Raw genomic sequence first — 57,512 nt, 5'->3', positions numbered from 1 at the left:
ACTCCCGAAGCCGATCCGACCCTGGATCGCGCAGTCGAATGCTCGTCGCGAACCCGACCGCTGACTCGCCCGTTTGGTAGGTCTTGTCCAGCCGGCCGAGTAACCCGCTCGGCTCCTCACATTCCAATTCGGGAAACGCCTTCCGAACCGGAAGCCCCAGAAGCTCGCGCTGCCCGAAAAAACGCTTCAAGGCCGCATTGGCATAAGTGATCACATGGTCCGGCCCGTAGAGAAGCGCCACCATTCCGGGTGCATCCTCGAACAGCGAGCGGAACTGCTGTGTCGGCCCAACGCCGTCACGAATGACTTTCTCCGCCTCTCTCGCGCGCTGGACGAGAGCGACGCCGCCGGAAAACAGCGAGCTGGGCGCTGACGCCGCCTCGCGCAACTGCACGAGTTCGGTAATGTCCACCGTATTTTGAAGGATGTAGGCGACCTGACCGCTGTCGTCGGTCAGCGGAGCATGGATGGCCGTCCAATATCGCTTCGTCATCCCGCCGCCTTTCGAAGCGGGCACCGGAATGTCGTACTCGATATAGGCCAGTGTGTCGGGCTCCCCCGATGCCAGAACGCGATCGAGCGATTCCCGGAGGCGCCGGCCAGCGTCCCCATCGTTGGGAAAGGCTTCAAACAGGTAGCGGCCGACCAGACTTGAGCTGGTCTGCTCGGTCGCCAGTTCGTAGGCGCGATTGACCGCGACGAAGTTCAAGTCACGGTCGAGCAGCATATGTGGGCTGGGAAGCGCTTGGAAGAATTGTTGAAAGCCGATGCGATCCAATTCCTCTCTCCTTTCCCCCTACGCCTGCTCCCTGGCAAGGCCAATTTGTCAGACGTAAGGGGGAAGTTCGATTTGGAAAGTGGCTTTCCCCCCATTCAGCTGCTCAACGCGTCAGACGCTTGTAGGTCGGGCGCTTGGGATTGACCGATTCCGGTCCGAGACGACGGATCTTGTCCTGCTCGTAATCGGCATAGTTCCCTTCGAACCATTCCCAATGGCTGTCGCCTTCATAGGCGAGGATATGCGTGGCCAGACGATCGAGGAACATGCGATCGTGGCTGATCACCACGGCGCAGCCTGCATATTCCTCCAGCGCGTCCTCAAGGGCGGCCAGCGTTTCGGTATCGAGGTCGTTGGTCGGCTCGTCCAGCAGGATGACGTTGCCGCCGGACTTCAGCATTTTGGCGAGGTGCACGCGGTTGCGCTGACCGCCCGAGAGCGTGCCGACCTTCTGCTGCTGGTCTTGGCCCTTGAAGTTGAAGTTGCCGACATAGGCGCGGCTGTTCATGTCGTATTTGCCGAGCTTCATGATGTCGACGCCGCCCGAGATTTCCTCCCAGACGGTCTTCGACCCGTCGAGATGGTCGCGGCTCTGGTCGACATAGCCGAGATCCACGGTCTCGCCGATATGGACGGCACCAGAGTCCGGCGTTTCCTTGCCCGTGATCATCTTGAAGAGCGTCGTCTTGCCGGCGCCGTTCGGGCCGATGATGCCGACGATGCCGCCGGCGGGCAGACGGAACGAGAGATTTTCGATCAGAAGCCGGTCGCCGTAGCTCTTCGACAGGTTCTCCACCTCGATGACGCGGTTGCCTAGGCGCTCCGAGGTCGGGATGACGATCTTGCCATCGGCCGGCCTGCGGTTTTCGGCCGCCTCGACCAGTTCGTGATAGGCCTTGATACGAGCCTTCGACTTGGTCTGGCGGGCCTTGGCGCCCTGCTGAATCCACTCGCGCTCGCGGGCGATGGCGCGTCCGCGCGCGTCGTCCTCGCGGCCTTCCTGCACCATGCGCTTGGACTTCTTCTCGAGATAGGCCGAGTAGTTGCCCTCGTAGGGGATGCCCCGACCGCGATCGAGTTCGAGAATCCAGCCCGTCACATTGTCGAGGAAGTAGCGATCGTGCGTGATCATCAGCACCGCGCCTTCATATTCGCGCAGGTGCTTTTCGAGCCAGGAGATCGTCTCGGCGTCGAGATGGTTGGTGGGCTCGTCGAGCAGCAGAATATCGGGCTTCGACAGGAGCAGCTTGCACAGCGCCACGCGGCGCTTTTCACCGCCCGACAGGGGCGCGACGGATGCATCGCCCGGCGGGCAGCGCAGCGCGTCCATCGCCATCTCGACCTGACTTTCCAGATCCCATAGGTTCTGCGCGTCGATCACGTCCTGAAGCTTGGCACCCTCCTCCGCGGTCTCGTCGGAGTAGTTCATCATCAGTTCGTTGTATCGGTCGAGGATCGCCTTCTTGTCGGCGACGCCTTCCATGACGTTCTCGAAGACGGTCTTCGACTCGTCGAGCTTGGGCTCCTGCGAGAGATAGCCCACCGTCGCGCCGTCGGCGGCCCACGCCTCGCCCGTATAGTCCTTGTCGACGCCGGCCATGATCTTCAGCAGGGTCGATTTACCGGCGCCGTTCGGGCCCAGGATACCGATCTTGGCGTTCGGGTAGAAGGAGAGATGGATGTTCTCCAGAACCTTCTTGGTGCCGTAGGCCTTCGTGAGATCGGCCATATGGTAGATGAATTGGCGTGCCATCGAGCGCGCGTCCCCGTAGAAATGACTTGGGCAAGAGTTGGCGCACAGGTAAGCCATGGCGTCCCGATGAGCAACAAAGGCGGCAAGGAAAATGCGTCCGGCCGGATTGCGCCCCACTCCCCGCTTGACGCACCGCATCGAAGAGCGGATGCAGCGCGGGACCGATTTCTCGAAAGCGGAGCCGACATGATCCGGCACATCGTCTTCTTCAGTGCGAAGGACAAGACCGACCTGCCTCGCATCAAAGCCGGGCTCGAAACCCTCGGTGCCATCCGGCACCACGAGCATTTCGAGGTCATCGAGAACGCCCGCGTCGACCCGATGGGCAATGATGTCGATCTGGTCGTCTATGCCGAGTTCAAGGATCGAGAAGCGCTCGCGGCCTACAAGGCCGACCCGATCTACGAAGCCTCCACGCGGAGCGTCCGTCCCTTGCGCGAAATCCGTTATTCGGCCGATTACGAAGTGCCCGACCGGGCCTGACGCTCAGCCGAAACCGGGCGCGTCCACGCGTCCCGCGCGGCAACCGGGCGCGGTGGCGTCGCCGGCCCGGATGAGTTCGCCCAGACTCGCGCCCTGCCCCGGTGCGCCGCGCAGCGAAATCCGCAACTCCCCGACCAGCCGGCGTCCCGCCGCGTCGCTTTCGCAGTCCAAGAGGACGCGAGCCCCCGCCCCCGCACCGAAGGCCTTGTCGAAGGCCGCCCGAATCTCGGCCGCGCTCAATTCGCGTCCGATCGCGTTGGCGAAGAGATCGCGAACGGGCGAGGCATTGAGTTCATCGATCAGTCGAATGGACTGCACGAAATACGCCTCCGCACCGCCATCGTAACAAGTGCCGTGGGTCCAATACTCGTGCCGGTCGAGCTGAGAAACCGTGCCGGGCATGACACGCGCCAGCGCCTCCCGGGTCGCCGCGCTGATTTCGACCGGTGGCAGGTCGCGCCAGCGCCCGGATTCGTCGGCGGCCCGAACGGCAGCGGACACGCCGCAATATTCGCGTCCGCGCGGCTGCGGCCATAGCCCATGAAGCGATAAACCATGACCGGCTACCCCGCCCGAGCGACAGTCGGTGCGCTTCGGCCGCGTTTCACAGAAGGCGGGATGCCAACTTGCGGCCAGAACGAAGGAATCCGTGTGGCCTCCAGCCGGTGGCGGCGAAGCGCCGCGATCAGCCGACGAGTTCCCATCCGTCACGCGCCCGCATCCGTAAGGCACCCAGCGCCGCTCAGGGTCCGCCCCCGGTACGCGGATCAGGTAATGACTGCCCGGCATCGCGTTTCGCCCGATGAGGTCATAGTGCCGTCCGGGCTCGGTCACGATGCGACCGGGATTGTTGTCCGAGCGGATGGAGGGTGTCGCGAAGCAGCTTGCCTCCGCCACGAATTCCCCACTCATGGGGACCTGCGCCTTGGCGGACGAGACCGAGAACAGGAGGCCGGCTCCCATCAGCAGGAAGCCCAAGCGTCGAACCATGATCCATCCCCGAATTTGAGACCAGCGGATTGCGTTTTTCCGCGCTTACGCCAAGTCTGCGTCAGTTTTCCGTCTGCATATCGGCTTTTGTCCCGTGCTCGCCAGTTCCAACCTTCTCGACAGTCCGACCGGCGCGGCCCTGCGTCTTCATCGTTTCCTTCCCGAGGGCGAGGCGCGAGCCGTGCTTCTCATCCTGCATGGACTCGCCGAGCACTCGGGACGCTACGCCAGGCTCGGGCGCGAACTGGCGGATCTCGGTATCGCCGTCTATGCCCATGACCATCGCGGACACGGATCGACCACCGCTCTCGACGCGCCGCTCCGCCGCTTCGGAGGGCGCAACGGCGCGGCGAAGGTTCTGCGTGACGTGCAGGCCGTGCGCCATCAGGCCGAAGCCGACAGTCCGGGAAAGCCGGTCGTGGTGCTCGGTCATTCGATGGGCGCCTATATCGCGCTCAACCATGCGCGCACCTTCGGCGAAGGTCTGGCGGGGCTGGCACTCTGGAACGCCAGCTTCGAGCGCGGCTGGTCTGAGCGGATCGGCACCGTGGCGTTCAAGGCGGAAAAGGCGCTGAAAGGTTCGGATGTGGCGAGCGCGCTCTTTGCGCGCGCCACGTTCGACGTTTGGAGCCGTTCGGTTCAGCCGAGACGCACGCCCTTCGACTGGCTGACCCATGACGAAAGCGAAGTGGACCGCTACATCGCGGACCCGCTTTGCGGATGGACGCCCACCATTTCCATGGTGGAAGACATTCTGAACTGGCAAAGCGCAGGGGCCAGTGTGACTCCGCTCGGCGATCTGCCCCATCGCCTGCCGATCCATTGTCTGGGGGGCAGCGAAGATCCGGCCACCGCGAAAGGCGCTGCGGTCCGATCGCTCGCCGCTCGCCTGGAGCAAGCCGGCAGTCTCGATGTGCATTGCCATGTCGTGCCGGGCGCACGGCACGAGGTGCTTCTGGAGATCGAGCCAATGCGCAGCGAAGCCGTCAAGCAGCTGCGCGCCTTTATCGATCGCTGCCTTTTGCCGAGCGGGCAGCGGCGTCAGAAAATCGCCTGACGGCCTGCCCTGCTTTTCGGCACGTCACGTCAGTCGGAGCAATAAAGAAGATCGCCGCCCAGATGGCAGCGGCCGATGCGCAGTTCCAGCGCCTTGTTCTGGTAGGAGTAGATCACGCGGTCCAGCGTCAGAATCGCTGCCTCACCGCTCAGACCGAACGCGGCTCGGTCCTCGTCCTCCGCCGTCGCGCTGGCAACTTTTTCCACCTTGTAGGTCGCGATGTCGTGCCCCATCCAGCGGCTTTTCGACAGCTGCACCATTTCGGCCGGGCTCATCGTTGCCGTGGCAGCGGCGACGCGGAGATAAACCGTTTCGATCAGAAACAAGCGCCCGGCATAGGTTCGACGACGTTCGAAGGTCAGGACCGGCACACGCTCCGATAGACCCAGGCGATCCGCGATCGGTGCCGGCGGAACAGCCAGGTCATGGCCCGACATGGTGACGTCGCCCGAGACGCGATTGCCCGAGCGATCGAGAATGTTGGAAAAGCGGCTGCGCGTCTTCTCCGCCTCGTAATCCACCACGACCGTGCCGCGCCCTTGATGGCGTTCCAGCAGTTTGTTTTCGGTCAGGATGTCGAAGGCTTTGCGCACCGTCCCCAAGCTGATGCCGAGCGATCGCGCGATCTCCGCTTCGTTCTCGATGAGTTGGCCGGGCGCCCAGGTGCGGGACACGATACGCGAGACGAACTCGTCCGCCACCTGCTGATAGAGCGGCCGGGTGTTGAACGATTTCGCGACCGACATCTACGTCCCCTGATAGATAACCTATGCAGGAAACATGCTTTAGGTTGCATGAAAGATCAACTAAAAAGTGCAAACCGCTGGCTAATTAGTTGCATTCAGGTTGCATCGACATGTCATCTGCGCGTGATGGCCAACCATTCCCGGACACGCGCCTCCGGTTCGGCGTGCAGGGTGATGTCTGTCACCACGGCCGCGCTATCCGCCCCATTCTGGAACACCGCATCGGCGCGCTCAGGCCGGAGCCCACCGATAGCCACCAAGGGAAGATCGCCGACGCGCTTGCGCCAGATCAGCAGACGTTCCGGCGTCTGCGGCGCCCAGGGCATCTGTTTGAGAATGGTCGGCCAGACCGGACCCAGCGCCACATAGTCCGGCCGGGCCGACAGGGCGGTTTCGAGTTCGGCCTCGTCATGCGTCGACAGACCGAGCTTGAGTCCTGCCGCACGGATCGCTGTCAGATCGGCCTCCGCCAAATCCTCTTGGCCCAAATGCACGAAATCCGCGCCCTCCTCGGCCGCCAGCCTCCAGTGATCGTTCACGACGAGCTGGCATCCATGGGCCTTGCAGACCGCCAGCGAGCCGCGAATCTCCCCGCGCAGGCGGGCATCCGGCATATCCTTGGCGCGAAGTTGCACGAGCTTGACCCCGAGCGGCACGATCCGCTCGATCCAGGCGGCATCCGGCATCACGGGATAGAAAGCATCGAGCACGAGGCGAGAGGCGCTCATAGAACCGCCTTTCCGAAAACGGGTGTCGAGGGCGCCGCCATGTCACGCGGCTCCATCGCGCCCGCTTCGAAGCTGAGCCGCCCGGCTTCCACCGCCAGACGAAAGGCGCGTGCCATCGCGACCGGATCGCCCGATGTGGCAACGGCGGTGTTGAGAAGAACCCCATCATAGCCGAGTTCCAGAGCCTCGGCCGCGTGGCTCGGCCGGCCGAGCCCTGCATCGACGATCAGCGTCACGTCGGGGAACTGCGCGCGCAGCGAGCGCAGCCCATAGCGATTGTTGAGCCCGAGACCCGAGCCGATCGGCGAGGCCCAAGGCATCAGCACCTCGCAGCCCGCCTCGACCAGCCGTTCGGCTACAACCAGATCTTCGGTCGTGTAGGGCAGGACGCGGAAGCCTTCGCCCGACAGGATGCGCGCGGCTTCCACCAGACCGAAGACATCGGGCTGCAGCGTGTCGGCATGGCCGATCACCTCCAGCTTGACGAGGTCGGTGCCCAGAAGCTCGCGGCCCATCCGCGCCGTTGTCACCGCTTCCTTGACCGTGTGGCAGCCGGCCGTGTTCGGCAGAAAGGCGACGCCGAGCGCGCGCAGCTCGTCCCAGAAGCCGGGCCCGCGCGGCGCGCTGAGATTCTGCTCGCGGCGAAGCGACACGGTGACCAGCGCCGGCTCGGCCGCGCGGATGGCCGCCTGCATGATCGCCGGCGAGGGATAAAGCGCCGTGCCCAGCATCATGCGGGAGGAGAAGGTCCGATCGTAGATGCGCATCGCGTCACCCTCCCTGCATCGGGCTGAGAAGTTCGATCCTGTCGCCCGCCGTGAGCGGAGTGTCCGCCCGCTCGCCGCGCGGCACGAATTCGCCGTTGAGCGCGGTCGCCACCGCTTCGGGCTCTACACCGAGTTCCCGAAGCAGCGCATCGAGCGAGCCCGCCTCGACCTCGCACGGGTTACCGTTCAAATGCAGGATCATGCGGCCTCCATGAGGGATAGTGCGGCGCGGGCCGCCTGCCCGGAAAGCTCGGGCGCCAGGAGAAACCCATGGCGATAGAGCCCGGTGAAGCAGACATGGCGTCCGCTCTGCGTCACGCGCGGCAGATTGTCGGAAAAAGCCGGGCGGCAGGCAGCGCCCGTTTCCAGGATTTCGGCTTCGGCAAACCCCGGATGCAAGGAGAAGGCCGCTGTCAGAAGCTCCACCGCCGAGCGTAGGGTGATCGGCCCGCCGCGCTCGCTTTCGATCATGGTCGCGCCGATCATGAAAACACCGTCCTCGCGCGGCACGATATAGATCGGCCAGCGCGGATGCAGAAGGCGAACCGGCCGGGCCAGACTGACGTCGCGGCTGCGCACCAGCACCATCTCCCCGCGCACGCCGCGAAGACCCGGCGCATGGGCCTTGAGACCTCGGCAGTCGACGACGGTGTCGCTCGACAACGCGGCAGGTTCGGCCTGCGAGCCCCAGAGAAACGTACCGCCGAGATCCTGAATGCGCCGAACGAGGGAGGCCATGGCTTGGCGCGGATCGAGATGCGCTTCGTCTTCGAAGAACAAGCCCTGGCGAAACCGCCCGGCGAGATCGGGCTCGAACGCGGCAATGCCGTCCGCATCCAGGAGGCGATGAGCCTTGGTGCGGGCGGCGAACTGGCGGAGATCGGCCGCATCGCGCGGTGCGGCCAGAACAAGCGTTCCCCGCCGCTCGACCGGCACCCGGTCCGCCCAGAAGTCAATGCCGCGCAGACCCGGCTCGATGATGGCGGGGTCCGCCGTCGCCGCCTCGCAATAGGGCGCGAGCATTCCCCCCGCGAGCCACGAGGCCGCGCGCTGGCCGAGTTCCGTTGCGGCCTCGTGCACGACGACGGACCGCCCCTCCTCGGCCAGCCGAACGGCCGTCGTCAGCCCGGCGACACCGGCACCCAGGACATGGATCACCATGCGCGCGAACGAGCGTCCGAAACGAAAGAGCGTTGCGTCGAGGTCATCATCGTCTCCGCCAAAGCGCGAGCCGCTCGCAGGACGGGAGCGGAACGCTCGCTCCAACAGGTTCACGCGCGGCGTCGGCCTCTTGGCCGAGCGGTGCATCCCTGTCGGAGGCGCAAACGCTCCATCCCTACGCCAGTGCGAACTGGATCAGGTTCGTGGGGTCGCCGGATCGTGCTCCGGCCTCTCAGTTCCGCTGCTGGAACTCCCCCTGGATGCTTCTCAGGGTAAGCGTTCGGCTGGCTCTGTCAACTCATCGCCATCGGACGGTTCCGAAAGCTGCCCGTGGTCATCGGCAAAGATCGGCCCTTTTGCGCCCGGCGCATCCGGCCCGATGGAGAGGACATGATCGGCGATCGCCTGCGCCGTCACCTCGTCGCCATTGACCACCGTATCGGCGCCCGCATCGATCAGGCGTTCGCGCTGTTCGCCGGAATGAACGCGGGCGGTGATGCGAATATCGGGGTTGGCGGCGCGCGCCGCCGCGATCATCGCGACAGCCTCGAAACTGTTGGGAAAGGCGAGCACCAGGTCCCGCGCGCCGGCAATATGCGCGGCGTCCAGCACTTCGGGCTTCACGGCGTTGCCGACCACCGTTTCGAACCCGGCCGCGCGCACCCGCGCCACACGCTTGTCGGCGTCCTCAATTACAAGAAAGGCGCGGCCGGCATCGGCCAGCCGCCGTGCGATCTTGGAGCCGACGCGGCCATAGCCGACGAGCACAAGATGATCGCTCAGCTCCGTGCGGCGCAGCGCGCCGTCCTCGATGGCCACGCTGCCACTTGGGATATGCGTCTGCTTCTCGCTCGTCTCACCAAAGGTCGTATCCTTCCCTTCTTCACCGCCGCCTTCCTGAGCCGAGCGGCCCTCCGCCTCTCGCCAGCGATCGACCCAGGCGAAAAGAAAGGGATTGAGGACGATCGACAGGATCGCGCCGCCGAGAATCAGGTTCTTCGCCTCGGGCGGCAGAATTTTCAGGTTCAGGCCCAGCGTGGCGAGGATGAAGGAGAACTCGCCGATCTGCGCCAGCGAGACGGAAATGGTGAGCGCCGTCGAGGTCGGATGACCGAACAGGCGCACCAGCGCGAAGGCGACGAGCGACTTGCCGACGACGATGATTAGCAGCGTCGCCAGCACCGGCAGCGGATCGGAGATCAGCGAGGCCGGGTCGAACAACATGCCGACCGAGACGAAGAACAGAACCGCGAAAGCATCCCGAAGAGGGAGCGAATCTTCGGCCGCGCGATGGCTGAGCTCCGATTCGCTCATGATCATGCCGGCGAAGAAGGCGCCGAGCGCCAACGAAACGCCGAAGAGCGAGGCCGCGCCGAAGGCGACGCCGAGCGCGATGGCGAGCACAGCCAGGCGAAACAGCTCGCGCGAGCCGGAGGCAGCGGTGAGTTGCAGGAGCCAAGGGATGACCCGCCGGCCGACCACCAGCATCAAGACCACGAAGATGCAGAGCTTGAAGACCGTCACGAGAATGATGCCGGGAACGCCGAAGCCCAGATCGGAACTCGCGCCATGCACGGCGGACGGGTCACCCCCCAGCGGCCCCGCGAAGGCCGGCAGCAGCACCAGCGCCAGAACCATTGCGAGGTCTTCCACGATCAGCCAGCCGACCGCGATGCGCCCGCGCGCGGTCTCGATCAACCGTCGCTCCTGCATGGCCCGCAAGAGCACGACCGTGGAGGCGACCGAAAGGGCGAGGCCGAAGACGAGACCCGCCCCCGGCCCCCAGCCCAGAAGCCAGGACAGCGCCATGCCGAAGAGCGTTGCCGCCGCGATCTGCGCGATGGCGCCCGGCAGCGCGATGGCCCGCACGGACAGGAGATCGCCCAGCGAGAAATGCAGACCGACACCGAACATCAGAAGAATGACGCCCAGCTCAGACAACTCGCCCGCCAGGCCTTGATCCGCCACGAAGCCGGGCGTGAACGGCCCGGCCGCGACGCCGGCCAGGAGATAACCCACGATCGGGGACGCACCGAGCCGATGCGCCAGCGTGCCCAGGAGAAAGGCAAGGCCCAGACCCGCGACGATGGTTTCGATCAGCGGCATGTCGTGCAGCATGGTCGACGGCTCCCGGCGTTTGAAACGAGTCCAGTGTCGAGGCGACCCTCCGGTGTTAGGCGATGGGGCCGGCCGATGCAGCAGAAAAGACGCTTCGAATGCAGGGTTTTTCGGGTGCCACCGCTCACCCTGTCGACGCCTTGCCCGGCGCCCGATGTCGCAGACAAGACACATGTCGGATTCGTACAAAGCCGACGCCGCATCCGTCATCGCGGCGGCGGTTTCGCGGGTGCGAGTGTGATGTCCGACACCGCAGATCGGATCGATCCATGCAGAAGTTTTCCGGCTTTTCCATCATCGCCAAGGCGCTCGGCTCCAACAAGGGCTGGCAAGCGCAATGGCGCGACGCGTCGCCCAAGAGCCGCTACGACGTGGTGATCGTGGGCGGTGGCGGCCATGGCTTGGCGACGGCCTATTACCTCGCCAAGGAGCACGGCATCCGCAATGTGGCGATCTTGGAAAAGGGCTGGATCGGTGGCGGCAACACGGGCCGAAACACGACGATCATCCGCTCGAACTACCTGTTCGAAGAGTCGGCGGCGCTCTACGACCATGCCGTGAAGCTTTGGGAAGGCCTGTCGCAGGATCTGAACTACAACGTCATGTTCAGCCCGCGCGGCGTGCTCATGCTCGCCCATAACATTCACGACATTCAGGTCTTCAAACGCCACGTCCATGCCAACCGTCTGGCGGGTGTGGACAACGAATGGCTGAGCGCGCAGGAGTGCAAGGACTACTGCCCGCCGCTCAATATCGACGCCTCGACTATGCGCTATCCGGTGCTTGGCGGTGCGCTCCAGCGGCGCGGCGGCACGGCGCGGCACGATGCCGTCGCCTGGGGCTATGCCCGCGCGGCCTCGGCGCTGGGTGTCGACATCATCCAGAACTGCGAGGTGACGGCCATCCGGCGCGGAGCCAACGGCGCGGTGACGGGCGTCGAGACGACGCGCGGCGCGATCGAGGCCTGCAAGATCGGCGTCGTAGCCGCTGGCAATACCTCGGTCGTCATGGACATGGCCGGCCTGCGTATGCCGCTCGAAAGCTACCCGCTGCAGGCTCTCGTCTCGGAGCCGTTGAAGCCCGTCGTGCCCTGCGTCGTCATGTCCAACACGATCCACGCCTATATCTCGCAGTCCGACAAGGGCGAACTGGTGATCGGCGCGGGAACGGACGCCTACACGTCCTATACGCAGCGCGGCGGGCTCCATATCGCCAATCACACGCTGGATGCGATCTGCGATCTCTTTCCCGATTTTCGCCGGGTGCGGATGCTGCGCTCCTGGGGCGGCATCGTGGATGTCACGCCCGACCGCTCGCCTATCCTCGCCAAGACGACGGTCCCTGGCCTGTATGTCAATTGCGGCTGGGGCACGGGCGGGTTCAAGGCGACGCCGGGCTCCGGCAATCTCTTCGCCCACACGATCGCCCGCGACGAGCCGCACCCGATCAACGCGCCCTTCACGATCGAGCGCTTCCGCGATGGCGTCCTGATCGACGAGGCGGCGGCCGCCGCCGTCGCGCACTGACCCGCCCTTTCCTCCCCCGCGAGGCCGACCGATGCTTCTGATCACCTGCCCCTATTGCGGCCCCCGCCCCGAACTCGAATTCCGCTATGCCGGCGAAGCGCATGTGATGCGCGCGGAAACGCCGTCGGACGTGGGTGCGGACGATTGGGGCGCCTTCCTCTACACACGCTCCAACCCGCGCGGGCTTCATGCCGAGCGCTGGCGCCATATCCATGGCTGCGCGCGCTTCTTCAACGCCGTGCGCGATACGAGAACCGACTTCTTCGTGACGACCTACAAGATCGGCGAGCCCCGACCGGACGGCGTCGAAGAGCATCGCCCGGCACTCAGCGGAGACAATGTCGGCACATGGTCCGGGGAGGTTGCTCGATGAACCGTTTTCGCACCTCCTCCGGCGGCCGGATCGACCGCACGGCCTCACTCGGCTTCACCTTCGACGGGCAGAGCTATCGCGGCTATCAGGGCGACACGCTGGCCTCGGCGCTGCTCGCCAACGGCGTCCATCTCGTCGGCCGGTCGTTCAAGTATCATCGCCCGCGCGGCATCGTCACGGCGGGCTCGGAAGAGCCGAACGCGCTGGTCGATATCAGGCGCGACGCGGCACGCGTTGCGCCGAACCTGCGCGCGACGCAAGTGGAGCTCTATTCCGGCCTGAACGCGCTGAGCCAGAACCGCTGGCCCTCGCTGAATTTCGACGTCGGCGCGGCGAACGACATTCTCGGCAAGTTCTTCTCGGCCGGCTTCTACTACAAGACCTTCATGTGGCCACGCTCGGCCTGGGAGAAGCTCTACGAGCCGATCATCCGCCGCGCGGCCGGTCTCGGCCATTCCCCGACCCTGCCCGACCCCGATCGCTACGCGCAGATCTTCGCCCATTGCGAAGTGCTGGTGGTCGGCTCTGGCCCGGCGGGCCTTGCCGCCGCGCTGGCAGCATCCGAAGACCCGTCGCAGCGCGTGATCCTGTGTGACGAGCAGAGCGAAATGGGCGGCTCGCTTCTGCACGAGAGCGAGGCGGTGGTGGACGGGCACACCGCGCCGATCCAGGCCATGCACATGCTGCATGAGCTGCGCTCGCGCCCGAATGTGACGCTTCTGCCGCGCACCACGGCCTTCGGCTTCTACCCGCACAATCTGCTGGGCCTCGCCGAGCGGGTGACCGAACATCTGGCGAACCCGCCCGGCCATCTGCCGCGCGAGCGCATGTGGCAGGTGCGCGCCGGCCGCGTCGTCTTCGCCACGGGCTCCATCGAGCGCCCGCTCGTCTTCCCCGGCAACGACCGGCCGGGCGTCATGATGGCCGAGGCCGCGCGCCAATATGCGGTGCGCTACGGGGTCCTGCCCGGCCACCGCGCCGTCATCGTCACGGCCGGCGACAGCGCCTATCGCGCGGCGCTTGACCTCAAGGCACGCGGCGTCACCATCGCCGCCATCGCCGATCTGCGCGCCGCGCCCGATGGGCCTTATGTGCAGAAGGCGCGCGAAGCCGGCATCGCCATCCATCCCGGCACCGCCGTTTCGGCGACCTCGGGCCGTCTTCGCATCCGCTCCGCGACCCTGGTTCGCGAAGGTCAGCAGACGGGCGAAACGCTGGAATGCGATTGCCTTCTGATGTCGGGCGGCTTCACGCCGACCATTTCGCTCTTCTCGCAGTCGCGCGGCAAGATGCGTTGGGACGAGACGATCGAAGCCTATATCCCGGCAGACTCAGTCGAGCAGGAACGCTCGGCCGGTGCCTGCCGGGGCGTGTTCGATCTGGCCGGCGCGCTGGCGGACGGGCACGCGGCGGGCGGCGGTGGCGCCTCCCCCTATAGGGTCGAGGAGATGCCGGTCGGCCATGGCGCATTCCGGGGCGCGACCTTCCATGCGGGCGATCCGCGCAAGGTGAAGGCCTTCGTGGACTTCCAGAACGACGTGACGGCGAAGGACGTTCGCCTCGCGACGCAGGAAGGCTTCCGCTCCATCGAGCATGTGAAGCGCTACACGACGACGGGTATGGCGACCGACCAGGGACGCCTGTCCAACATCAACGCACTCGCCATCGTCTCGAAAGAGCTGAAGCGACCGGAAACCGCGATCGGTCTCACCACCTTCCGACCGCCCTATTCTCCCACGACCTTCGGCAACTTCGCCGGTATTGCGCGCGGGCCGCTTTTCGACCCCGTGCGCACCACGCCGATCCATGGTTGGGCGGTGGAGCATGGCGCGAAATTCGAGGATGTCGGCATCTGGAAGCGCGCGCATTTCTTCCCGCGCGGGGGTGAGGACATTCATGCGGCGGTGGCCCGCGAATGCCGCGCCGTGCGCACGTCGGTCGGTATGTTCGACGCCTCCACGCTCGGCAAGATCGAGGTCGTCGGGCCGGATGCCGCCGAATTCGTGGACCGGCTCTACACCAATCCATTCAAGAAGCTCGCCGTCGGCAGCCTGCGCTATGGCGTTATGCTGCGTGAGGACGGGTTCGTGATGGATGACGGCGTGATCGCCCGCATTGCGGAAGACCGCTTCCACATCACGACGACAACGGGCGGCGCGCCGCGCGTCCTCAACCATATGGAAGATTATCTCCAGACCGAATGGCCGCACCTCGATGTCTGGCTGACCTCGACCACCGAGGAATGGGCCGTCATCGCCGTACAGGGGCCGGATGCTCGGCGGGTGATCGAGCCGCTGGTGGACGGCGTGGATCTTTCCAAAGAGGCCATGCCGCATATGACCTGGCGCGAAGGGCGGATCGCCGGCGTGCCGATGCGGCTCTGGCGCGTGTCCTTCACCGGCGAACTCGGCTTCGAAATCAACGTGCCGGCCAGCGAAGGGCGCAAGGTCTGGGAAGCCGTTCATCAGGCCGGCCAGAGTTTCGCGATCACGCCCTACGGCACGGAAACGATGCACGTTCTGCGCGCCGAGAAGGGCTATATCATCGTCGGCCAGGAAACGGACGGCACGGCCGTCCCCGACGATGTCGGCCTCACCTGGGCCGTCGCCAAGAAGAAGCACGACTTCGTCGGCATGCGCTCGCTGGCGCGCCCCGCCCTCTCGGCCTCCGGTCGCAAGCAGATGGTGGGTCTCCTGACGCTGGAGCCGCAGACGGTTCTGGAAGAAGGCGCGCAGGTCGTGGATCACATGAATGATCCCGCCGCTCCCGCCTCCATCCCCGCGCTCGGCCATGTCACCTCGTCCTATCGCTCCGAAACGCTCGGCCGCTCCATCGCGCTGGCTCTCGTGCGCAACGGTCGCGCGCGGATCGGCGAGACGGTCGATATTCCGATGCCGGGCGGGCGTATCGCCGCAACCATTGTCGATCCCGTGTTCCACGACAAAGCGAATGAGCGCCTCAATGCTTGACGCCGCGATTTCCCCCGGCCCCGCGCCGATCGCCCTGCCTTTCGGCGACCCCGGTTCGCCCGTCCGAATCGAGAGCCTCGGCCCGCGCGCCCGCTTCGCGCTCCGCCTGCGCCAGGACAATGGCTTCGCCCGCGTAGAGGAGAGCTTCGGACTCGCCCTGCCGCAGGAGGCCTGCCGCTTCAACGAGACGTCGGATCGCCGCGCCCTGTGGCTCGGGCCGGACGAATGGCTGCTCGTCGCCCCCTATGATCAAGCCGGCGCCCTGTTCGCCGGGATCGAAGCCGCGCTGGAGGGCATCCCTCATTCGCTGGTCGAGGTCAGCCATCGCTCGCTCGGTTTCGCGCTGACGGGCCCGAAAGCCGCCAGCGTCCTCGCCGCCGGCTGCCCTCTCGATCTCGACCTGCGCGCTTTCCCGGTCGGGATGGCGACCCGGACGGTTCTGGCCAAGACGGAGATCATCCTGCAGCGAATCGGTGCGGAGGAGTTCCAGATCGATGTCTGGCGATCCTTCGCCAATTACACGCTCGGCTATATTATCGAAGCGGCTCGCTCCTACGACTGACAGGCGAAATACCATGCTTCTTTCAGCGGCGCTGGCCTTCGGGTTGGCGCCGCTTGCATTTCGGGTCTTTCGCAACTGCTAAGCCCTTCGCATTGCACAAAGAATTAGCGATGTGACTATGTTCGAGCATGTCGTGTTTTTGACAGTTTGTGTCGCAAACATGGAAGTTATGACCTCGGAATGGTTCCAGACTGAGTGACGTCGCCACCCTCTTACGGGGAACCGTCAATGCTCGACCGCACCACCACGCCGCTCCTGCCGCTGATCCGCCGACGCCGGCCGAACTATTCGCTGGAAGCGCCTTTCTATACCAGCCCCGAGATTTTCGCGGCCGATCTGGAAGCGATTTTCGAGCAGACCTGGATCTTCGTCGGGGTCGAGCCCGATGTGCCGGAGCCGGGCGATGCGATGACGGTCGATATCGGGGCGAACGCGATCCTGATCGTGCGCGACGACGACAATGAAATCCGAGCCTTCCACAATGTCTGCCGCCATCGCGGCGCGCGCCTCGTGCATGACGAGAAGACGACGGTCGGCAATCTCGTCTGCCGCTACCATTCCTGGACCTATGATCTGTCCGGCGCGCTAATCCACGCCGAGCATATGGGCGAGGGTTTCGACCGCAAATGCCACGGGCTGAAGCCGGTTCATGTCCGCTCGCTCGAAGGCCTGATCTTCATCTGCCTCGCGGAGGAGCCACCGGCCGATTTCGACGAGATGGCGGCGGCGATGGGCCCCTATATCGCGCCGCATAACATTCGCGAGGCCAAGATTGCCTATCAGCACGATCTGATCGAGCCGGGCAATTGGAAGCTGACGATGGAGAACAACCGCGAGTGCTACCATTGCGGGGCCAACCATCCCGAACTGACCGTCCCGCTGTTTGCCTATGGCTTCGGCTTCGCGCCGGAAGAGCTCGATGAAGCCGAACGCGAGCAGGCCGCGCGCTACGGCTGCCTCGTGACCGACAGCCATCGGGAATGGGAAAACGAAGGCATTCCCAGCCGGATGCTGGAGCATCTGGATGACATGGTGACGGGCTATCGCACAGAGCGCCTGCCGCTCGACGGCGACGGCGAGTCCCACACGATGGACACCAAGGCCGCTTGCCGCATTCCGATGGGACGCTTCCCCAGCGCGAAGATGGGTGGGCTGCATTTCTGGACGCAGCCCAATTCCTGGCATCACTTCATGGGCGATCATGCCGTCACCTTCTCGGTGATCCCACTGGATGCCGAGCGCTCGCTCCTGCGCACCAAATGGCTGGTCCATAAGGACGCGGTGGAAGGCGTCGATTACGACCTCGAGAATCTCATCAGCGTCTGGATGTCGACCAACGCGCAGGACTCCGAGTTGGTCGGCTTCTGCCAGTCCGGCGCGCGCACGGCGGCCTACGAGCCCGGCCCCTACTCGCCCCACACCGAGATGCTCGTCGAGAAATTCTGCAACTGGTATATCGGCCGGATGCGCGCGCATTTCGACACGACCTCTCTGTCCCTCTGAGAGGCCGCCATGGATCAGGCCACCGCTCCCGCGCCCACCGGCTTTCATCTCTGGGACCCCGAAGAGGACGACATCCTCGTTTGCCGCGCGGTGCGCGAGGAAACGCACGATGTGAAGACCTTCGTCTTCGCCCCGCGCACCCGCCGCCGCTTCGTCTTCGACCCCGGCCAGTTTCTCACCTTCGAGTTCGAGATCGACGGCGAGACCATCTACCGCTGCTACACGATCTCCGCCTCCCCGACCCGCCCTGACACCTGCTCCATCACGGTGAAGCGCGTGCCGAACGGTCCGGTCTCGAACTGGCTGCATGATCATTTCAAGCCCGGCATGACGCTGAAGGCGACCGGGCCGATGGGTGAGTTTTCCTGGGCTCGCCATGTGTCGGCCTCCGGCAAATATCTCCTGATCTCGGGCGGCAGCGGTGTCACGCCGATGATGTCCATGACCCGTGCGGCCTATGATCTGGCCGAAATCCGCGACACGGTTTTTCTCCACGCCGCCCGCACGCCGGCCGACATCGTGTTCGAGGACGAGCTGGCCATGATGAGCCGGCGCAATCGCTCGATCCGCGTCGCGCATGTCTGCGAGAGCGACGCGCCGGGACGAAGCTGGCCGGGCCTGCGCGGGCGTCTGTCCGCCGGAATGCTGGAAGCCGTCGCGCCGGATTTCCGCGAGCGGGAAGTCTTCGTCTGCGGCCCCTCGCCCTTCATGAAGGCCGTTCGCGCCATGCTGCAAGGCGCGAGCTTCGACATGGCGCGCTATCACGAGGAAAGCTTCAATTTCGAAGAGCTTTCGCCGGGCGAGAAAGCCGAGGTCGAAACGGCCGCCGAAGAGATGGCTCCGGCGACGCGCACCTTTCGGATCGAATTTGCCAAGACCAAGCGTGTGGTGGAATGCCCGGAGGACATGCCGATCCTCGAAGCCGCCAAGCGCGCGGGCCTGCGCCTTCCCTCCTCCTGCACCAAGGGGCTCTGCGGCACCTGCAAGTCCAAGAAAGTGTCGGGCGAGGTCGAGATGACCCATCAGGGCGGCATTCGCCAGCGCGAGATCGACGCAGGGCAGATTCTCATCTGTTGCGCCAAGCCGCGCTCCGACGTCGTCATCGAGCGGTAGGATCATGAGCGCCGGGGCTCTCCCGCTGGCCGATCTCACGCGGTTCGGCTTTCTGACGCTGCCCAATTATTCGCTGATCGCCGTCTCGGCGGCGATCGAAGCGTGCCGGATGGCCAATTACGTGGCCGGAACGGAAATCTATTCCTGGCAGGTTCTGACGCTCGACGGCGCGCCGGCCAGAGCCTCGGGTGGCCTGACGCTCGCCCCGACCGTGGCGCTCGATAAGGCAGCCGCTCTCGACATTCTGTTCGTGTGCGGGGGCATCGACATCCGGCGCGCGATCGACCGGACGACGCGGGAAGCGCTACGTCGCCTCGCGCGCCGCAAGGTCAGCCTCGGATCGCTCTGCACCGGCAGCTTTGCCTTGGCCGAAGCCGGACTTCTCGATGGCTATCGCTGCGCCATTCACTGGGAAAATCTCGGCGCCATCCGAGAGGAATTTCAGGGCGTGGACTTCGTGGACGATCTCTTCGTCATCGACCGGGACCGTTTCACCTGCACGGGCGGGTCGGCGCCGATCGACATGATGGGCGCGTTCATCGAAGCGCGTCTGGGGCGCAACGTGGCCGAACGCATGTCGGAGCAGTTCGTCATGGATCGCTTGCGCGGCGGGGCCGAGCCGCAGCATGCGCCGCTTCGCTCCAAAGGTCTGCGCCATCCCGCGCTGGAACAGGCTGGGGCCTTGATGGCCAAGACGATCGGTGCGCCGCTCACCGTCGCGGCGGTCTCCGCTCGCGTCGGGCTTTCGCCTCGCCAGTTGGAACGGCTGTTTCGCCAGCATACCGGCATGGGTCCGGCCGAATTCTCCATGGCGCTCCGGCTTGACCATGCCCGCGAGCTATTGCGCCAATCCGACCTCGCCGTCACTGCCGTCGGCGTCGCGTCCGGCTTTGTCTCCTCGGCGCATTTCTCGGCCGCCTATCGCCGCCGCTTCGGCCATGCGCCGCGCGCCGAGCGGGTTGCGACCCGTGCCCCTGCCCCTATCCGCCCCGTTCCTTCCGTTCCGCTTGCGGAGAGCCTGTCATGATCGCCCATGCCGAAGCGCTGCTGAAACCCCTCACCATTCGCGGCGTGACCTTCCGCAACCGGGTCATGTCGACCAGCCACGCGCCGGGCTATGGTCAGGATGGGAAGCCGCAGGAGCGCTACCAGCTTTACCACGAGGAAAAGGCCAAGGGCGGCATCGGCCTGACCATGTTCGGCGGCTCATCCTCGGTCGCGATCGACAGCCCGGCGACGCCCTGGGCGCAGATTTCGCTGACCGACGACAGCGTCGTCCCGCATTTCCAGTCCTTCGCCGACCGAGTTCATCGCCACGGCGCCAAGCTGATGATTCAGCTGACCCATATGGGCCGGCGTACCAAGGACAATACCGACAATTGGATGCCGACCATCGCGCCTTCGGTGCGGCGCGAACCGGCCTCGCGCTCGGTCCCGAAGGAGATGGAGAAGGAGGACATCCAGCGCGTTGTGCGCGGCTTTGCCGACGCTGCCCGCCGCGCGCGAGAAGGCCAGCTCGACGGTTGCGAGATTTCGGCCGCCCATGGCCACCTTGTGGACCAGTTCTGGTCTCCCTCCATCAACCAACGCACCGATGAATATGGCGGCTCGCTCCAGAACCGGATGCGCTTCGGCATCGAGGTGCTGGAGGCCATGCGCGAGGCGGCGGGCGAGGATTTCCTGATCGGAATTCGCATGTCGGGCGACGAAATGGTGGCGGACGGACTGACGCACGAAGACCTTCTGACCATCGCGACGGAATATTCCCGCCGGGGTCTCGTGGACTTCCTCAACATCATCGGCGGGCAGGCGCGCGATCATATCGCCCATGCGATCTCGCTGCCCAACATGAGCTTCCCGGTCGCGCCCTTCCTGTTTCTGCCGAGCGCCATCAAGCGCGAGGTGGACGTGCCCGTCTTCCATGCGCAGCGCGTCACCGATCTGGCGACCGCCGCGCGCGCGGTGCATGAGGGACATGTCGACATGGTCGCCATGACGCGCGCCCATATCGCCGACCCGCATCTCGTCAAAAAACTTCAGGAAGGGCGTGCGGACGATATCCGCCAATGCGTCGGTGCAGGCTATTGCATCGACCGCATCTATGTCGGCGGCGATGCGCTCTGCATCCAGAACGCGGCGACCGGCCGCGAAGCGAAAATGCCGCATGTCATCGCGAGGACGGACGGCCCGCGCAAGACGATCGTCGTGATCGGCGGCGGTCCGGCGGGGCTGGAGGCCGCGCGCGTGTCGGCCGAGCGGGGGCACCGCGTCATCCTGTTCGAGAAGCAGCCGAGCCTCGGCGGCCAGATCCAGATCGCAGCCAAGGGCACATGGCGCGAGGCGCTTTCGGGCATCCCGCGCTGGCTGCAGGGCCAGGTCACCAAGCTCGGCGTCGATATCCGGCTCGGCGCGGAGGCAAGCGAGGCGGCGGTTCTGGCCGAAAACCCGGATGTCGTGATCGTCGCGACGGGAGGTCTGCCGAACCTCGGCCATGCCAAGGGGGCGCATGAATTTGCGATTTCGACATGGGATGTCCTATCCGGCAAGATCGAACCGACCGGCTCCATTCTGCTCTATGACGAGCAGGGGCAGCACAATGCCTCGTCCACAGCCGAGTTCATGGCCAAGCGCGGCTGCCTCGTCGAGATCGCGACGCATGACCGGATGATCGGCGAGGAAATCGGCACCACCAACCAGCCGATCCACATTCGTGAGCTTTACAAGCTCGGCGTGATGATGACGCCGAATGTCGAGCTGATCGAAATCTATCCAGAGGGCAATCGTCTGGTCGCCGCGCTCCGCAACACGCATACGGACGCCGAGGAAGAACGCGTCGTAGACCGGGTCGTCGTGGATTACGGCACGCTGCCGGTGGATGGCCTCTATTTCGACCTCAAGGCCAAATCGGTGAACCATGGGCAGATCGATCAGGAAGCCCTGGTGGAAGGTCGCCCGCAACCCAAGAACGGGGACGGCTTCCAGCTCTTCCGTCTTGGAGATGCGGTCGCGGGCCGCAACATCCACGCCGCGATCTACGACGCGCTTCGTCTCTGCAAGGACCTCTAACCATGCCCGGTCTCGCACCGGCTTCGAGACAGGGAGCGTAGGATGAGCTGGGTTCTGCCGCTTCTGGTTCTTGCGATGATCGCCCTTGCGGCCGTCCGCATGGCCCCGCGCATCGCCATCTGGCGCACGGGCGCGCCCGCTCCGGTCGATTGGGCCAAAGGGCTCGCCGCCGTGCCACGGCGCTATCTCGTTGACGTTCATCATGTCGTGGCACGCGACCCCTATGCGGCACGGATGCACGCGGCGGTGGCCGGCGGCCTGATCGGCGCATCCGTCCTTGCGCTGCTTGGTCTCCTTCCACCGCTCGGCGCATCCCGCCTCTTCTGGGGCGTCGTGACACTCCTGTTTCTGTCAATGCTCGCGGGCACGCTCGCCGTCGGTGCCCGGCGTTATCCTGTAAAGCCCAAGCGGCTGTCAGGTGGGGCGTTCCAGATTTTGCCGTTTCTGCTTTTGGCCTATGCGCTCGGCGGGGCGATCCTGTCTCTCAGCCTCGCGTTGAACGGGCCCGCTGCCGTTTCGATTTTGGGTTCGGCGCTGGCGCTTGGCGGCGGCCTGGGCCTTGCCTGGCAGACGGGAAAAGGGCCCATGCGCCATGCGCTGACCGGCGCGCTGCATCTCGCCGCCCACCCTCGGCCGGGTCGCTTCGAAGGCCAACGCGAGACGGCGCTTCGTCCGCTGAACCTGGACGCTTCGAAGCTCGGTACGGAAGAGCCCGCTGATTTCGCCTGGAACCGCCTGCTGGCCTTCGACGCCTGCATCCAATGCGGCCGGTGCGAGGCGGCCTGCCCGGCCTTCGCCGCCGGCCAACCGCTGACCCCCAAGCGCCTGATCCAGGATTTGGCCGCAGCCAGCACGCCGGGCGGCAATCCCGCCTATGCCGGCAGCGACTATCCGCAGGCCCGCCCGGTGGCGGGCGTCAGCGGCCTGCATCGATCCATCATCGGCGAAGGCGCGATGATCCATCCCGATACGCTCTGGAGCTGCACGACCTGCCGCGCCTGCGTGGAGGAATGCCCGATGATGATCGAGCACGTGGACGCCATCGTCGATCTGCGCCGCTTCGAGACGCTGGAGCGCGGCGCGGTTCCAGCCAAGGCCGAAGCGGTTTTGACCGAACTGCGCGGCGCGGATGAGCCGGGCGGCGCGCCCTTGAGCGAGCGCGGCGATTTCGCCGCCGGTCTGCCCGTTCCGCTGATGCGGGACAAGGGCGAAGCGGACGTGCTTCTCTGGCTCGGGACCAATGCCTTCGATCTACGCACGGGCCGCACACTTCGGGCTCTGGTTGAACTTCTGCGTGCGGCCGAGGTCGATTTCGCCATTCTTGGAGCGGAAGAGCGCGACTGCGGCGATCTCGCGCGCCGGCTGGGCGACGAAGCCAGCTTTCAACGGTTGGCGCGATCGAACGTCCAGACCCTGTCGCAATACCGGTTCAACAGAATTTTGACCGCCGACCCGCATTCGCTGCATGTCCTGCGCAACGAATATCCCGCGTTAGGCGGCCGCTACGACGTGGTTCACCACACGGGTTTTCTGGACGAACTGGCCGAGACCGGACGCTTGCCCTTGCGCGCGCTCGGCCCCGAACCCGTCACCTACCACGACCCCTGCTATCTCGGCCGCTACAATGGCGAGGTGGACGCGCCGCGCCGGCTTCTCGACAGGCTGGGTCTGGAGCGCCGCGAGATGGCGCGCTCTGGCAAGCGCTCCATGTGCTGCGGCGGCGGTGGCGGCGCGCCGGTGACGGACATTGCCGGCGAGCGCCGCATCCCCGATCTCCGCATGGCCCAGGCGCAGGAAACCGGTGCAGAACTCGTGGCCGTGGCCTGCCCGCAATGCACCGCCATGCTGGAAGGCGTGGTCGGCGCGCGGCCGGATGTCTTCGACATTGCCGAACTCGTTCTGCGGGCGCTCGATACGGACGCGGGGACGCCGAATGCGGCGGCCCGTGCCAAGGAGTTCGCCTGATGCGTCTTCGCCGCGACCCGCGCCTCGAGCGCTCCGCTCACCTCCTGCCGTCCTCCGGCGCACGGCCTCGCTACGATCTCACGCAACGCAGCGGCCGGCCCCGACGCGATCCGAGACAAGAGGCGGCGTCCCAGACCGTGCGCCTTGCTCCGCGCCTGCGTATCGACCGCACTCAGCATGTCTCCCTCTTGGCGAGCGCTGCTCAAGCCGCGCCCATCCCTGAAAGCAAGCCTGCTGTGGTTCGGGTCGAGGATGCGGCCCTGCGCGTGCTCGTCATCGCAGATCCCGGAAAAGGTCCGCTGACGCCGATGGATCGCCAATTGCTGGCGGCGGCACGCATCGCGGCGGGAGCCGCTGGCGGCGTCGTACTCGCCATAGACCGCGAGGTGGAGGATGGGGGTTCGGCCGGGGCCGACCGCGTTGTCCTCCTCCCGGACTCGGCGCATCCGGCCGATCGTTTCGAGACCGCGCTGGCGCTGCGAACCGCTATCCCGCTAGCACATATGATGCTGCCAGAGACGCCGGCCGGCGGCGATCTGGGCCGGCGTCTGGCCGCGCGTTTTGGATGGGCGCTGTTCTCCGGCGTCGAGCAGATCGGCGCGCGGGGTCTCGTGCGCGCGGTGCGCGGGCGCAAGGTCGATCAGGAACAGGCGGAATGCCCCGAAATTCTCACGCTCGCGCCCGACATGGTGCCGCTGCGCTCGGACGCGCCGCGCGAGGGGCGCATTGTTTCACTCGATCTTCCTCAAGCGAAGCGCGCCGTCGAACGCGTTCGGCCGGCGCGCGGCTCGCTGCCTCTGGCAGATTCCGATTTCGTGGTTTCCGCCGGCAATGGCATTCGGGACTTCGAACTGTTTCGCAATGTAGCGGCAGCGCTGGGCGGCACGCCGGGCGCTAGCCGCGTCGTTTGCGATAGCGGCGACATGCCCCGCGCGGCGCAGGTCGGCGCTTCGGGAACGGTGCTGGCGGCCGATTGCTACCTCGCGCTGGGGATCGCCGGCGCGCCCCAACACCTTCAAGGCATTGCCGGGTGCCGGCATGTGATCGCGGTCAACACCGACCTTCACGCCGCCATGGTGGAGCGGGCGGAACTTGCCATCGTCGCCGATGCGCAGCCCGTGATGGAGGCGCTGTTGCGCCTGGCTCAGGAGAAGCAGCCATGAAAATCGCGATCCTCCTTTCGGCCAGCCTTCATCCCGTGTCTCAGCGGCCGGCATTGTCCCGCATCGAGGCTCAGGCCGTGGCCATGGCGCTCGATCTCGGCGGCGATATCGTGGGTTTCCATGCCGGGCCGGATTGCGTCGCGGCGGCGAGCGCCTTGGGGCACGGCTTGCCCCGTCTCATTCATCTGCGAACCCAGCCGACCGCCGACCCCGTACCGCCCCTCGTGGCCGACCTCCAGCGCTTTCAGCCCGATCTCGTCCTGACGGGTCCACGATCCGTCGGCGCGGATGAAACAGGTCTCGTGCCCTATCGCTTTGCGGACGCCTTGGGGTGGCCGATCCTTGCCGATGCCGTGTCGGTGGAGCGGATTTCGGATGGGTTCAAGGTCGCCTCCGCCCTGCCGAAGGGTGAGCGATTGATCTGTGAGGAAACAGGTCCGCTCGTCCTCACGCTTCATCCAGCCGCCCCGCCACCGCGCGCCTACGCCTATGCGCAGGAACGCCGAGGCCTGATCGAAACTCTGAGCATCGAAGCTGAGCTGGATACGTCGCCCGGACCATTGGAACGCCCCATGCGTCAGCGGGCAAAGGTAAAGGCATCGGCCACGGGCGGCAGCGCCGCCGATCGCTTGAAGGCGGCGACCGAAATGGCGGCCAGCACCGGGGGCGAATTGCTGGTCGATCCCGAGCCGGAGATGGCGGCCCGCGCCATTCTCCGGCATTTGCGCGCTATTGGCGCCCTTCCCGCCGTCGGAGACAGCCGCGCTACATGACGCCTTGCGCGGGCGCGGGCAGGAAGGCCACGCGCTCATAGGGCACATCCGCACGGGGCAGAGGCGCGCGATCGCGGATGATGTCGGCCGCCTTTTCCCCGATCATGATGGTCGGCGCGTTGAGATTGCCCGTGGTGATGGATGGCATGATCGACGAATCCACCACGCGCAGTCGGTCGACACCGATGACGCGCGTCTGCGGATCGACCACACTCATCGTCGCGTCCGGCGCTCCCATCGCGCAGGTGCAGGAGGGGTGATAGGCGCTTTCGACATGCTGGGTGATGAAGGCGTCGATCTCCGCATCGCTCTGCACGCCCTCGCCTGGCTGAATCTCGCGACCGCGATAGCGATCGAAGGCTGGCTGCGCGAAAATCTGACGAGTCAGTCGCACGCAGGCGCGCATTTCCGCCCAGTCGTCGGGATGGCTCATATAGTTGAAGAGGATGCGCGGCGCCTCGGCCGGATCGCGTGAGGCCAGTCGGACATGGCCGCGAGACTTGGAGCGCATCGGCCCGACATGGGCCTGGAAGCCGTGCTCGGATGCCAGCCCCCTCCCGTCATAGGTCACGGCCAGCGGCAGGAAGTGGTACTGGATATCGGCGTGCTCGACATTGGGCGAGGATCGGATGAAGCCGCAGCTCTCGAAATGATTGGTGGCGCCGAGCCCTTTCTTGGTGAACAGCCAGCGCGCCCCGATCGTCCCCTTGGCGAAGGGCGACATGGCCGAGAACAGGGTGATCGGTTCGCGGCAAGCCACCTGGAAGTAGAATTCCAGATGGTCCTGAAGATTCTCGCCGACGCCCGGCCGATCGGCCACGACATCGATCCCGAGATCGCGCAGTTCGCCGGCTGGTCCAACGCCGGAGAGTTTCAGGAGCTTGGGCGAATTGATCGAGCCAGCCGAGAGAATCACCTCGCGTCGCGCCATCGCACGCCGTTCCGAGGCTCCCACGCGGTACGCAACGCCCGAAGCGACGCGCCCATCGAAAAGGACGCGCTCGACCAGCGCATGGGTTTCGACCTTCAGGTTCGGCCGGCCCAGCGCGGGCTTCAGATAGGCGTTGGCGGTGGACCAGCGCCGGCCCTCGTGGACGGTCATGTCCATCCGGCCGAAACCTTCCTGCGTTGCGCCGTTGATGTCCTGATTCAGTGCATGGCCGGCCTCTCCGGCGGCGGCGACAAAGGCCTGATAGAGCGGATTTTCCAGCGTGCCATAGGTCGTGTGAAGCGCGCCCTCATCGCCGCGATAGGGATCGCCCCCAGCGCGCCGGTGCTCGGCCTTGCGGAAATAGGGCAGAACGTTAGGGTAGCTCCAGCCCGACGCACCTTCGCGTTCCCACCGATCGAAATCGGCCGGCGCACCGCGCACATAGACCATGCCATTGATCGAGGAGGAGCCGCCCAGCACCTTGCCACGCGGGCAATTTATACGCCGTCCGCCGAGATAGGGCTCGGGCTCGGACTCGTAACCCCAATTGTATTTCTTCATGTTCATGGGGATCGACAGCGCGCTCGGCATCTGGATCAGAACCGAGCGATCCGAGCCGCCGAACTCCAGCAGGAGAACGGTGCTCTTCCCGTCCTCGCTCAGCCGGTTGGCCAGAACGCAGCCCGCCGAGCCGGCGCCCACGATCACATAATCGAAGCTTTCGACAGACATGGCTTGTCCTCCGATCAATAGGGTGCGTCGACAGAACCGAGATTGACGTAGACGCTCTTCACTTCCGTATGCGCGAGAAGCGCTGCTCGCCCGTTCTCGCGCCCGAGACCCGACTGCTTGACACCGCCGAAGGGCAGTTCGATCGGCGTGATGTTATAGGTGTTGATCCAGGTCGTGCCGGCTTGAAGCTTCGCCACGACGCGGTGCGCGCGTCCCAGATCGCGCGTGAAGACGCCTGCCGCCAGACCGAACGGAGTGTCGTTGGCGCGGGAGATGACCTCATCCTCTTCTCGAAAGGACAGGACGGTCATGACCGGACCAAAGATTTCCTCGCGTACGATGCGCATATCGTCGGTGCAGGCGTCGAAAATGGTCGGCTGCACGAAACAGCCCTTGGCCAGCGCCCCCGTCGTCTCTCGGTTACCGCCGACGAGGAGCCGCGCACCCTCGCGCTGCCCCTCCTCGATATAGGACAGGACTTTGCTCATATGCGCTTGCGAGATCAGCGCGCCGACATGGGTCGCGGGGTCGCAGGGATCACCCACCACCATAGCGCGCGTGCGCTCGGCGAGCCTCGCGAGGAACGCCTCACGCACGTCCTCGTGCACGAAGACGCGGGTGCCATTGGAGCAGACCTCGCCAGCGGAATAGAAGTTGGCGAGAAGCGCGCCGCCGACCGCATCGTCCAAATCGGCGTCGGGGAATACGATGAGCGGCGACTTGCCGCCGAGTTCCAGCGTCACCTGCTTGAGGGTGGAACTCGCGTCCGCCATCACCTTCTTGCCGGTACCGACTTCGCCGGTCAGCGAAATCTTGGCGATACCGGAATGGCGGGAGAGAAGACGGCCAGTGCGCCCGTCCCCCTGCACCACGTTGAACACCCCGGCGGGAACGCCGCACTCGGTCATCACTTCCGCAAGCTTAAGCGCCGTCAGTGGCGTCAGTTCGGCCGGTTTGAAAATGAAGCTGTTTCCGGCCGCGAGCGCGGGGGCGGCCTTCCAGCAAGCGATCTGGATCGGATAATTCCACGCCCCGATTCCGGCCACGACGCCCAGCGGCTCGCGCCTCGTATAGCCGAACGCCGAGGGGCCGAGATCGACATGCTCGCCCGCCAGGCTCGCGGCGAGCCCCGCGAAATATTCGATACAGTCGGCGCCCGAAAGAACATCGACCGCCTGCGTTTCTTGAATCGGCTTGCCGGTGTCGCGCGTCTCCAGCATGGCAAGTTCGCCGTTGCGCTCGCGCAGGCGCATCGCCACGCGCTGAAGAATGCGGCCCCGCTCGGCGCCCGTCATCGCGCCCCAGGCCCGTTGCGCCTCGCGGGCGACGGCCACGGCGTGATCGACCTCGGCTTCACCGGCGATGGCGATTTCCGCCAGAACCTCGCCCGTCGCCGGATTGAGCGTCGGAAAGGTTTCGGCGTCTGCCGCTAGCGGCAGATAGTCGCCGCCGACATAGCTCGTCAGAACGCGCACGCCGTCGGCGCGCCGGGGCGCACGCACCATCTCACCCGAATCACGGGGCCGCGCCGCGCCGATCTGCTGATCGGCAAAGCTCGTCGCGATGGCGCGGGCTGAGAAACTATCCGTCTCCGCCACGTCCGATAAGGTGGAACGAAGCCAGAGCCCGTCGATCACGGCCGCTATGGCAATCGAGATCCGGTTGGCGTCATCCGCGTTGCAGAGAAATTTGAGGTCATGGCGCAGATTGGACAGCATGCGCTTTTGGTAGACACGCTGAACGCGCTTCAGCCGTGCTGAGTGCAGCACCTGCCCCCAGAAAGCGAGCCAGACCGAACATGTGCGCGCATCGAATTCTTCTGGAGCGAGATTGGCGTCGATAACGGCCTGAATGCGTTCGCGCGGCCCGTCCGCACGCGCCAGCCGCAGCCGCGCGCTGTTGGAAACACGGTTGGCCAGATGGCGCAGGGTGGATTCCAGCAGCCCTTCCTTGTCACCGAAATAGTGCGACACGAGCGAGGGCGCGACCCCGGCTCGGCCCGCGATTTCCGACAGGCTGGAGGCGGCAAATCCGACATCGGCGAGCGCGTCGATCGTCGCCTCGATGAGTTGCCGACGACGCTGATCCTCTGCGCCGAATCGCGAAACACTGTCCATGCGAGCCATCGTTCACCTCCGGGAGTAGAGAGGCGATAGCAGAAACTGATCGGTCATTCAATCAAGGCATTCGAGCTCAGCAGGACGGGAGCGACACGTTTTCCTACAAAAGTTGAAGCTCGCATCCATCATGCAACGCACAAATCAGAAGCAGAACGATCAAGCTTTCATCGAATAATGCTCTGCCTTCCATAATATTGAATGATTGTTCAATAGCCATCTTGACAGATCCACGGAACGCATTTGGAATGGCTTCAAACCCGTTGATTGTTCCACCGATCAGCGACTGACATCGTGTATTTTGCGCCCGAGAGCTTTGGCTCTCTATGATCAGGAGCATACCGAATGATGATGTCCCGCCACCTCGCCCTGACAGGCCTCGTTTTGGCACTGGCCGCTTCGGCACCCCCGGCACACGCCGCAGATCCGGCGAGTTGCCAGGCAGTTCGCTTCGCCGATGTGGGATGGACAGACATCACCTCGACGACGGCTTCGGTTTCCACTCTTCTATCGGCCTTGGGTTACAAGCCCAAGACGGACGTGCTGGCCTTGCCTGTCACCTTCGCCTCCATGAAGAACAAGGATATCGACGTTTTTCTCGGCAACTGGATGCCGACCATGGAGGCCGATCTCGCGCCCTACAAGAAGGACGGGTCTATCGAAACGGTGCGCGTCAATCTGGAAGGCGCCAAATATACGCTGGCCGTGCCGACCTATCTCTACAATAAAGGCCTGAAATCCTTCGCCGATATCGGAAAGTTCTACGACCAGCTCGGTGGCAAGATCTATGGCATCGAACCTGGCAATGACGGCAACCGGCTAATCTTGAAGATGATCGCCGACAACAAGTTCGGCCTCGGCAAGTTCGAACTGGTGGAGTCCTCCGAACAAGGCATGCTGTCCCAAGTCGCGCGTCAGACGCGCGGTGAGAAGCCCGTGGTCTTCCTGGGTTGGGAGCCCCATCCGATGAACTCGAACTTCAAGATCTCCTACCTTTCGGGCGGCGACGATGTATTCGGCCCCAACTATGGTGGCGCGACGATCTACACCCTAGTTCGCAAGGGATATACGACCGAGTGTCCGAATGTGGGCAAACTGCTTTCGAATATCGTCTTCTCGCTGCCGATGGAAAACGAAATCATGGGCGCGATCCTGAATGACGGAAAGGCGCCCGAGGCCGCCGCGAAACAATGGCTCGCAGCCCATCCCGAGACCTGGAAGCCTTGGCTCGACGGTGTGACGACATTCGACGGAAAGCCAGCAGAGGCTGCCGTGTCCGCCGCTCTTTCGAAATGATCTGAGAACCGTCGCTCGGTCTGACCTTCAGGCCGAGCGCTTCTTTTGTTTTCGTGTACCCCTCGGGGCCGCTGACGCAGCGGTCACCGCCGCACCGTCTACAGTCTCCTGCCGGCCCTCTGGCGCTCTTCGCCTCTCATACGGCGCCGGCCTTTCATTTCGAGCCGAGACTCAAGGGATCATCCTGTATGCTCGATTGGCTGACCAATCATAAGATACCCCTCGGGGTCTGGCTTCGCGACCTCGTGAATGGCCTGACAAGCCACGCACAGGGCTTTTTCGACACGATCTCGCTCGTTCTAGGCGCGCTGATCGACGGCCTGACCGCAGGCCTGTCCTTGATCCCTCCGCTCGTCTTCATCGCGCTCGTCGCCGCAGGCGCATGGCTGCTTCACCGCTCGATCGGGCTGGCGCTTTTTGCCGTTTTCTCCCTGCTTCTGATCGTCAATCTCGGCTATTGGACGGAGACGATCCAAACCCTTTCCCTCGTCTTCTGCGCGACCCTCGTTTGCGTACTGATCGGCGTTCCGCTCGGCGTCGTCGCAGCCCATCGTCCTTGGGTCTACACGGCCCTTCGGCCTTTTCTCGATCTGATGCAAACGATCCCGACCTTCGTCTATCTCATCCCCACGCTCGTGCTTTTCGGTCTCGGCGCTGTGCCGGGCTTGATCTCGACGGTCATCTTCGCCCTTCCGGCTCCCATCCGACTCACCTATCTCGGCATATCCGCCGTACCGAGCGCCCTGCATGAGGCTGGCAGCGCATTCGGCGCCACCAAGCGCCAACTCCTTTATAAGGTCGAGCTGCCACACGCTTTGCCGACCATCATGGCGGGCGTCACGCAATGCATCATGCTGAGCCTATCGATGGTCGTGATCGCAGCTCTCGTCGGTGCTGATGGACTGGGCAAGCCCGTCGTGCGCGCCCTCAACACCGTCAACATCGGCATGGGCTTCGAGGCCGGGCTCGCCATCGTCATCCTCGCCATCCTTCTCGATCGAATCTGCAAGGCGCCCGAACCGCGTCGCGCAAAAGGACGCTGACCCATGGCCGAGACCACCCTTCCCGCGATCGAATTCCGTAACCTCGACATCGTCTTCGGCGAGCGGCGCGCAGAAGCGCTCCGTCTGGTCGATCAAGGCAAGACACGAGACGAAATCCTGCAGGCGACGAACGCCGTCCTGGGGGCGGCTGGTGTCAGCTTTACTGTCGATCGAGGTGAGATCTGCGTCCTGATGGGTCTGTCCGGCTCGGGCAAATCCACGATCCTGCGCGCGGTCAACCGGCTCAACGACGTGGCGCGCGGCGAGGTTCTGGTGCGACATCGCGAGCGCGCGATCGATGTCGCCGCCTGTGACGAGACGACCTTGCGCGATATCCGCACGCACACCGTGTCCATGGTCTTCCAGCAATTCGCTCTCCTGCCCTGGCGCACCGTCCGGCAGAACGCGGGGCTCGGTCTGGAGCTGCAGGGCCTGCCCGTTGCCGAGCGCAACCGGATCGTGGACGAGAAACTCGCCATGGTGGGCCTGACAAAATGGGCCGACAAATACGCTCACGAGCTTTCGGGCGGGATGCAGCAGCGCGTCGGCCTGGCGCGAGCCTTCGCAACGAATGCGGATATTCTCCTGATGGACGAGCCCTTTTCGGCGCTCGATCCGCTCATTCGCACCAAGCTTCAGGACGAATTGCTGGAGCTGCAGAAATCCATCCGCAAGACGATCCTCTTTGTCAGCCACGATCTGGACGAGGCACTCAAACTCGGCAACCGCATCGCCATCATGCAGGACGGCCATATCGTTCAATGGGGCCGGCCGGACGACATCCTGTTGAGGCCCGCGACGCCTTATGTCGCGGAGTTCGTGCGCCATATGAATCCGCTCAACGTGCTGCGCGGCTCCGCCGTGATGCGCCCGCTTCACTCCTTGAAACGCGAGGGCGATATGCTGCTCCTGGACGATGCTGGCGGTGTGAGACTCGAAGTGGACAGTGCCGACCGGCCTGTCTGTGTTCGGATCGAAGGGCATGGCGGAACGCTCGGTCATGCCGATGGCGAAGAGGGGCGCGTCCCTCACGCCTGCGACGTCATCGTCGCGCCGGTCGATCTGAAGCTGCGTGCCGCGATCGCCCTGAAGCGCCAGACCAACCACCCTATCCTTTTGGTGGACGACCTCGGCCGCTTGGCGGGGCTTTGCGACAACGAGGAAATCTATCGCGGCCTCCTTCAACGAGCTGAGCCACGCGCCTGACGGCTTCGCGGCCTGGCGGCACCGCCTCGCGCGGGCCGCCCCCCTTATGCCGGACTGCCACGCCGCCAGTCGAAGCGCAGCTCTTCGCGAAAGGCAAAGCGAAGAATGTGTTCGGCGACGACGCCTTCCAGTTGATCCAGCACTGTGTCTTCCAGGCTGTGGATCCTGATTTCTAGGGCCTCGTCCGTCGCATCCAGCACCACCGTCCCCGACTGAAGGGCAGCCTCGCCATAAGACGGCGTGAACTCGATCTCGAACTTGTGCGCCGAGTGTTTGCACAATTGCTGGAGATAGCCGCTGGCATGAGAGCGTGGCTCTCCGGCATTTCATGACCCATCAATTCCTATTCAGAGTCATCTCGTACATTCGGCTCTGATAGCTGTCTCGCTTTCCGAGCCAATTTCGCAAGCACAAGAAAAAGGCGCCGGGATCGCTCCCGGCGCCTTTCGCATGTCCACGTCTTCGTTGAGACGATTAGGCCTTGTTGCGGTTGTAGACGTCGAAGCAGACGGCGGCGAGGAGGACGAGGCCCTTGATGACCTGCTGATCGTCGATGCCAATGCCCAGGATCGACATGCCGTTGTTCATGACGCCCATGATGAAGGCGCCGACCACCGCGCCCATGACCTTGCCGACGCCGCCATAGGCAGAAGCACCACCGATGAAGCAGGCCGCGATGACGTCGAGCTCGAAGCCGACGCCAGCTTTCGGCGTGGCGGAGTTGAGGCGTGCAGCAAAGATGAGACCAGCCAGCGCCGCCAGAACGCCCATGTTGACGAAGGTGAAGAAGGTCAGGCGCTCGGTGCGAATGCCCGAGAGCTTGGCTGCCTTCTCGTTGCCGCCAACGGCATAGATGCGGCGGCCGGCGGTCGTGCGCGTCGTCATGAAGCCATAGACCGCGATCAGTAGCGCCATGACGATCAGGACGTTCGGGAAGCCGTTATAGGATGCCATCAGATAGGTGATGAGCATGATCGCGGCGGCAATGAAGATGTTGCGGCCGGCGAACAGTCCCATCGGCTCGTCCACGTGGCCGGCTTTCGCCTGCTTGGCGCGCTTGCGCATCGACAGGATGACGATCGTCGCGGCCGCCACCGCGCCGATCAGAAGCGTCGTCATGTGGAGGCCACCCGTGCCGCCCAGGAAATCGGGGATGAAGCCCTTGGAGAGCTTCTGGAACCCCTCCGGGAACGGACCGATCGAAGCGGAGCCGAGCACTTTGAGCGTCAAACCGCGGAACACCAACATGCCCGCCAGCGTCACGATGAAGGACGGAACCTTGAAATAGGCGACGAGATAGCCTTGCGCCGCACCGATCAGCGCGCCCGCGAGAAGGCCGATGCCAGCCGCCGTCAGGCCGCTGAAGCCGTGATTGACCATCAAGACGGCGCCGAGGCCGCCGATGAATCCCGCCACCGAACCGACCGACAGGTCGATATGCCCGGTGATGATGATGAGCAGCATACCGATCGCCATGATGACGATATAGCTGTTCTGCAGGATCAGGTTCGTCAGGTTCAGCGGGCGCATGAGAACGCCGCCCGTCATGAACTGGAAGAAGGCCATGATGACGACCAGCGCCATCAGCATTCCGTATTCGCGGATATGGCCGCTCAGCACGCCCCAGGCGGCACCCTTGCCCCCGCCCCGTTCTGTCTCGTCGACGGTCTTAATGCTCATGGGTCTGTGCTCCGGAGCGAATGATGGCTCGCATGATGTTTTCCTGGGAGGCTTCGGCGGCCGTCATCTCCGCGACGATCCGGCCTTCGTTCATCACGTAGATCCGGTCGCACATGCCGAGCAGCTCGGGCATTTCCGACGAGATCATGAGAACGGCCTTCCCTTCATCGGCCAGTTTGTTAATGATCGAATAAATCTCGAACTTGGCGCCGACATCGATGCCGCGCGTCGGTTCGTCGAGGATCAGGAGATCGGGGTTCGAGAAGAGCCATTTCGACAGCACGACCTTCTGCTGGTTGCCGCCCGAAAGGTTGAGGGTCTTCTGCAGAATACCGGAGGAGCGGATCTTGAGCTGACGGCGGTAGTCTTCCGCGACCTCCTGCTCCTTGTGCGGATCGATGATGCCGCCCGAGCTGACGCCTTCTAGATTGGCCAGCGAGATGTTCTGCTTGATGTCATCGCTGAGGATCAGGCCGAGATGCTTGCGATCCTCGGTGACATAGGCAATGCCCGCGTCGATCGCCCGATTGATGGAGGACACGTCCACGGGCTTGCCGCTCATGCGGACTTCGCCCGACACGTTGCGTCCGTAGGAGCGTCCGAACACGCTCATGGCGAGTTCCGTGCGACCCGCGCCCATCAGGCCGGCGATCCCGACGATCTCGCCCCGGCGCACGTTGAGCGACACGTTCTTGAGAACCTGCCGGCTGGAATTCAGATGGTGATAGGCGTTCCAGTCCTTCACCTCGAACAGCATCTCGCCGATCTTGGGCACACGCTTGGGATAGCGATCCTCCAGCGAGCGTCCGACCATGTCTCGGATGATGCGGTCTTCCGAAATGGGTTCGGCGCGGCAGTCGATGGTGGAAACGGTCGTCCCGTCGCGAATGACGGTGATGGAATCGGCGACGCGCGCGATCTCGTTCAGCTTGTGCGAGATGATGATCGAGGACATGCCCTGCTTCTTGAACTCCAGAAGGAGATCGAGCAGTGCCTGGCTGTCGCTTTCGTTCAAGCTCGCCGTGGGCTCGTCCAGAATGAGAAGTCGCACCTTCTTGGCGAGCGCCTTGGCGATCTCGACCAGCTGCTGCTTGCCAATGCCCAGATCCTTGATCAGGGTCATGGGGGATTCTTTGAGACCGACTTGAGCCAGCAGTTCGCGCGTGCGCGCGTGCGCTGCGTCCCAGTCGATCACGCCCCATTTCGCCATCTCGTTGCCGAGAAACATGTTCTCGGCAATCGACAGAAGCGGAACGAGCGCCAACTCCTGGTGAATGATGATGATGCCGAGCTTTTCGGAATCGGCGATGTCCTTGAAGGACCGCACTTCGTTCTCGAAGTGGATATCGCCCTCATAGGTGCCGTGCGGATAGACGCCCGACAGAACCTTCATCAGGGTCGATTTGCCGGCGCCGTTCTCGCCGCAGATGGCATGGATCTCGCCGGCCTGAACCGAGAGATTGACGTTATCGAGGGCCTTCACGCCCGGAAACGTCTTGGTGATGCCGCGCATTTCTAGAATGGGAGCCATCGGCGACCTCGAATTGAACGGGCCGAACCGGCGTCTCAGGCGCGGCCCCGATGAGAGACGGCGGGGCGGAACCTTTTGAAGGATACCCGCCCCGCCCGCATGCGATCTTACTTGATCTCGTCGGCCTTGTAGTAGCCGGTGTCGATCAGAGCCTGAGTCACGTTGTCCTTGGTGACGAGGACCGGCTTCAGGAGGTAGGACGGAACGGTCTTGACGCCGTTCTCATAGGTCTTGGTGTCGTTGACCGGGACTTCCTTACCAGCGGCCATCGCGTCCACCATGTCGACCGTGACCTTGGCCAGCTCGCGCGTGTCCTTGAAGATGGTCGAGGTCTGGTTGCCGGCGATGATCGCCTTCACCGAAGGCAGCTCGGCGTCCTGGCCGGTGATGACCGGCATCTTCTTGTTGCCCGAGCCGTAACCGACGCCGCGAAGCGAGGAGATGATGCCGATCGACAGGCCGTCATAGGGCGAAAGAACCGCGTCGACATTCTTGTCGGTGTAGTAGGCGGACAGGAGGTTATCCATGCGAGCCTGCGCGACCGAGGGGTCCCAACGCAGCGTGCCGACCGTGTCCATGCCCTTCTGGCCCGACGGAATCACGAGCTTGCCCGAGTCCAGATAGGGCTGAAGCACGCTCATCGCGCCGTTGTAGAAGAAGAAGGCGTTGTTGTCGTCCGGCGAGCCGCCGAAGAGTTCGATGTTGAAGGGGCCCTTGCCGTCCTTCAAACCGAGCGAGTCAACGATCGAGCTGGCCTGGAGCACGCCGACCTGGAAGTTGTCGAAGGTCGCGTAGTAGTCGACATTGCCCGAATTGCGGATCAGGCGGTCATAGGCGATGACCTTGATGCCGCTGTCGGCCGCCTGCTGAAGGACGTCCGTCAGCGTCGTGCCGTCGATGGACGCGATCACGAGCACCTTCGCGCCCTTGGTGACCATGTTCTCGATCTGCGAGAGCTGGGTCGGGATGTCGTCTTCCGCGTACTGCAGATCGGTCTTGTAGCCGCGCTCCTGGAGCACTTTCACCATGTTGTCGCCGTCTGCGATCCAGCGGGTGGACGACTTGGTCGGCATGGCGATACCGACGACACCCTTGTCCTGCGCGAAGGCGCCCGACATCAGCGTAAGACCGAGGGCGACGCCCGCCGCCAGAATCTTCAGAGACTTCATGCTTCTCCCCTTTTGATGAACACACGCCGGTTCGACCGTCGTGCGAGTTCGCGACTGCCTCATCCCGGCCCTTCGGCTTGCGACGCTCGATGGTCGCAGCATCCCTGAGGGACTCGGTGGAGACATTCGTATTGATCTCGGCGCGGCAGCTGCGCGCCGGACATTCGCGTGGTCCCGCGAAGAGCCATGCCGATCAGGCGGCGAAGGCGTGATCGGCGCAGACGGGAAGCCGGCGCCGATCAGACAGCTTACTTCAGCTGATCGGCCGTGTAGTAGCCGCTATCCACCAGCACCTTGACCGCATTGTCCTTGGTGATGAGGATCGGCTTCAGCAACTCGGCCGGGACGATCTTGACGCCATTGTCGTAGGTCTTGGTGTCGTTGACCTCGACCTGTTTCCCGCCGAGCGTCGCTTCGACCATGCCCACGGCAGCCTTGGCGAGATCGCGTGTGTCCTTGAAAATGGTCGAGGTCTGGTTGCCGGCGAGAATGGCCTTCACCGACGGCAGTTCGGCGTCCTGACCGGTGATAACCGGCATCTTCTTGTCGCCTGAGCCATAGCCGACGCCTTTGAGCGACGAAATGATGCCGATGGCGAGCACGTCATTGGGAGCCAGAACCGCATCGACGTTCTTGTCGGTGTAGTGAGCCGACAGGAGATTATCCATGCGGGCCTGTGCGGTCGCCGCATCCCAGCGCAGCGTGCCGACGACGTTCATGCCGGTCTGGCCCGACGGAATCACGAGCTTGCCCTGATCGATATAGGGCTGCAGCACGCTCATCGCGCCGTTGTAGAAGAAGAAGGCGTTGTTATCGTCCGGCGAGCCGCCGAAAAGCTCGATGTTGAAGGGGCCCTTGCCGTCCTTCAGCCCGAGCGCGTCGACGATCGAGGTCGCCTGGAGCACACCGACCTGATAATTATCGAAGGTCGCATAATAGCTGACATTCGGCGAATTGCGGATCAGGCGATCATAGGCGATGACCTTGATGCCGCTGTCGGCGGCCTTCTGAAGGATGTCGGTCATCGTCGTGCCATCGACCGGCGCGATCACCAGAACCTGCGCGCCCTTGGTCACCATGTTCTCGATCTGCGAGAGCTGGGTCGAGACGTCGTCTTCCGCATACTGAAGATCGGCGTCGTAGCCCTTGTCCTTCAGCGTCTTCACCATGTTGGCGCCGTCGGCGATCCATCGCGCGACAGACTTGTCCGGCATGGACACGCCGACGACGGCCTTGTCCTGTGCGGATGCTGCACCCGCAAACGCCATCGCTCCCAATGCCACCGCAGCCAGCAGCGTTTTCATCGTCTTCATTCTGTCCCTCCCGAATGAAACCGTCGCAACGGTTCCCTCACAGACATCACGGCCCTGACCCGCGCCGCCGATTCGAAGCCGGCCTCTCCTCGCCGAATTCGAATTTGTCTGACGATTATCCGATCGTCACCACAGCGACAACGGAATTCTTCCAGCCGCCTGATTTATCCTAAACCGAATATGCGGTCGTAGAGCAAGATGGTGCGATCGGCTCGTGCACGTATTTCTTGTATATCCATCCCAGGTTTGTAGAGCGAGGAGCCCAGCCCAAAGGCGCGGACACCGACCTTGGCGAAACCCTCGAAATCAGTCTCGGAAACGCCACCGACGACGCCGACTTCGCAATCCTTCGGCAGAACGGCGCGCACGGCCGAAACGCCAGCCGGGCCCAGGACATTGGCCGGGAAGAACTTGAGCGCCGAAGCGCCGGCCGCGAGCGCCTGAAAGGCTTCGGTCGGCGTGAAGACACCCGGCATCGTCACCATGCCATGCTCGCCCGCGCGCCGGAGAACGGCGGCATCGACATTGGGCGAAACCAGAAGACGACCGCCGACATCGGCCAGCCGATCGACATTCTCGACCGAAAGAACGGTACCGGCGCCGATATAATGCGCGTCCGTCCCCAGGCGCACGGCCTTGCCGATGGAATTGAACGCGTCCGGCGAGTTCAGCGGAATCTCGATCGCCTCGAAACCGGCCTCCATCAGCGTGGTGACGATGGCTTCGGTTTCTTCGGGGCGAATCCCCCGCAGAATGGCGACGAGCGAACGGCGAAGCTGCGGCCAGGGAATGCGGGTAGCGGTCATGGACGATCAGCTTTCTTTGCTGAAAAGAGAGATGGCGGCCTGGGCCAGCCCGTGCCGCACGCAGGAGTCGGCATCCAGTCGGCGGAACGCGCCCATGCCGATAGCCTCGAACGCGGCGACATAAAGATCGGCGATCGGGCCGGACGCGAGAAGGGCCGCCCCGTGCAGATCGCCATGGCGCTCTGCCGCGCCCGCGAGTTCTAGACCGAGCAACAGGCCCGAGAGGCGCGCGGCCTGATCGGTCAGCGCCGCCCCATGCAGGAGCCAGCCGGCCCGGATCGAAAACAGGAAGTTCGTGGCCAAGGCCGGCGCTTCGAAAGCGCGGCGCACACCATCCAGAAAGGCCGGGGTCGCGGCAACCGACCCCTCGCCTTCCACCGCCTGCTTGAGAATGGATTGCGAGCGCAGCAGCTGGAACAACTCGCCCGTCATGAAGGTCGAAAAGGCTTCGATCACCCCGTCGGACAAGGATACCCATTTGGAATGGGTGCCGGGCATACAAACGAGGCCGGTGCGGTAGCCTTCCGCGACGACGCCCAGAAGCTGGGTTTCCTCACCGCGCATGACGTCGGGCTCCCAGGAAGCGCGTTGCGCCAGCCCCGGCAGGATGAAGACCGGACGCGCGATCCCCGGAACCTTGATCGCGCGCGCGCCGAGGTCGCCGAGTTCCAGCGGCGTTTCGAGATAGGCGGCTTCCACCCAGCCGGCGCGCGAGCCCACCATTCCGCATAGAACGGCGGGCGCGTCGGGGCCGAGACCGAGCTCGGCCAGATGCTGTTCGAGCACCGTCTCGAAGCCTCGCTCGGCGGCTGTCGTCAACCCGTCTCGCGCGCGTGTCTCGTTGAGAACATTCCCGTTGCCATCAATGGCCCACGCGCGAAACGACGTGGTGCCCCAATCGACGGCGGCATAAGTCGGCAGCATGATCAAATCCGAACCAGCGGATCGGGAATTCCGCGTGCGTTGACATCGAGGACGAGCGTCATGCCGGCCTTGGGATCGGCCTGAAGATCGGCTTCGCTCATGCCCTCTCGGGCCGTCGTCACCAGGAGGCGATCGAGATCGGGACCGATAAAGGCCGGGCAGCTCGGGCGCGTTGCCGGCACGCGGATCGTGCGCACCCGGTCGCCTTCCGGGGTGTAGACGTCGATGCAGGACGCACCCCAGCGCGCGCTCCAGATTAGGCCTTCGGCATCCACGACCGCGCCATCGAGACCGCCTTCGCCGCCGCGATGATCGTAAAGAATCGATGGTTGGCCGATCGGCAGGCCGGTGTCCGGGTCGAGCGGCACGCGGTGATAGATCCCGGCATGGGTATCGGTGAAATACCCGAAGCGCCCATCCGGCGAGAAGCAGATGCCGTTCGGAATGGTGATCTCGGAATAGAGCTTGCGAACCTCGCCATCCCGGAACCAGTAGATCGCGCCCGCGCCCTCCTCGGCGCGACGCCCCATCGTACCGATCCAGAGCGCGCCGGCGGGATGCACCCGCCCGTCATTGGAGCGCGTGGCCGGATTGTCGGATTCCAGCGGCGTATGCAGTTCCATGCGCCCGCTTGCGGCATCGCGCACGAAAAGCCCATCGGCGGTCGCTACCAGATGACGCCGAGCGTCGATGGGGGCGATGACGCTCCCCATCGACGGCAGATCATGGACGGTCACGGAACCGGCGGAGAGCCGCGCCTCGAACAGTTTGCTTTCGAGAATGTCGAACCACCAGGCGGTGTTGGTGCGACCGTCGTAGCACGGCCCCTCGCCTAGATGGCAGGATTGATCCGACAGGATCTCGATGGCGATATCGCTCAAGCCGCAAGCCCTCTCATGTTCCGTGCGCCGCTCAGTGGTTATCGCGGGGCACGCCGCGCGTCTGCGCGAGACGCTGGTATTGCACCGCGTTTTCGAGGACGGCGCCAGTCTCCATCTGGCCGACCAGCGTGCGCTGAATCTCCTGCCAGGGGGTCTGGTGATCCGGGTACTTGTAGCCGCCCTCAGCCTTCAACGCCGCGCGGCGCTCGGCCAGCTCGTCGTCGGAGATGAGGATATTGGCCGTGCCGCGTCCCAGATCGATGCGTACCCGGTCTCCGGTCTTGAGCACCGCGAGATTGCCGCCCGCCGCCGCTTCGGGCGAAGCGTTGAGGATGGAGGGCGAGCCCGACGTGCCGGACTGACGGCCGTCGCCGATGCAGGCGAGCGAGGTGACGCCCTTCTTGATGAGGTAGTCGGGCGCGCGCATGTTCACGACCTCGGCCGCGCCGGGATAACCGATCGGGCCGGCGCCGCGCATGAAGAGAACCGTGTTCTCGTCGATGCCGAGCGCGGGATCGTCGATTCGGTGATGGTAGTCCTCCGGACCATCGAACACGACGGCCTTGCCTTCGAAGGCGTTGGGGTCGTTCGGATTGTTCAGGTAGCGATCGCGGAACTCGGGGCTGATCACCGAGGTCTTCATGATCGCCGAGGAGAAGAGGTTGCCCTTCAAGACCAGGAAGCCGGCCTTTTCCTTCAGCGGCTTGTCATAGGTCTTGATGACGTTCTCGTCTTCGATGATCGCGCCACGGCAATTTTCGCCAATGGTGCGGCCGTTGACGGTCAGTGCGTCTTCCTTGATCAGTCCTTGGGTCATGAGCTGATTGACCACCGCCGGCACGCCGCCGGCATGGTAGTAGTCCTCGCCCAGATATTCACCGGCCGGCTGGAGATTGACCAGAAGCGGGATGTCCTGACCGAACTCCTGCCAGTCGTCCACCGTCAGCTCGACGCCGATATGACGGGCCAAGGCGTTGAGATGGATCGGCGCGTTGGTCGAGCCGCCGATGGCCGAGTTGACGCGGATGGCGTTGATGAAGGCGTCCTTGGTCAGGATGTCGGACGGCTTCAGATCCTCGCGCACCATGTCCACGATGCGCAGACCCGTGCGGTAGGACACTTCCTGACGGTCGCGATAGGGTGCGGGGATCGCCGCCGAGCCGGGCAGCTGCATTCCCAGCGCCTCGGCGAGCGAGTTCATCGTGGTTGCCGTGCCCATCGTGTTGCAATAGCCGGTGGACGGCGCGGACGAGGCGACGAGCTTCACGAAGCCCGCATAGTCGATCTCGCCCTTGGCCATCAGTTCGCGGGCCTTCCAGACGATCGTGCCCGAGCCCGTGCGCTGGCCGCGGAACCAGCCGTTCAGCATGGGGCCGACCGAAAGCGCGATCGCCGGGATGTTGACGGTCGCCGCTGCCATGAGGCAGGCCGGCGTGGTCTTGTCGCAGCCGATGGTGAGCACGACGCCGTCGAGCGGATAGCCGTAGAGCACCTCGACCAGGCCGAGATAGGCGAGGTTTCGATCGAGACCCGCCGTCGGGCGCTTGCCGGTTTCCTGGATCGGATGAACCGGGAATTCGATCGCGATGCCGCCGGCCTCACGGATGCCCTCGCGCAGGCGATTGGCAAGTTCCAGATGATGGCGATTGCAGGGGCTCAGATCCGAGCCGGTCTGCGCGATGCCGATAATCGGGCGGCCGGACTGAAGCTCTTCCTGGCTCAGGCCGAAATTCATGTAGCGCTCGAGATAGAGCGCCGTCATGTCGGCATTTTCGGGATTGTCGAACCAGGCGCGCGAGCGGAGCTTGGTGTGGGCGCGCCCGTGCGCGGCGCCGCCATTGGGGCTGGTGAGTTCGCTGCTCATTGGGTCTTTCCCCTGGTCTGTGTCAGGCCGACGCTCGTATGCTTTGGGCATGGACGAGCGCTGCGGTCAAATCGTCGAAAACTGAAAAGCGGAGCGGTGGCGATAGGTCGCCCCCGCATCGAGACGCGCCGACGGAAAATCGGGCCGGTTCGGCGTGTCGGGATAGAGTTGCGGCTCCAGGCAGAAGGCATCGCCCATGCGGTAGGACCGGCCGTTCTTGCCCGATATCGTCCCGTTCAGGAAGTTGCCGGAATAGAACTGCACGCCCGGCTGGTCGGTCCACAGTTCCATGGCGCGGCCCGACGCCTTGTCCTCGACACGGGCCGCCAGATGGCGGCCATCGGCGCTTTCGCGGCCATCCAGGCAGTAATTGTGGTCGTAGCCACGCCCCGCCAAAATCTGCGGATGCGCCTCGCGAATGCGCGCGCCGATCGCTCGCATCTCGCGGAAGTCGAAGGGCGTTCCAGCCACAGGCTCCGGCCCACCCTCCGGGATCGAACCGCTGTCGATCGGCAGGTAGCGTTCCGCCGCGATGCGCAAGTCATGCGACAGGATATCTCTCGGCTCCATCGCGCCGCCGAGATTGAAATAGGCGTGGTTGGTGAGGTTCACGACCGTCGGCCTATCGCCATTCACGGCGCGTAGGTCGATCTCCAGCGCGTTGGCGCGGACCCGGTAGGTCACATGAACGTCGAGCGCGCCGGGAAAGCCGCCTTCGCCGTCCGCGCTATGCCGACTAAGAATGACGAAGGGCACCTCGCCATCGCCGATCGCGTCGATCGTCCAAAGATGGCGATCGAAACCATGCTCGCCGCCATGGAGCGCATTGGCGCCGTCATTGGGCTCGACCTCAAAAGACTCACCGTCCAACTCGAAGCGCCCGCCCGCAATGCGATTGGCATAACGGCCGATGGTGGCACCGAAGAAGCTGCGATGATCGACATAGCCAGCCAGATCGTCATGACCGAGAAGGATGTCCGCGACATGCCCGTTCCGGTCCGGCACCTTGAGCGCCTGAAGCGTCGCGCCATAGGTGAGGACCGAGGCCTCGAGCCCGTCACCCGCACGCAGCGTGACGATCTCGACCTCTTCTCCCGAGGCGAGCTTTCCGAACGAGCGCCGTGAAATGCCGACCGCCATCACCCTATTCCTCGATGAAGGCTTCGACCGCGCGGCGGCGGCCGAGAAGGAATGCGTCGGCGACGTGCTGCAGCGGCGACAGATCGACATCCAGCGCGCCCGTCTTCGTCAGTTCGACAAAGCGGCGATACAGGCCCGCATATTCCTGATCGGGCTCGTCCACCGTCAGGACGTCATCGATGAAGAGCTTCTTGCCGCCCTCGCGCAGGCTGAGCTTGCCCATGTCGGTCTCGACATGGATGCTCCATGTCTCGCCGCCCGTCTCGCGCCAGTCGAACTCCGCGCGAACCGGCGTCCCCAGCGCGTCGGTGAATTCCAGATCGGCCGCGATCGGCGCGGCGCGATTGTCCGGGAAGGACAGGTCCGAGCGCAGAATGAAGATCGGGCGCGGCAGAACGGCGGTGACGATCGACAGGGCGTTGATGCCGGGGTCGAACACGCCGAGGCCGCCCGGCTGCCAGATCCAATCCTGGTTCGGGTGCCACTTGCGGACATTTTCCTTCCACTCGACATGAACCGAGCGAATGCCGGCGTCCGCGAGGAAAGCACGCGCGGGCTCCACGGCCGAAGCGTAACGCGAATGCCATGTGGCAAAAAGCGTGACGCCCTTTTCCTTGGCCAGAGACACGAGCGGCGCGATCTCACTCACCGTCGCACCCGGCGGCTTTTCAAGCATCACATGCTTGCCGGCGCGCAAGGCGGCCTCGGCCTGCGCATGGCGTCCCTGCGGCGGTGTGCAAAGGGACACGGCGTCCACCTCGCCGCCAACCGCCGCCAAGAGTTCATCCACGTCGGCAAAGGACGGCAGTCCGTCCAGCGAGGCGTTGCGGCTGGCGATGGCGACGAGATCGACGCCCTCCACCTTGGCGATGGAGGGAACGTGCTGATCCCGTGCGATCTTGCCGAGGCCGACAATGGCGGTACGAAGCGTCATCCTGCGACCCTCAAAGCGCCTTGATCGAAACCGGCGTCTCGCTGGCGCTCGCCAGCGTATTCACCAGCGGCAGACGGAACGGCCGCGCGTCGATCTCGAACCGGTCTCCATTCTCGGTCTTGACGCCATGCGTCACCGACAGCGTGGCCGTTCCGAAGAAATGGACATGCAGATCGCCCGGGCGACGGAACAGATCATACTTGAAATGGTGATGTTCCAGATTGCGGATCGAATGCGACATGTTCGCCTCGCCCGACAGGAAGGGCTTGTCGAAGATGACGTCGTCGCCGCGCAGAATACGCGAGGTGCCCTCGACGCTGTCCGGCAGCTCGCCGACCAGAAGCTCCGGGCCGAGCGAGGCTTCGCGCAACTTGGAATGGGCGAGCCAGAGATAGTTGCCGCGCTCGGTCACATGGTCGGAGAACTCGTTGGCGAGGCAGAAGCCAAGACGAAACGGCGTTCCGTCCGGGCCGATCAAATAGATGCCCGCCAGTTCCGGCTCCTCGCCGCCATCCAATGCGAAGGAGGGCGAGGTCAGCGGCTCGCCAGGGCCGACGAGGCAGGAACCGTCGCCCTTGTAGAACCACTCGGGTTGCACCCCGACATCGCTCTCGGCCGGTTTGCCGCCTTCAAGACCCATGCGGAACATCTTCATGGAGTCGGTGACATGCTCGCCCGCGGCGGACTTGTGCATCTTGTCGCGGCCGTCAGCCGAGCCGAGATGGGTGAGGCCCGTACCGGCCACGATGAAATGCGCGGGGTCGGGATGATGGATGGGGAGACCGATCCGCCCTTCGGCCAGCGCCGCGTCGAGATCGACACTCTCGCCCTGCCCGGCATGCGCGACCAGATCGGACAAGCTCTTGCCCTCACGGATCGCCGCGCCGGCCAGTTCGTAGACGGAGGCATAACCAGGAACGACATGCGCCGCGCCCGCATCGTCACTGGCGACCACGGCCAGCTGGCCACCGAGTTTTACCTGAAGAAGTCGAAGTGCCATCGCAATACGATCCGATCGGTCGGGAGCCCGTCTCCAAGCCATCCTCGCGCCCGCGCAAGAAGGCTCAATTGTCTGCGTTATTTCGAAGGGCTCCAGTCTTGTCAATCGGCAGGCAGGCGCACGCTCCGGGACACACCCATAATTCGATGCTGCGCCGCGAAAGAACCGGGCGTTCTCTCGATGCGACTGGACATGCCCTTGACCGCGTTCTACCCCGGATCGCCTTCCCCTGCGATGCCGACGGGCCGACATGACCATGCCGACAGCTTCTTCCCCCCAGCCGGAGCTCCTGCCGTGGCGCGGGCATCTGAAGGCGACGTTCGCGCTCGGCCTGCCGCTCGTCGGCGCGCAGCTGGCGCAGATTTCGATCAACGTCACCAACACGGTGATGATAGGTCAACTCGGCGCGGCCCAGCTCGCGGCGGCGGTTCTCGCCACACAGACCTTCTACGTGTTCTGGATGTTCGGCTCGGGCTTTGCCTATGCGGTCATGCCCGTGGCGGCGGCCGCGCATGGCAATGGCGATGTGCGCGGCGTGCGCCGTTCGGTGCGCATGGGGCTTTGGGTCGTCATCCTCTACAGCCTGCTGGTGATGATCCCGCTTTGGTTCACCGAAACCATTCTGGTGCGTCTCGGCCAGGAGCCAGCGATTGCGGCCGAGGCCGGGGACTATGTGCGCGTCCTGCAATGGTCCATGGCGCCCTATCTCGCGACCTTCGTGCTGCGCTCCTATCTCAGCGCGCTGGAGCGCCCGAATGTCGTGCTCGGGATCACGCTGCTGGGTGCAGGTCTCAACGCGCTGTTCAACTATATCCTCGTGTTCGGCCATTTTGGCGCACCGGCGCTCGGCCTCACGGGCTCGGGGATCGCCTCCGTTGGAACATCGATCGCGACCTTTCTGCTGCTCCTCGCCTATACGAGCCGAGCGCGAGGGCTTGAGGTCTTCGATATCTGGCGGCGCTTCCACACGCCGGACTGGCCCGCCTTTCGAGAGGTGCTGCGGCTGGGATGGCCGATCGGCGCGACGATCCTCGCTGAAGTCGGCCTCTTCACGGCGGCGTCCGTGATGATGGGCTGGATCGGCACACTGGAACTCGCGGCCCACGGGATCGCGCTTCAGCTCGCCTCGATTTCCTTCATGATCCCGCTGGGTCTTGCGAGCGCGGCCACCGTCCGAGTCGGAACGGCTTTCGGTCGGCATGACGCGGCCAATCTGGAGCGCGCGGCACGCATATCGCTGATCGTGGCCGGCGTGATCTCCTGCACCGCCGCCATACTCTTCTGGGTCGCGCCGGGACTCCTAATCGGGCTTTATCTCGACATGCGCCAGCCCAATGCGCAGGCCGTGCTCCAAGCCGCCGTCCCGCTCCTGGCGGTGGCCGCCGCGTTCCAGATCGTGGACTCGCTTCAGGTGACGGCAAGCGGCATTCTGCGCGGCATGAAGGACACGCGCATTCCCATGTTCATCGCCGTCGCCAGCTATTGGCTGGTGGGAATGCCGGTCGCCTACGGACTGGCCTTCGTCGCCGGCTGGAAGGGGGTTGGCGTCTGGTGGGGACTGGCAGGAGGGCTCCTCGTCGCTGCCATTCTGATGAGCGCCCGCTTCGTCGGCCTGGAGCGAAAATGGCGGCAGGGCGCTACCGCCTAAACTGTCGCGAGACTACTCCGACGTCGTAGCGTGACAATTTCACAACTTCCCTTGTCGGGAATCCTTCTACATTTACATCAATGACGGGGTCACGGCGCCGCGCGGTGGAAGGTGAGAATGACCCGAGGCCCTGACGACAAAGGCATGACAGGGTGCATTGAGCCGGTGTGACCATCGCGCGTTCGGAAACTGCCCTGGTGGCACGGGCGGACTTCAACAAGGACTTGAGCAAGATGCGGCAAGCAGATGGTCTGCGCGGAAAGCGTGTTCTCGTCGTTGAGGACGAGTTCCTGGTCGCGCTGGATCTGGAAAGTGAACTCGCCGACTCCGGGGCGGAGGTCACCTGCGCCAGCACGCTGGGCCAAGCGACGGGTGTGGCGCAGTCCGGCCGTTTCGATGCCGTGGTGCTCGATCTCAATCTTCACGGCGAAACCTCCTATCCGCTTGCCGATTATCTGGCCGCCAACGATGTTCCCTTCGTGTTCCATACAGGCCAGGGCGAGCAGAGTGTTCTCGCCAAGCGCTATCCAGGCGTCGCAGTTTGCAACAAGCCTTGCGACGGGCGCATTCTCCTGAAAACGTTGGAATGCGCGATGTCGGATCGATCGCCATCAGCCGCCAACAACGCATGAATGCGGAGTATCACTGGTGATTTTCGGCGAGAGCGCCTTGCCCCAGCCCACGCAAATCTCTTGTCCGTCGGGAACCTTCCACTTCAGTATCCGTTGATGGATCGAGAGCTAAACGCTCGGATCAGCAAGATCACATGGAGTCGATCGGCATGAAGAAGACACTTTTGGCTGCCGTTTCTGCGACGATGCTCCTGAGTGGCGCGGCCTTCGCGCAGTCTTCGGAAACGACCAATCCAGTTCCCGGCACCAGCGCGGGCGAGAATTCGGCGGTCCCGGCTGGCGCTGCCAGCACCGTTACCACCAACCAGGACGCTCCCAAGGCCGACACATCCGCGGCCGCGACCTCTGTTCCTGTTCCCGGCAACACGAGCGGCATCGACAGCACACAGCCCGTGCGCAAGCCCATGACGTCTGGCGACGCAACTTCGGTTCCGACCGAGACCAACAACCCCGTCCCAGGCACGAGCGCGGGCGAGAACTCGACGGTGCCGGCGAAGTAAGTTCGGATAATCACCAAACGAAAGGGCGGCCTTCCAGCCGCCCTTTTTTGATGCCGGTCACATCGCCTCAGTGAGAAGCGTGAGCAGCCTTGTCAGCATTCCGTTTGCGCGTTTCCGCCGCCTTCTTGGCTGAGGCCGAACGCTCGGCGGCGCTCCGTGATGCGCTCGCTTTACCGCCCTTCTCGCCACCCTTGTGCGACGACGCGTGCGTATCGGGATGGCCGCGCCCCGATCCGCTCTTGTTGCCTCCGCCACTGTCTTTGTTCACGGTGGCCCAAGCCCGGCGCTCCGCTTCCGCATCGGGTACGCCGCGCTCTTCATAGCCATCCGCGATATGCTCGGCCTTTCGCTTCTGCTTGTCGGTGTATTTCGACTTGTCACCTTGGGGCATGGTGACCTCCCTGCTCGCTTGAACCTCAAGGCGACAACTGGAAGGCTTTGGGCCGGTTCCCCATCGGGTCTTGGCGGAGCTACTCCATATTCGTGTGCCGGGCGCGCATCGTCTCGCTGGACTCTCCTAGCAAGGTCTTCAGCTTCAGCACCATCACCTCGAACAGAACGAAGAGCGCGCCCTCGAAAAGCGAGCCCATGGGCAGAACCGAGGAAGCATTGGTGCCCTGGTCGTCCGCCATGGTCTGGGCCGGTATGGTTAACACATGATCGGCCAAAGCGGGCACGCGGCCGGAGGGCTGCGCGGTGACGACCACGACCTTCGCGCCGGCCGCCTTCGCGACGCCGATTAGCGCCAGAGACGTCGAGATTTCGCCGGGCCCACACACAACGAGGAATATATCCTGCTCGCCCAGAGCCGGTACCGTCATGTCGCCCACCACCGAGACCGACCGGCCGAGGTGGAACAGGCGCATGGCGAAACCCTTGAGCTGAAGCCCTTCGCGCCCGCCCGCATAGGTGCAGATATGACGCGCATTCGCGACGAGCCGGCAGGCTTCGTCCACTTGCGCGTCATCGATGCCGGACACGGCGCCGGCAAGCTCATCGATCGCAGACCGATACAAATCGCTCATGTCTATCCCCTCAGACGATGCCGCCGCCAGAGCCGCGCGAAGCCGGGCGCTCCTGCGACACACGCTGCCGATAGCCGCTCGTGCGGTACGCGGCGATCGGATCGATGGCGCCGCCTGCCTCCAGCCGCGCCTTGGCGAGGATCGGCTCCACATCGAAGCGGAAGCCGGCTTTCAGCGTTTCGGAGGCCATGAGCGCGTCGTTCTCGTCCTGAAAGCCGCGCAGGGCCGCGCGATCCACCAGCAGCGCCTGCGCATAGGCGCGGCGGATTTCGCCGGCCGTACGGATCAGGCTTTCGATCGGGTCGGTGACGTTGTGCGACTGGTCGATCATGTAAGATGGCCCCAGCGCGTCCAACCGTGCACCGGCTTCCACCAACTCATTGAAGACGAGGAAGAGGCGGAACGGGTCGATCGAGCCGGCGTCGAGATCGTCGTCGCCATATTTGGAATCGTTGAAGTGGAAGCCGCCAAGCTTGCGGGAGTGAATGAGCCGAGAGACGATCTGCTCGATATTCACATTCGGTGCGTGGTGTCCGAGATCCACGAGGCAGAAGGCTTTATCGCCCAGTTCCACCGCCGTCAGGTAGCTCGTGCCCCAGTCTTGCACCACCGTCGAATAGAACGCCGGCTCGTACATCTTATGCTCTGAGAAGATGCGCCAGTCGGCGGGCAGACCCTTCGTGATCTCCTTCATCGCACCCAGATAACGCTCGAAGGCGCGGCCGAGATCGCTCTGCCCGGGGAAGTTCGACCCGTCACCGATCCAGACGGTCAGCGCCTTGGAGCCGATCGCTTCGCCGATTGATACGGTTTCGAGATTGTGCTCCACGGCTTGCTGCCGTACCGCTGCGTCCGTATGCGATAGTGAGCCATACTTATAGGACAGTGGCTGGCTGGGATCGTCCGGGTGATCCTGAAACGTATTGGAGTTCATCGCATCGAAGCCGAGCCCCAGTTCCGCTGCCTTAGCGCGCAGGTCGGCGGGGTCGGCCTTGTCCCAGGGGATATGCAGCGAGACGGCGGGGGTGGCGCGGCCGAGGTCGTTGATCACGGCACAGTCGTCCAGCTTCTCGAAGATGCCGCGCGGCTCGCCGCCGCCCGGGAAGCGAGCAAAGCGCGTGCCGCCGGTCCCGACGCCCCAGGAGGGAACGGCGACCGTGAAGCCCGCGACCTTCCGCTTGATGTCGTCGATCGCAATGCCGCGTCGGTCCAGTCGCGCACCGAGCGCGGCGTAGTCGGCCTCCAGTGCCTCTTGGAACTGCTCGTTGCTCTTGTCGATAACGTCTCGATCGATCCGTGCGGCCATGCGCCGTCCTCCCCTGCCTTGGTGAAACTGCCCGGCCTCGTCTCCCGGCCGGGCGTGGTCTCTGGTTTCGGTGCCGATCAGCGCGTGAACGAGATCTGGTTGCCCGCGTCCACATTCACGATATTGCCGGTGGACTTGGCCGACAGGTCGCTCGCGAGGAAGTAGACCGCTTCCGCGATGTCCTCCGGGAAGACCGAACGCTTCAGGAGCGAGCGCTGACGATAGTGCTCCTCCAGCTGCTCCTCGCCGATCTTGGAGGACGCCGCGCGCTGCTCGCGCCACTCGCCGCTCCAGATCTTGGAGCCGCGCAGCACGGCGTCGGGGTTCACGGTGTTCACGCGGATGCCGGCCTCCGCGCCCTCCAGGGCGAGGCAGCGCGCCAGATGGATTTCCGCAGCTTTCGCCGTGCAATAAGCGGACGCGCCGGCGGAGGCCGCCAGACCGTTCTTCGAGGCGATGAAGACGATGGAGCCGCCAAGCTTCTGTCTGCGGAACAGCCGGAAGGCCTCGCGCGAGACGAGGAAATAGCCGGTCGCGAGAATGTCGATATTGCGGTTCCAGACCTCGAGAGTCGTATCCTCGATCGGCGAGGCCGAAGCGATGCCGGCGTTTGACACGAGAATGTCGAGGCCGCCAAAAGCCGTAGCGGCATCCTCGAAAGCCTTCGCGACCGCCGCCTCGTCGGTGACATTGGCGATGACGCCGCGCACCTGATCGGCTCCGAAGCGCTTGGCGAAATCGGCCCTTGCCGCGTCCAGCGCGCCGGCATCGATATCGGCTAGCACCACGCAGGCGCCCTCGCCCATCAGCCGCTCGGCTGTCGCGCGGCCGATGCCGCCGGCCCCACCCGTTACGAAGGCGATGCGCCCGGCCAGCGATTTGGGCTTGGGCATACGCTGAAGCTTGGCCTCTTCCAGAAGCCAATACTCGATGTCGAAGGCTTCCTGCTCGGGCAGGCCCTGATAGGTGTCGACGCCGGATGCCCCGCGCATGACGTTGATGGCGTTGACGTAGAACTCCGAGGCGATGCGCGCCGTCGCCTTATCCTTGGCAAACGACAGCATGCCGACGCCCGGAACGAGATAGATCACCGCGTTCGGGTCGCGGATCGCCGGGCTGTTGTCGTGGCGGCAGCGCTCGTAATAGGCGCGATAGCCTTCGCGATAGGCTTCCACGGCCGCATCCAGACCGCCGACCAGGGCATCCAGATCGCCGTTGTACGGCAGGACGAGCGGGCGGATCTTGGTGCGCAGGAAATGGTCTGGGCAGGATGTGCCGAGCGCGGCGAGCTCGTCCAGACGGTTCGAGCCGACGAATTCGAGAACGGCCGGCGAATCGTCGAAATGGCCGATCTTACGCTCTTCGACGCCGATCCGCGCGCGGATTTCCGGCATGAGCCGCGCGGCGACCTGCCGGCGCTCGGCCACATCACGCGCCGGCCATTTCTCACCACCGAATGCCGGCTTGCCGGCCAGCTGTCCATCGAACCACTCGATGGCGCGATTGATGATGCGAAGCGTCGTCTCGTAGCAATCCTTCGCGGTCTCGCCCCAGGTGAAGAGACCATGGCTTTCCAGGACGACGCCCTTGGCGTGCGGGTTTTCGGCCGCGAAGCGCGAGAGGTCGAGCCCGAGCTGGAAGCCCGGACGACGCCAAGGCAACCAGCCGATCTCCTCGCCATAGATGTCGCGCGTCAGCTCGCGCGAGCGCCCGGTCGCCGCGATGGCGATCACCGCATCGGGATGCATGTGATCGACATGGGTGTACGGGAGATAGGCGTGCAGCGGCGTGTCGATGGAGGATGCGCGCGGGTTGAGATTGAAGGTGCAGTGACTGAGCAGGCCCACCATCTCGTCCTCATGCTCCGGCCCGCGATAGATGCCGCGCAGCTGCTCGAGCTTGGACTGGTAGAGCGTCGCGAAGCCGTCCAGCTTCATCGTGCCGACATCGCCGCCCGAGCCCTTGACCCAGAGGACGGTGACGGTCTCACCGGTGAGCGGATCGCGTTCTTCGACCTTGGCCGAGGTGTTGCCACCGCCGTAATTGGTGATGCGCTTGTCCGAACCGAGAAGGTTCGAGCGATAGAGCAGTCGCTCCGACTCGCTCATGCCCGCCGCCTTGGCGTCGTCCCAGCGATTGTCCAAAAGCTTGGTGGTCATGGGCAGAAGCCTCCTCCTTCGGCAGCCGCGAAAGCCTCTCGCGACGGCGCGAACCATCCGCCCACAACCCAAATCTGTCAACAGGATCGATCACGTTCGATCATGTTGCGATGCACAATGATGATTTTTGATCGAAGATGATTGACAGTTCCAGCGTGAGAGCGGAACGTCAGGTTCGGGAGGACTGGGAATGCACGAGCGGGAGCGTCATCGCATGATCCTGAGCGCCATCGAAGGGCGCTCGGTGGCGACCGTTCAGGACTTCGCAGCGCTGACGGGCGCCTCGGAAGCGACGGTCCGCCGTGACATCGCGCTGCTCGATTCGCAGAAGAAGCTCAGGCGCGTGCGGGGCGGCGCGGAAGCCTTGAAACAGGCTTTGCCTCGCGCCGTCTCCGGCGAAAGCTTCGGCACGCTCCAGACCCGCAACGCGTCGCAGAAGCTCGCCATCGCCCGCGAGGCCGCGCGCCTATGCGAGGATGACAGCGCCATCATCATCAATGGCGGCTCGACCACGTTCGGCATGGTGCATTACCTCACGGGGCTCCGCTTGCAGGTGCTGACCAATTCCTTTCCGATCGCCGAGCATCTCCTTCAGCATTCGCAATGCGGCGTCCTGCTGCCGGCTGGCGCGGTCTATCGCGAGCAGGGCCTGATCCTCTCGCCGTTCGACGCGGACGGGATCGCCCATTTCCGCGCAAGGCGCATGTTCATGGGCGCGCAGGGCATTTCGCCGCTGGGCTTCGCGGAATCGGACCCGCTCATCATCCAGTCCGAACAGCGCCTCATGCGGCAGGCCGATGAGCTGGTGATCCTGGCCGATGCCAGCAAATTCGCCGATCGCTCCAGCTTCATCATCGCGCCGCTGGAGCGGGCCGACATCCTCATCACCGACGAGCGGATCGACGACCGCTCCGCCGCCATGATCGAAAGCGCCGGGCTTCGCCTGATCGTGGCAGTGCTGGAGCCCAAGGGCGAGCCACCGAGGAGCGAGTCATGAGCGCCGACAGCGTGGAAACCTACGCCTTCCGTATGCGGCTTCACCCTCACCAGGCGGACGCGTACCAAGCGCGACACGATGCCATTCCGGCCGAACTCGTCGCCCTGCTGCGCGAGGCCGGCGTCAGCGACTATTCGATCTTTCTTGATCCCGAGACGAACTGCCTCTTCGGCGTCCTGAAGCGCCCGCGCGATCACGGCATGGCGGCCTTGCCGAACCATCCCGTGATGCAGCGCTGGTGGGCCGCGATGGCCGATATCATGGACACCCATCCCGGAAACGAGCCCGTGGCCGTGCCGCTCGTTCCCATGTTTCATATGGATTGAGCCATGAGCGATGCGCCCCGCTTCGTCGCCGTCATCGATATCGGCAAGACCAATGCCAAGCTGGTGCTGCACGACCTCAGCGAGCGGTGCGACCTCGCTGTCCGTTCGTGCCCCAACATCATCCGAGAGGACGGTCCCTATCCGCATTACGACACGGATGCGCTTTTCGCCTTTCTGATCGAAAGTCTCGCCGCCTTCGCCACCGAGCACAGGCTGGACGCCATCTCGATCACCGCGCACGGTGCTTCGGTCGCTTTGATCGGAGGCGAGGACCTAGCCCTTCCCGTGATCGACTACGAGGCGCCGCTGGAGGGAAGCGAAGCCTATGACGCGATCCGGCCGGACTTTGCCGAAACGCTGTCCCCCGCCATGGCGAACGGATTGAATGTCGGGCGTCAGCTTTTCTGGCTCCAGACCCGCTTTCCCGAACGCTTCGCCGAGACTCGGCACATTCTCACCTACCCACAATATTGGGCCTATCGGCTGACGGGCGTGGCCGCCTGCGAGGCGAGTTCGCTGGGAAGCCACACCGATCTCTGGTCGCCCGAGCGCCGCGACTTCTCCTCGCTGGTGGATCGAATGGGCTGGCGGGCTCTGTTTGCGCCGCTGCGCAGCGCCTTCGATCGTTTGGGTCCGTTGAAGTCGGGCCTCGCCGAACGGATCGGCTTGGGGGGGCAAGAAATCCCCGTCTTCTGTGGCATTCACGATTCCAACGCATCGCTTCTGCCTCACCTCCTGACGCGGCAGGCCCCTTTCGCCGTCCTGTCCACCGGAACCTGGGTCGTCGGATTCTGCATTGGCGGTGAACCAAAAGCGTTCGATCCCGATCGGAACATGCTGGCCTATGTGGATGCCTTCGGCCGCCCGGTGCCCTCGGCCCTGTTCATGGGCGGGCGCGAATTCGACATCCTGACGGACCGCTCGCCGGAAACGCCGGGAGACGACGTGGTGAAAGCTGTGATGGCGCGCGGGCTGATGGTGACACCGCCGATCACAACGGGAACTGGCCCGTTCCCGCACGGCCAGGGTGGTTGGTCGCACCCGTCTCACAACCTATCGGCGGCCGAGCGTACCGCCACTGCGAGCCTTTACGTGGCTCTGATGGCCCATGAAAGCCTTAAGTTGATCGGCGCGGCAGGACCAATCATCGTGGAAGGGCCGTTCGCGCGCAACGCGCTGTTCCTGCGGGCGCTCGGAGGCCTGACGGGCCGGCCGGTTTTCGCACCGACGCAGGGCACGGGCACCAGCGCGGGCGCCGCGCTTCTGGCGTCGGGGCGCGACGGCGCGAAGCCACAAGGGCCTGATGACACGCCGCTAGCGCTCGCGTCTTTGCCGGGTCTGTCCGACTACGCGGCGCGTTGGCGCGAGCGGCTGAATGCGATGGAGGGCATATCGCCATGAGCATGTCCGCGTCACGCGCGCTTATGCTGGAGCCGACGCCACCGAACGGGCCGGCCTTGGAGGTGATTCTTTGCGGACCGCGCGAGTCCTTCCGCTGGGCCACGCATGATTATCCGCATCACCTCGCCAAATGGCACTGCCACCCGGAATACGAGTTGCATCTCATCCGTGAGAGCTCCGGCCGCATGATGATCGGGGATCATGTCGGCCCGTTCGAGGCCGGGAGCCTGATCCTGACCGGGCCGAACCTCCCGCACAATTGGGTCAGCGCCATCGAGCCCGGCACAAGCTTACGCGAGCGCGACGTGCTGGTTCAGTTCAGCAGCGAGATTGCGGATCGTCTGTCCCACGCCTTTGCTGAATTCGCCGAGGTCGCCGCCCTGCTGCAGGAGGCGGCCTTCGGCGTCGAGTTCATCGGCGAGACGGCCGAACGAGGGCGCAAGAAACTTTGCGACATCGGCGAGTTGGAAGGCCCGCATCGACTGCTCGCATTTCTGAGCCTGATGGCAGACCTCGCCACATGCCGGGCGGAACGGCGCACGCTATCGAGATGCGCGCCCGCGCTTGGCCTTCACACCAGCGCCTCCCGCAAGCTGGAGCGCGTGATCGCGTTTCTGGGCGCGCATTTCCGCCGAGACATCGCGCTGCAGGAAGCGGCGGATGTCTGCAACATGGAGGCGACGGCCTTCTCGCGCTTCTTCAAGCATCAGACCGGACACAACTTTTCGGCCTATGTGAACCATCTGCGCGTGCAGGCCGCCTGCCAGCTTCTCGCCACCAGCGACAAGTCGATCACCGATATCTGCTTCGAAACCGGCTTCAACAACACCGCCAATTTCAACAGGCGATTCTTCATGGTCTGCGGAGAGACGCCCAGCGGTTACCGGGCGACGACACGCCGTATCCAGTGCCCTCCCCTGATGCAGCGCGCAACAGCCTAGCCCGGAGAAACGCAAGAAAGTTTGGAAACCCGCCTGAATTGGTGTCGCGATCCGCGACAAGGCTGCATAGCATCCATTCCAACACTGCATGACAAGGAGAGGCCATCGGATGTCTTCCGTCGCCCCTGTTCCCACAGTCGATCCGACCGACCAGCGCGCCCTCGTGCTCGAAGCCAAGGACCAGCTTTCGCTTCGCGACTTCCAGTTGGACGAGCCGCTCGGGCCTCACGACGTTCGCATCGCCATCCACACGGTCGGCATCTGCGGCTCGGACGTGCATTACTACACCCATGGCGCTATCGGCCCCTTCGTGGTGCGCGAGCCCATGATCCTCGGCCATGAGGCGTCCGGGATCGTGACCGAGACCGGCTCGGCGGTGACGACGCTGAAAGCCGGCGACCGCGTCTGCATGGAGC

50 protein-coding genes, 1 pseudogene and 1 riboswitch (1 of these 52 running past the window's edge) are annotated in these 57,512 nt (G+C 64.4%); of the genes and pseudogenes, 24 read left to right on the top strand and 27 right to left on the bottom strand.

All coding sequences use genetic code 11. From position 1 onward, the window contains the following. Both AUL28_RS08185 and ettA read right to left on the bottom strand, forming a co-directional pair. Window positions 1-778: the 5' portion of a sensor histidine kinase gene (locus AUL28_RS08185; RefSeq protein WP_062231554.1), read on the bottom strand. 710 nt of this gene lie to the left of the window's left edge; 778 of the gene's 1,488 nt are visible here — the first part of the coding sequence; it begins with the start codon at window positions 776-778; the stop codon falls past the left edge of the window. A 103-nt stretch (window positions 779-881) separates the two neighbouring features. Next, the gene (gene ettA, locus AUL28_RS08180; protein ID WP_058633913.1) at window positions 882-2,531 is read right to left on the bottom strand and encodes an energy-dependent translational throttle protein EttA; all 1,650 of its coding nucleotides are present in this window, start codon (window positions 2,529-2,531) and stop codon (window positions 882-884) included. A 186-nt stretch (window positions 2,532-2,717) separates the two neighbouring features. Between ettA and AUL28_RS08175 the strand changes: the two genes are divergently transcribed. After that, window positions 2,718-3,014, top strand: a complete 297-nt coding sequence (locus AUL28_RS08175) for a Dabb family protein (RefSeq protein WP_062231552.1) — start codon at window positions 2,718-2,720, stop codon at window positions 3,012-3,014. Between the two features lie 3 nt (window positions 3,015-3,017). Here AUL28_RS08175 and AUL28_RS08170 read toward each other — a convergent pair whose 3' ends face one another. Continuing rightward, on the bottom strand, window positions 3,018-4,004 hold the full coding sequence (locus tag AUL28_RS08170) for a ribonuclease T2 family protein (RefSeq protein ID WP_062231550.1): 987 nt from the start codon (window positions 4,002-4,004) through the stop codon (window positions 3,018-3,020). Between the two features lie 94 nt (window positions 4,005-4,098). Here AUL28_RS08170 and AUL28_RS08165 point away from each other — a divergent pair, with 94 nt between their 5' ends. Continuing rightward, window positions 4,099-5,061: an alpha/beta fold hydrolase gene (locus tag AUL28_RS08165; protein ID WP_062231548.1), complete on the top strand. Its 963-nt coding sequence runs from the start codon at window positions 4,099-4,101 to the stop codon at window positions 5,059-5,061. Window positions 5,062-5,090: 29 nt separating this feature from the next. Here AUL28_RS08165 and AUL28_RS08160 read toward each other — a convergent pair whose 3' ends face one another. The 6 genes from AUL28_RS08160 to ybaL form a co-directional block, all read right to left on the bottom strand. Next, window positions 5,091-5,807 carry a GntR family transcriptional regulator gene (locus AUL28_RS08160; protein ID WP_062231547.1) on the bottom strand — a complete coding sequence of 239 codons (717 nt, stop codon included), beginning with the start codon at window positions 5,805-5,807 and terminating at the stop codon, window positions 5,091-5,093. 113 nt (window positions 5,808-5,920) lie between these two features. Further along, window positions 5,921-6,535 (bottom strand): thiamine phosphate synthase, encoded by a 615-nt coding sequence (locus AUL28_RS08155; RefSeq protein WP_062231545.1) that lies wholly within the window; start codon window positions 6,533-6,535, stop codon window positions 5,921-5,923. Next, a complete protein-coding gene (locus AUL28_RS08150) occupies window positions 6,532-7,302 on the bottom strand; it encodes a thiazole synthase (protein WP_062231543.1) in 771 nt (256 codons plus the stop codon). Before AUL28_RS08150 ends, AUL28_RS08155 begins: the two co-directional genes overlap by 4 nt. 4 nt (window positions 7,303-7,306) lie before the next feature. Beyond that, the gene (gene thiS, locus AUL28_RS08145; RefSeq protein ID WP_062231541.1) at window positions 7,307-7,504 is read right to left on the bottom strand and encodes a sulfur carrier protein ThiS; all 198 of its coding nucleotides are present in this window, start codon (window positions 7,502-7,504) and stop codon (window positions 7,307-7,309) included. Then, window positions 7,501-8,577, bottom strand: a complete 1,077-nt coding sequence (locus AUL28_RS08140) for an FAD-dependent oxidoreductase (RefSeq protein WP_306302755.1) — start codon at window positions 8,575-8,577, stop codon at window positions 7,501-7,503. The genes thiS and AUL28_RS08140 overlap by 4 nt, the downstream gene beginning before the upstream one ends. 41 nt (window positions 8,578-8,618) lie before the next feature. Further along, window positions 8,619-8,730, bottom strand: a riboswitch (TPP riboswitch). After that, window positions 8,731-10,581, bottom strand: a complete 1,851-nt coding sequence (gene ybaL / locus AUL28_RS08135; protein WP_062231539.1) for a YbaL family putative K(+) efflux transporter — start codon at window positions 10,579-10,581, stop codon at window positions 8,731-8,733. 269 nt (window positions 10,582-10,850) lie between these two features. On the opposite strand from ybaL, the gene AUL28_RS08130 reads away from it, so the two are divergent. The 11 genes from AUL28_RS08130 to AUL28_RS08080 all read left to right on the top strand — a co-directional run bounded on the left by AUL28_RS08130 (window position 10,851) and on the right by AUL28_RS08080 (window position 25,594). Further along, complete coding sequence (locus AUL28_RS08130) at window positions 10,851-12,107, top strand: sarcosine oxidase subunit beta family protein (protein ID WP_062231537.1); 1,257 nt, start codon at window positions 10,851-10,853, stop codon at window positions 12,105-12,107. Between the two features lie 31 nt (window positions 12,108-12,138). Further along, on the top strand, window positions 12,139-12,480 hold the full coding sequence (locus AUL28_RS08125) for a sarcosine oxidase subunit delta (RefSeq protein ID WP_058600482.1): 342 nt from the start codon (window positions 12,139-12,141) through the stop codon (window positions 12,478-12,480). Further along, entirely contained in the window at window positions 12,477-15,449 is a 2,973-nt protein-coding gene (locus AUL28_RS08120; protein WP_062231535.1) for a sarcosine oxidase subunit alpha family protein, read from the top strand. Before AUL28_RS08125 ends, AUL28_RS08120 begins: the two co-directional genes overlap by 4 nt. Next, complete coding sequence (locus AUL28_RS08115; protein WP_062231532.1) at window positions 15,442-16,011, top strand: sarcosine oxidase subunit gamma; 570 nt, start codon at window positions 15,442-15,444, stop codon at window positions 16,009-16,011. Before AUL28_RS08120 ends, AUL28_RS08115 begins: the two co-directional genes overlap by 8 nt. 228 nt (window positions 16,012-16,239) lie before the next feature. Beyond that, window positions 16,240-17,514 (top strand): aromatic ring-hydroxylating oxygenase subunit alpha, encoded by a 1,275-nt coding sequence (locus AUL28_RS08110; RefSeq protein WP_062231530.1) that lies wholly within the window; start codon window positions 16,240-16,242, stop codon window positions 17,512-17,514. Window positions 17,515-17,523: 9 nt separating this feature from the next. Further along, window positions 17,524-18,627, top strand: a complete 1,104-nt coding sequence (locus AUL28_RS08105; RefSeq protein WP_062231528.1) for a hybrid-cluster NAD(P)-dependent oxidoreductase — start codon at window positions 17,524-17,526, stop codon at window positions 18,625-18,627. 4 nt (window positions 18,628-18,631) lie between these two features. After that, window positions 18,632-19,654 carry a GlxA family transcriptional regulator gene (locus AUL28_RS08100; RefSeq protein ID WP_062222092.1) on the top strand — a complete coding sequence of 341 codons (1,023 nt, stop codon included), beginning with the start codon at window positions 18,632-18,634 and terminating at the stop codon, window positions 19,652-19,654. Beyond that, window positions 19,651-21,693 (top strand): NADH:flavin oxidoreductase, encoded by a 2,043-nt coding sequence (locus AUL28_RS08095; protein ID WP_062231526.1) that lies wholly within the window; start codon window positions 19,651-19,653, stop codon window positions 21,691-21,693. Before AUL28_RS08100 ends, AUL28_RS08095 begins: the two co-directional genes overlap by 4 nt. 42 nt (window positions 21,694-21,735) lie before the next feature. After that, window positions 21,736-23,658 carry a (Fe-S)-binding protein gene (locus AUL28_RS08090; RefSeq protein WP_062231524.1) on the top strand — a complete coding sequence of 641 codons (1,923 nt, stop codon included), beginning with the start codon at window positions 21,736-21,738 and terminating at the stop codon, window positions 23,656-23,658. Beyond that, window positions 23,658-24,821, top strand: coding sequence for an electron transfer flavoprotein subunit alpha/FixB family protein (locus AUL28_RS08085; RefSeq protein WP_306302754.1), 1,164 nt, complete (start codon window positions 23,658-23,660; stop codon window positions 24,819-24,821). The genes AUL28_RS08090 and AUL28_RS08085 overlap by 1 nt, the downstream gene beginning before the upstream one ends. After that, the gene (locus AUL28_RS08080) at window positions 24,818-25,594 is read left to right on the top strand and encodes a hypothetical protein (RefSeq protein WP_062231521.1); all 777 of its coding nucleotides are present in this window, start codon (window positions 24,818-24,820) and stop codon (window positions 25,592-25,594) included. The genes AUL28_RS08085 and AUL28_RS08080 overlap by 4 nt, the downstream gene beginning before the upstream one ends. On the opposite strand, the gene betA is transcribed toward AUL28_RS08080, so the two are convergent. Further along, window positions 25,587-27,257: a choline dehydrogenase gene (gene betA / locus AUL28_RS08075; RefSeq protein WP_062231519.1), complete on the bottom strand. Its 1,671-nt coding sequence runs from the start codon at window positions 27,255-27,257 to the stop codon at window positions 25,587-25,589. The two genes, AUL28_RS08080 and betA, sit on opposite strands and share 8 nt — an antisense overlap. A 14-nt stretch (window positions 27,258-27,271) precedes the next feature. After that, entirely contained in the window at window positions 27,272-29,374 is a 2,103-nt protein-coding gene (betB, locus tag AUL28_RS08070; protein WP_244493452.1) for a betaine-aldehyde dehydrogenase, read from the bottom strand. A 348-nt stretch (window positions 29,375-29,722) separates the two neighbouring features. On the opposite strand from betB, the gene AUL28_RS08065 reads away from it, so the two are divergent. From AUL28_RS08065 to choV, 3 genes are all read left to right on the top strand, one after another. Further along, the gene (locus AUL28_RS08065; protein WP_374701411.1) at window positions 29,723-30,670 is read left to right on the top strand and encodes a choline ABC transporter substrate-binding protein; all 948 of its coding nucleotides are present in this window, start codon (window positions 29,723-29,725) and stop codon (window positions 30,668-30,670) included. Window positions 30,671-30,858: 188 nt separating this feature from the next. Continuing rightward, on the top strand, window positions 30,859-31,713 hold the full coding sequence (gene choW, locus AUL28_RS08060; protein ID WP_062222104.1) for a choline ABC transporter permease subunit: 855 nt from the start codon (window positions 30,859-30,861) through the stop codon (window positions 31,711-31,713). Between the two features lie 3 nt (window positions 31,714-31,716). Continuing rightward, complete coding sequence (gene choV, locus AUL28_RS08055) at window positions 31,717-32,919, top strand: choline ABC transporter ATP-binding protein (protein WP_058600470.1); 1,203 nt, start codon at window positions 31,717-31,719, stop codon at window positions 32,917-32,919. A gap of 44 nt (window positions 32,920-32,963) precedes the next feature. Here the strand turns inward: choV and AUL28_RS08050 are convergent. The 12 genes and pseudogenes from AUL28_RS08050 to araD1 all read right to left on the bottom strand — a co-directional run. Further along, a pseudogene (locus tag AUL28_RS08050) lies at window positions 32,964-33,215 on the bottom strand (DUF2218 domain-containing protein); the annotation flags it as partial. Window positions 33,216-33,393: 178 nt separating this feature from the next. Further along, complete coding sequence (gene mmsB, locus AUL28_RS08045; RefSeq protein WP_058600468.1) at window positions 33,394-34,599, bottom strand: multiple monosaccharide ABC transporter permease; 1,206 nt, start codon at window positions 34,597-34,599, stop codon at window positions 33,394-33,396. Continuing rightward, window positions 34,589-36,130: a multiple monosaccharide ABC transporter ATP-binding protein gene (gene mmsA / locus AUL28_RS08040; protein WP_062231511.1), complete on the bottom strand. Its 1,542-nt coding sequence runs from the start codon at window positions 36,128-36,130 to the stop codon at window positions 34,589-34,591. The genes mmsB and mmsA overlap by 11 nt, the downstream gene beginning before the upstream one ends. A gap of 107 nt (window positions 36,131-36,237) precedes the next feature. Next, on the bottom strand, window positions 36,238-37,299 hold the full coding sequence (gene chvE / locus AUL28_RS08035) for a multiple monosaccharide ABC transporter substrate-binding protein (RefSeq protein WP_058600466.1): 1,062 nt from the start codon (window positions 37,297-37,299) through the stop codon (window positions 36,238-36,240). A 248-nt stretch (window positions 37,300-37,547) separates the two neighbouring features. Further along, the gene (gene chvE, locus AUL28_RS08030; protein ID WP_058600465.1) at window positions 37,548-38,612 is read right to left on the bottom strand and encodes a multiple monosaccharide ABC transporter substrate-binding protein; all 1,065 of its coding nucleotides are present in this window, start codon (window positions 38,610-38,612) and stop codon (window positions 37,548-37,550) included. 164 nt (window positions 38,613-38,776) lie between these two features. Further along, window positions 38,777-39,418: a 2-dehydro-3-deoxy-6-phosphogalactonate aldolase gene (locus AUL28_RS08025; RefSeq protein WP_058633791.1), complete on the bottom strand. Its 642-nt coding sequence runs from the start codon at window positions 39,416-39,418 to the stop codon at window positions 38,777-38,779. A gap of 6 nt (window positions 39,419-39,424) precedes the next feature. Continuing rightward, a complete protein-coding gene (locus AUL28_RS08020) occupies window positions 39,425-40,342 on the bottom strand; it encodes a 2-dehydro-3-deoxygalactonokinase (RefSeq protein ID WP_062231509.1) in 918 nt (305 codons plus the stop codon). A 2-nt stretch (window positions 40,343-40,344) separates the two neighbouring features. Next, complete coding sequence (locus tag AUL28_RS08015; RefSeq protein ID WP_058600462.1) at window positions 40,345-41,223, bottom strand: SMP-30/gluconolactonase/LRE family protein; 879 nt, start codon at window positions 41,221-41,223, stop codon at window positions 40,345-40,347. 31 nt (window positions 41,224-41,254) lie between these two features. Beyond that, window positions 41,255-43,087: an IlvD/Edd family dehydratase gene (locus AUL28_RS08010; protein WP_058600461.1), complete on the bottom strand. Its 1,833-nt coding sequence runs from the start codon at window positions 43,085-43,087 to the stop codon at window positions 41,255-41,257. A gap of 66 nt (window positions 43,088-43,153) precedes the next feature. After that, the gene (locus tag AUL28_RS08005; RefSeq protein ID WP_062231507.1) at window positions 43,154-44,227 is read right to left on the bottom strand and encodes an aldose epimerase family protein; all 1,074 of its coding nucleotides are present in this window, start codon (window positions 44,225-44,227) and stop codon (window positions 43,154-43,156) included. A 4-nt stretch (window positions 44,228-44,231) separates the two neighbouring features. Continuing rightward, complete coding sequence (locus AUL28_RS08000) at window positions 44,232-45,161, bottom strand: Gfo/Idh/MocA family protein (protein WP_062231505.1); 930 nt, start codon at window positions 45,159-45,161, stop codon at window positions 44,232-44,234. A 10-nt stretch (window positions 45,162-45,171) separates the two neighbouring features. Further along, a complete protein-coding gene (gene araD1, locus AUL28_RS07995; RefSeq protein ID WP_062231503.1) occupies window positions 45,172-46,161 on the bottom strand; it encodes an AraD1 family protein in 990 nt (329 codons plus the stop codon). Between the two features lie 256 nt (window positions 46,162-46,417). On the opposite strand from araD1, the gene AUL28_RS07990 reads away from it, so the two are divergent. From AUL28_RS07990 to AUL28_RS07980, 3 genes are all read left to right on the top strand, one after another. After that, window positions 46,418-47,809 (top strand): MATE family efflux transporter, encoded by a 1,392-nt coding sequence (locus tag AUL28_RS07990; RefSeq protein WP_062231568.1) that lies wholly within the window; start codon window positions 46,418-46,420, stop codon window positions 47,807-47,809. 233 nt (window positions 47,810-48,042) lie between these two features. Continuing rightward, window positions 48,043-48,441 (top strand): response regulator, encoded by a 399-nt coding sequence (locus tag AUL28_RS07985; RefSeq protein WP_062231566.1) that lies wholly within the window; start codon window positions 48,043-48,045, stop codon window positions 48,439-48,441. Between the two features lie 134 nt (window positions 48,442-48,575). Next, window positions 48,576-48,941, top strand: a complete 366-nt coding sequence (locus AUL28_RS07980; RefSeq protein WP_058633797.1) for a hypothetical protein — start codon at window positions 48,576-48,578, stop codon at window positions 48,939-48,941. Between the two features lie 67 nt (window positions 48,942-49,008). Here AUL28_RS07980 and AUL28_RS07975 read toward each other — a convergent pair whose 3' ends face one another. The 4 genes from AUL28_RS07975 to AUL28_RS07960 form a co-directional block, all read right to left on the bottom strand. After that, on the bottom strand, window positions 49,009-49,332 hold the full coding sequence (locus tag AUL28_RS07975) for a hypothetical protein (RefSeq protein ID WP_062231502.1): 324 nt from the start codon (window positions 49,330-49,332) through the stop codon (window positions 49,009-49,011). A 79-nt stretch (window positions 49,333-49,411) separates the two neighbouring features. Next, the gene (locus AUL28_RS07970) at window positions 49,412-49,966 is read right to left on the bottom strand and encodes an SIS domain-containing protein (protein ID WP_062231500.1); all 555 of its coding nucleotides are present in this window, start codon (window positions 49,964-49,966) and stop codon (window positions 49,412-49,414) included. A gap of 10 nt (window positions 49,967-49,976) precedes the next feature. Next, window positions 49,977-51,272, bottom strand: coding sequence for an L-rhamnose catabolism isomerase (gene rhaI, locus AUL28_RS07965; RefSeq protein ID WP_062231499.1), 1,296 nt, complete (start codon window positions 51,270-51,272; stop codon window positions 49,977-49,979). 77 nt (window positions 51,273-51,349) lie between these two features. Then, entirely contained in the window at window positions 51,350-53,431 is a 2,082-nt protein-coding gene (locus tag AUL28_RS07960; RefSeq protein ID WP_062231497.1) for a bifunctional rhamnulose-1-phosphate aldolase/short-chain dehydrogenase, read from the bottom strand. Window positions 53,432-53,621: 190 nt separating this feature from the next. Between AUL28_RS07960 and AUL28_RS07955 the strand changes: the two genes are divergently transcribed. The 5 genes from AUL28_RS07955 to AUL28_RS07935 all read left to right on the top strand — a co-directional run. Then, on the top strand, window positions 53,622-54,428 hold the full coding sequence (locus AUL28_RS07955; RefSeq protein WP_058600451.1) for a DeoR/GlpR family DNA-binding transcription regulator: 807 nt from the start codon (window positions 53,622-53,624) through the stop codon (window positions 54,426-54,428). Window positions 54,429-54,439: 11 nt separating this feature from the next. Beyond that, window positions 54,440-54,754, top strand: coding sequence for an L-rhamnose mutarotase (locus tag AUL28_RS07950; protein ID WP_062231565.1), 315 nt, complete (start codon window positions 54,440-54,442; stop codon window positions 54,752-54,754). A 3-nt stretch (window positions 54,755-54,757) separates the two neighbouring features. Further along, window positions 54,758-56,155 (top strand): FGGY-family carbohydrate kinase, encoded by a 1,398-nt coding sequence (locus tag AUL28_RS07945; protein ID WP_062231495.1) that lies wholly within the window; start codon window positions 54,758-54,760, stop codon window positions 56,153-56,155. After that, complete coding sequence (locus AUL28_RS07940) at window positions 56,152-57,096, top strand: helix-turn-helix domain-containing protein (protein ID WP_082640340.1); 945 nt, start codon at window positions 56,152-56,154, stop codon at window positions 57,094-57,096. Before AUL28_RS07945 ends, AUL28_RS07940 begins: the two co-directional genes overlap by 4 nt. A 109-nt stretch (window positions 57,097-57,205) precedes the next feature. Beyond that, window positions 57,206-57,512 (top strand): alcohol dehydrogenase catalytic domain-containing protein (locus AUL28_RS07935; RefSeq protein ID WP_156419930.1); only part of this gene is annotated, 307 nt, incomplete at its 3' end.

This window comes from Aureimonas sp. N4 (assembly GCF_001463925.1).
GTDB classification, from domain to species: Bacteria; Pseudomonadota; Alphaproteobacteria; order Rhizobiales; family Rhizobiaceae; genus Aureimonas; species Aureimonas ureilytica_A.
Note: the sequence above shows the minus strand (reverse complement) of the source record. Positions and strands in the feature narration are given on the sequence as shown.

Bases quoted from the DNA above. Each gene is read 5' to 3' on its own strand.
- ybaL (WP_062231539.1), bottom strand. From the start codon at position 10,581: ATGCTGCACGACATGCCGCTGATCGAAACCATCGTCGCGGGTCTGGGC.
- AUL28_RS07970 (WP_062231500.1), bottom strand. From the start codon at position 49,966: ATGAGCGATTTGTATCGGTCTGCGATCGATGAGCTTGCCGGCGCCGTG.
- thiS (WP_062231541.1), bottom strand. From the start codon at position 7,504: ATGATCCTGCATTTGAACGGTAACCCGTGCGAGGTCGAGGCGGGCTCG.
- AUL28_RS07945 (WP_062231495.1), top strand. From the start codon at position 54,758: ATGAGCGATGCGCCCCGCTTCGTCGCCGTCATCGATATCGGCAAGACC.
- AUL28_RS08090 (WP_062231524.1), top strand. From the start codon at position 21,736: ATGAGCTGGGTTCTGCCGCTTCTGGTTCTTGCGATGATCGCCCTTGCG.
- araD1 (WP_062231503.1), bottom strand. From the start codon at position 46,161: ATGGCACTTCGACTTCTTCAGGTAAAACTCGGTGGCCAGCTGGCCGTG.
- AUL28_RS08125 (WP_058600482.1), top strand. From the start codon at position 12,139: ATGCTTCTGATCACCTGCCCCTATTGCGGCCCCCGCCCCGAACTCGAA.
- mmsA (WP_062231511.1), bottom strand. From the start codon at position 36,130: ATGGCTCCCATTCTAGAAATGCGCGGCATCACCAAGACGTTTCCGGGC.
- AUL28_RS08115 (WP_062231532.1), top strand. From the start codon at position 15,442: ATGCTTGACGCCGCGATTTCCCCCGGCCCCGCGCCGATCGCCCTGCCT.
- AUL28_RS08005 (WP_062231507.1), bottom strand. From the start codon at position 44,227: ATGGCGGTCGGCATTTCACGGCGCTCGTTCGGAAAGCTCGCCTCGGGA.
- AUL28_RS07975 (WP_062231502.1), bottom strand. From the start codon at position 49,332: ATGCCCCAAGGTGACAAGTCGAAATACACCGACAAGCAGAAGCGAAAG.
- AUL28_RS08110 (WP_062231530.1), top strand. From the start codon at position 16,240: ATGCTCGACCGCACCACCACGCCGCTCCTGCCGCTGATCCGCCGACGC.
- mmsB (WP_058600468.1), bottom strand. From the start codon at position 34,599: ATGAGCATTAAGACCGTCGACGAGACAGAACGGGGCGGGGGCAAGGGT.
- AUL28_RS07980 (WP_058633797.1), top strand. From the start codon at position 48,576: ATGGAGTCGATCGGCATGAAGAAGACACTTTTGGCTGCCGTTTCTGCG.
- AUL28_RS08095 (WP_062231526.1), top strand. From the start codon at position 19,651: ATGATCGCCCATGCCGAAGCGCTGCTGAAACCCCTCACCATTCGCGGC.
- AUL28_RS07955 (WP_058600451.1), top strand. From the start codon at position 53,622: ATGCACGAGCGGGAGCGTCATCGCATGATCCTGAGCGCCATCGAAGGG.
- AUL28_RS08130 (WP_062231537.1), top strand. From the start codon at position 10,851: ATGCAGAAGTTTTCCGGCTTTTCCATCATCGCCAAGGCGCTCGGCTCC.
- AUL28_RS08065 (WP_374701411.1), top strand. From the start codon at position 29,723: ATGATGTCCCGCCACCTCGCCCTGACAGGCCTCGTTTTGGCACTGGCC.
- AUL28_RS08150 (WP_062231543.1), bottom strand. From the start codon at position 7,302: ATGCGCATCTACGATCGGACCTTCTCCTCCCGCATGATGCTGGGCACG.
- AUL28_RS08160 (WP_062231547.1), bottom strand. From the start codon at position 5,807: ATGTCGGTCGCGAAATCGTTCAACACCCGGCCGCTCTATCAGCAGGTG.
- AUL28_RS08100 (WP_062222092.1), top strand. From the start codon at position 18,632: ATGAGCGCCGGGGCTCTCCCGCTGGCCGATCTCACGCGGTTCGGCTTT.
- AUL28_RS08010 (WP_058600461.1), bottom strand. From the start codon at position 43,087: ATGAGCAGCGAACTCACCAGCCCCAATGGCGGCGCCGCGCACGGGCGC.
- AUL28_RS08080 (WP_062231521.1), top strand. From the start codon at position 24,818: ATGAAAATCGCGATCCTCCTTTCGGCCAGCCTTCATCCCGTGTCTCAG.
- AUL28_RS07985 (WP_062231566.1), top strand. From the start codon at position 48,043: ATGCGGCAAGCAGATGGTCTGCGCGGAAAGCGTGTTCTCGTCGTTGAG.
- rhaI (WP_062231499.1), bottom strand. From the start codon at position 51,272: ATGGCCGCACGGATCGATCGAGACGTTATCGACAAGAGCAACGAGCAG.
- AUL28_RS08170 (WP_062231550.1), bottom strand. From the start codon at position 4,004: ATGGTTCGACGCTTGGGCTTCCTGCTGATGGGAGCCGGCCTCCTGTTC.
- betB (WP_244493452.1), bottom strand. From the start codon at position 29,374: ATGGACAGTGTTTCGCGATTCGGCGCAGAGGATCAGCGTCGTCGGCAA.
- choW (WP_062222104.1), top strand. From the start codon at position 30,859: ATGCTCGATTGGCTGACCAATCATAAGATACCCCTCGGGGTCTGGCTT.
- chvE (WP_058600465.1), bottom strand. From the start codon at position 38,612: ATGAAGACGATGAAAACGCTGCTGGCTGCGGTGGCATTGGGAGCGATG.
- AUL28_RS08120 (WP_062231535.1), top strand. From the start codon at position 12,477: ATGAACCGTTTTCGCACCTCCTCCGGCGGCCGGATCGACCGCACGGCC.
- AUL28_RS08025 (WP_058633791.1), bottom strand. From the start codon at position 39,418: ATGACCGCTACCCGCATTCCCTGGCCGCAGCTTCGCCGTTCGCTCGTC.
- chvE (WP_058600466.1), bottom strand. From the start codon at position 37,299: ATGAAGTCTCTGAAGATTCTGGCGGCGGGCGTCGCCCTCGGTCTTACG.
- AUL28_RS08155 (WP_062231545.1), bottom strand. From the start codon at position 6,535: ATGAGCGCCTCTCGCCTCGTGCTCGATGCTTTCTATCCCGTGATGCCG.
- AUL28_RS08000 (WP_062231505.1), bottom strand. From the start codon at position 45,161: ATGACGCTTCGTACCGCCATTGTCGGCCTCGGCAAGATCGCACGGGAT.
- AUL28_RS07940 (WP_082640340.1), top strand. From the start codon at position 56,152: ATGAGCATGTCCGCGTCACGCGCGCTTATGCTGGAGCCGACGCCACCG.
- AUL28_RS08020 (WP_062231509.1), bottom strand. From the start codon at position 40,342: ATGCTGCCGACTTATGCCGCCGTCGATTGGGGCACCACGTCGTTTCGC.
- betA (WP_062231519.1), bottom strand. From the start codon at position 27,257: ATGTCTGTCGAAAGCTTCGATTATGTGATCGTGGGCGCCGGCTCGGCG.
- AUL28_RS07960 (WP_062231497.1), bottom strand. From the start codon at position 53,431: ATGACCACCAAGCTTTTGGACAATCGCTGGGACGACGCCAAGGCGGCG.
- ettA (WP_058633913.1), bottom strand. From the start codon at position 2,531: ATGGCACGCCAATTCATCTACCATATGGCCGATCTCACGAAGGCCTAC.
- AUL28_RS08175 (WP_062231552.1), top strand. From the start codon at position 2,718: ATGATCCGGCACATCGTCTTCTTCAGTGCGAAGGACAAGACCGACCTG.
- AUL28_RS07990 (WP_062231568.1), top strand. From the start codon at position 46,418: ATGCCGACAGCTTCTTCCCCCCAGCCGGAGCTCCTGCCGTGGCGCGGG.
- choV (WP_058600470.1), top strand. From the start codon at position 31,717: ATGGCCGAGACCACCCTTCCCGCGATCGAATTCCGTAACCTCGACATC.
- AUL28_RS08085 (WP_306302754.1), top strand. From the start codon at position 23,658: ATGCGTCTTCGCCGCGACCCGCGCCTCGAGCGCTCCGCTCACCTCCTG.
- AUL28_RS08105 (WP_062231528.1), top strand. From the start codon at position 17,524: ATGGATCAGGCCACCGCTCCCGCGCCCACCGGCTTTCATCTCTGGGAC.